Origin of the sequence: Dokdonia sp. Asnod1-B02 (assembly GCF_045063955.1) — a bacterium.
Lineage (GTDB): Bacteria > Bacteroidota > Bacteroidia > Flavobacteriales > Flavobacteriaceae > Dokdonia.
In genome coordinates, this window is record NZ_JBEFNW010000002.1 from 1,494,215 (window position 1) to 1,551,885 (window position 57,671).

The 57,671-nt window shown below is 37.9% G+C and carries 56 protein-coding genes, 1 other RNA gene and 1 riboswitch (2 of these 58 running past the window's edge); of the genes, 26 read left to right on the top strand and 31 right to left on the bottom strand.

Going from position 1 to position 57,671, the window contains the following annotated elements; translation table 11 throughout:
* A protein-coding gene (locus ACJJVU_RS06840) for a M42 family metallopeptidase (protein WP_405223628.1) crosses the window boundary here: on the bottom strand, positions 1–379 show its 5' portion. 710 nt of this gene lie to the left of the window's left edge; only the first 379 of its 1,089 coding nucleotides appear in the window; the start codon lies at positions 377–379; the stop codon falls past the left edge of the window.
* 107 nt (positions 380–486) lie between these two features.
* Between ACJJVU_RS06840 and ACJJVU_RS06845 the strand changes: the two genes are divergently transcribed.
* Positions 487–1,167: a DUF4294 domain-containing protein gene (locus ACJJVU_RS06845; protein WP_298330807.1), complete on the top strand. Its 681-nt coding sequence runs from the start codon at positions 487–489 to the stop codon at positions 1,165–1,167.
* Between the two features lie 773 nt (positions 1,168–1,940).
* Positions 1,941–2,450, top strand: coding sequence for a DinB family protein (locus tag ACJJVU_RS06850; RefSeq protein ID WP_405223630.1), 510 nt, complete (start codon positions 1,941–1,943; stop codon positions 2,448–2,450).
* A 7-nt stretch (positions 2,451–2,457) separates the two neighbouring features.
* Here the strand turns inward: ACJJVU_RS06850 and ACJJVU_RS06855 are convergent, their stop codons facing one another.
* Positions 2,458–2,679 (bottom strand): DUF6095 family protein, encoded by a 222-nt coding sequence (locus ACJJVU_RS06855; protein ID WP_186439155.1) that lies wholly within the window; start codon positions 2,677–2,679, stop codon positions 2,458–2,460.
* A complete protein-coding gene (gene murQ / locus ACJJVU_RS06860) occupies positions 2,666–3,484 on the bottom strand; it encodes an N-acetylmuramic acid 6-phosphate etherase (protein WP_405223632.1) in 819 nt (272 codons plus the stop codon). Before murQ ends, ACJJVU_RS06855 begins: the two co-directional genes overlap by 14 nt.
* Before the next feature lie 291 nt (positions 3,485–3,775).
* On the opposite strand from murQ, the gene ACJJVU_RS06865 reads away from it, so the two are divergent.
* The 14 genes from ACJJVU_RS06865 (at position 3,776) to ACJJVU_RS06930 (ending at position 15,788) form a co-directional block, all read left to right on the top strand.
* Positions 3,776–3,994, top strand: coding sequence for a hypothetical protein (locus ACJJVU_RS06865; protein WP_405223634.1), 219 nt, complete (start codon positions 3,776–3,778; stop codon positions 3,992–3,994).
* A 2-nt stretch (positions 3,995–3,996) separates the two neighbouring features.
* Positions 3,997–4,287, top strand: a complete 291-nt coding sequence (locus tag ACJJVU_RS06870; protein ID WP_013751655.1) for a cell division protein ZapA — start codon at positions 3,997–3,999, stop codon at positions 4,285–4,287.
* A gap of 55 nt (positions 4,288–4,342) precedes the next feature.
* Positions 4,343–4,464, top strand: a non-coding RNA gene (gene ssrS / locus ACJJVU_RS06875) — 6S RNA.
* Positions 4,465–4,586: 122 nt separating this feature from the next.
* Positions 4,587–6,152, top strand: a complete 1,566-nt coding sequence (gene rny / locus ACJJVU_RS06880) for a ribonuclease Y (RefSeq protein ID WP_405223637.1) — start codon at positions 4,587–4,589, stop codon at positions 6,150–6,152.
* Positions 6,153–6,593: 441 nt separating this feature from the next.
* Positions 6,594–7,211 (top strand): GNAT family N-acetyltransferase, encoded by a 618-nt coding sequence (locus ACJJVU_RS06885; protein ID WP_405223639.1) that lies wholly within the window; start codon positions 6,594–6,596, stop codon positions 7,209–7,211.
* On the top strand, positions 7,211–8,392 hold the full coding sequence (argG, locus tag ACJJVU_RS06890) for an argininosuccinate synthase (protein ID WP_405223641.1): 1,182 nt from the start codon (positions 7,211–7,213) through the stop codon (positions 8,390–8,392). Before ACJJVU_RS06885 ends, argG begins: the two co-directional genes overlap by 1 nt.
* The gene (argC, locus tag ACJJVU_RS06895; protein ID WP_405223643.1) at positions 8,389–9,363 is read left to right on the top strand and encodes an N-acetyl-gamma-glutamyl-phosphate reductase; all 975 of its coding nucleotides are present in this window, start codon (positions 8,389–8,391) and stop codon (positions 9,361–9,363) included. Before argG ends, argC begins: the two co-directional genes overlap by 4 nt.
* 18 nt (positions 9,364–9,381) lie before the next feature.
* The gene (gene proC / locus ACJJVU_RS06900; RefSeq protein ID WP_405223645.1) at positions 9,382–10,170 is read left to right on the top strand and encodes a pyrroline-5-carboxylate reductase; all 789 of its coding nucleotides are present in this window, start codon (positions 9,382–9,384) and stop codon (positions 10,168–10,170) included.
* Between the two features lie 18 nt (positions 10,171–10,188).
* Positions 10,189–11,313, top strand: a complete 1,125-nt coding sequence (locus ACJJVU_RS06905) for an aspartate aminotransferase family protein (protein ID WP_405223647.1) — start codon at positions 10,189–10,191, stop codon at positions 11,311–11,313.
* Positions 11,310–12,275, top strand: a complete 966-nt coding sequence (locus ACJJVU_RS06910; protein WP_405223649.1) for an N-acetylornithine carbamoyltransferase — start codon at positions 11,310–11,312, stop codon at positions 12,273–12,275. The genes ACJJVU_RS06905 and ACJJVU_RS06910 overlap by 4 nt, the downstream gene beginning before the upstream one ends.
* Positions 12,265–13,050 carry an acetylglutamate kinase gene (argB, locus tag ACJJVU_RS06915; RefSeq protein WP_298351452.1) on the top strand — a complete coding sequence of 262 codons (786 nt, stop codon included), beginning with the start codon at positions 12,265–12,267 and terminating at the stop codon, positions 13,048–13,050. The genes ACJJVU_RS06910 and argB overlap by 11 nt, the downstream gene beginning before the upstream one ends.
* Positions 13,041–14,111, top strand: coding sequence for a M20 family metallo-hydrolase (locus ACJJVU_RS06920; protein WP_405223651.1), 1,071 nt, complete (start codon positions 13,041–13,043; stop codon positions 14,109–14,111). The genes argB and ACJJVU_RS06920 overlap by 10 nt, the downstream gene beginning before the upstream one ends.
* Positions 14,112–14,165: 54 nt before the next feature.
* The gene (gene argH / locus ACJJVU_RS06925) at positions 14,166–15,449 is read left to right on the top strand and encodes an argininosuccinate lyase (RefSeq protein WP_405223653.1); all 1,284 of its coding nucleotides are present in this window, start codon (positions 14,166–14,168) and stop codon (positions 15,447–15,449) included.
* A gap of 57 nt (positions 15,450–15,506) precedes the next feature.
* A complete protein-coding gene (locus ACJJVU_RS06930; RefSeq protein WP_035336350.1) occupies positions 15,507–15,788 on the top strand; it encodes a DUF2188 domain-containing protein in 282 nt (93 codons plus the stop codon).
* Here the strand turns inward: ACJJVU_RS06930 and leuB are convergent.
* From leuB to ACJJVU_RS06950, 4 genes are all read right to left on the bottom strand, one after another.
* Positions 15,785–16,900, bottom strand: coding sequence for a 3-isopropylmalate dehydrogenase (gene leuB, locus ACJJVU_RS06935; RefSeq protein WP_405223655.1), 1,116 nt, complete (start codon positions 16,898–16,900; stop codon positions 15,785–15,787). The two genes, ACJJVU_RS06930 and leuB, sit on opposite strands and share 4 nt — an antisense overlap.
* Before the next feature lie 77 nt (positions 16,901–16,977).
* On the bottom strand, positions 16,978–17,592 hold the full coding sequence (gene leuD / locus ACJJVU_RS06940) for a 3-isopropylmalate dehydratase small subunit (RefSeq protein WP_405223657.1): 615 nt from the start codon (positions 17,590–17,592) through the stop codon (positions 16,978–16,980).
* Complete coding sequence (gene leuC, locus ACJJVU_RS06945) at positions 17,592–18,977, bottom strand: 3-isopropylmalate dehydratase large subunit (RefSeq protein ID WP_405223659.1); 1,386 nt, start codon at positions 18,975–18,977, stop codon at positions 17,592–17,594. Before leuC ends, leuD begins: the two co-directional genes overlap by 1 nt.
* Positions 18,978–19,026: 49 nt before the next feature.
* Positions 19,027–20,199 (bottom strand): 2-isopropylmalate synthase, encoded by a 1,173-nt coding sequence (locus ACJJVU_RS06950; RefSeq protein ID WP_298327051.1) that lies wholly within the window; start codon positions 20,197–20,199, stop codon positions 19,027–19,029.
* A gap of 118 nt (positions 20,200–20,317) precedes the next feature.
* Here ACJJVU_RS06950 and ACJJVU_RS06955 point away from each other — a divergent pair, with 118 nt between their 5' ends.
* Together ACJJVU_RS06955 and ACJJVU_RS06960 are read left to right on the top strand one after the other, a co-directional pair.
* Positions 20,318–21,880, top strand: a complete 1,563-nt coding sequence (locus ACJJVU_RS06955; protein ID WP_405223662.1) for a hypothetical protein — start codon at positions 20,318–20,320, stop codon at positions 21,878–21,880.
* Between the two features lie 39 nt (positions 21,881–21,919).
* Positions 21,920–22,777 carry a DMT family transporter gene (locus ACJJVU_RS06960; RefSeq protein WP_405223664.1) on the top strand — a complete coding sequence of 286 codons (858 nt, stop codon included), beginning with the start codon at positions 21,920–21,922 and terminating at the stop codon, positions 22,775–22,777.
* 7 nt (positions 22,778–22,784) lie between these two features.
* Here the strand turns inward: ACJJVU_RS06960 and ACJJVU_RS06965 are convergent, their stop codons facing one another.
* Both ACJJVU_RS06965 and panB read right to left on the bottom strand, forming a co-directional pair.
* The gene (locus ACJJVU_RS06965) at positions 22,785–23,483 is read right to left on the bottom strand and encodes an RluA family pseudouridine synthase (RefSeq protein ID WP_405223666.1); all 699 of its coding nucleotides are present in this window, start codon (positions 23,481–23,483) and stop codon (positions 22,785–22,787) included.
* 100 nt (positions 23,484–23,583) lie between these two features.
* Positions 23,584–24,402 carry a 3-methyl-2-oxobutanoate hydroxymethyltransferase gene (gene panB, locus ACJJVU_RS06970; RefSeq protein ID WP_013751674.1) on the bottom strand — a complete coding sequence of 273 codons (819 nt, stop codon included), beginning with the start codon at positions 24,400–24,402 and terminating at the stop codon, positions 23,584–23,586.
* Between the two features lie 60 nt (positions 24,403–24,462).
* On the opposite strand from panB, the gene ACJJVU_RS06975 reads away from it, so the two are divergent.
* The gene (locus tag ACJJVU_RS06975) at positions 24,463–24,972 is read left to right on the top strand and encodes a nuclear transport factor 2 family protein (RefSeq protein ID WP_339848575.1); all 510 of its coding nucleotides are present in this window, start codon (positions 24,463–24,465) and stop codon (positions 24,970–24,972) included.
* Positions 24,973–24,985: 13 nt separating this feature from the next.
* Here ACJJVU_RS06975 and ACJJVU_RS06980 read toward each other — a convergent pair whose 3' ends face one another.
* From ACJJVU_RS06980 to ACJJVU_RS07015, 8 genes are all read right to left on the bottom strand, one after another.
* Entirely contained in the window at positions 24,986–25,735 is a 750-nt protein-coding gene (locus tag ACJJVU_RS06980; protein ID WP_405223669.1) for a hypothetical protein, read from the bottom strand.
* A 79-nt stretch (positions 25,736–25,814) separates the two neighbouring features.
* Entirely contained in the window at positions 25,815–27,251 is a 1,437-nt protein-coding gene (locus tag ACJJVU_RS06985) for an L-serine ammonia-lyase (RefSeq protein WP_405223671.1), read from the bottom strand.
* Positions 27,248–27,757, bottom strand: coding sequence for a GNAT family N-acetyltransferase (locus ACJJVU_RS06990; protein ID WP_405223673.1), 510 nt, complete (start codon positions 27,755–27,757; stop codon positions 27,248–27,250). Before ACJJVU_RS06990 ends, ACJJVU_RS06985 begins: the two co-directional genes overlap by 4 nt.
* A 3-nt stretch (positions 27,758–27,760) precedes the next feature.
* Positions 27,761–28,300 carry a type II CAAX prenyl endopeptidase Rce1 family protein gene (locus ACJJVU_RS06995; protein ID WP_405223675.1) on the bottom strand — a complete coding sequence of 180 codons (540 nt, stop codon included), beginning with the start codon at positions 28,298–28,300 and terminating at the stop codon, positions 27,761–27,763.
* A gap of 217 nt (positions 28,301–28,517) precedes the next feature.
* Complete coding sequence (locus ACJJVU_RS07000; RefSeq protein WP_405223677.1) at positions 28,518–30,014, bottom strand: S10 family peptidase; 1,497 nt, start codon at positions 30,012–30,014, stop codon at positions 28,518–28,520.
* 82 nt (positions 30,015–30,096) lie between these two features.
* Positions 30,097–30,813, bottom strand: coding sequence for a DUF3307 domain-containing protein (locus ACJJVU_RS07005; RefSeq protein WP_405223679.1), 717 nt, complete (start codon positions 30,811–30,813; stop codon positions 30,097–30,099).
* Positions 30,813–31,505 carry a fumarate hydratase gene (locus ACJJVU_RS07010; RefSeq protein ID WP_013751681.1) on the bottom strand — a complete coding sequence of 231 codons (693 nt, stop codon included), beginning with the start codon at positions 31,503–31,505 and terminating at the stop codon, positions 30,813–30,815. Before ACJJVU_RS07010 ends, ACJJVU_RS07005 begins: the two co-directional genes overlap by 1 nt.
* 134 nt (positions 31,506–31,639) lie before the next feature.
* Positions 31,640–33,013, bottom strand: coding sequence for an amidohydrolase family protein (locus ACJJVU_RS07015; RefSeq protein ID WP_405223681.1), 1,374 nt, complete (start codon positions 33,011–33,013; stop codon positions 31,640–31,642).
* A gap of 159 nt (positions 33,014–33,172) precedes the next feature.
* Here ACJJVU_RS07015 and ACJJVU_RS07020 point away from each other — a divergent pair, with 159 nt between their 5' ends.
* Positions 33,173–33,568: a TerB family tellurite resistance protein gene (locus tag ACJJVU_RS07020; protein WP_405223683.1), complete on the top strand. Its 396-nt coding sequence runs from the start codon at positions 33,173–33,175 to the stop codon at positions 33,566–33,568.
* 120 nt (positions 33,569–33,688) lie between these two features.
* Positions 33,689–34,123: an Hsp20/alpha crystallin family protein gene (locus ACJJVU_RS07025; protein WP_405223685.1), complete on the top strand. Its 435-nt coding sequence runs from the start codon at positions 33,689–33,691 to the stop codon at positions 34,121–34,123.
* 54 nt (positions 34,124–34,177) lie between these two features.
* Here the strand turns inward: ACJJVU_RS07025 and uvrB are convergent, their stop codons facing one another.
* From uvrB to ACJJVU_RS07040, 3 genes are all read right to left on the bottom strand, one after another.
* Positions 34,178–36,178: an excinuclease ABC subunit UvrB gene (uvrB, locus tag ACJJVU_RS07030; protein WP_298327096.1), complete on the bottom strand. Its 2,001-nt coding sequence runs from the start codon at positions 36,176–36,178 to the stop codon at positions 34,178–34,180.
* A 108-nt stretch (positions 36,179–36,286) separates the two neighbouring features.
* A complete protein-coding gene (locus tag ACJJVU_RS07035) occupies positions 36,287–37,465 on the bottom strand; it encodes an aspartate aminotransferase family protein (RefSeq protein ID WP_405223687.1) in 1,179 nt (392 codons plus the stop codon).
* A gap of 87 nt (positions 37,466–37,552) precedes the next feature.
* Positions 37,553–38,134, bottom strand: a complete 582-nt coding sequence (locus ACJJVU_RS07040) for a DUF2892 domain-containing protein (protein WP_298327102.1) — start codon at positions 38,132–38,134, stop codon at positions 37,553–37,555.
* Positions 38,135–38,333: 199 nt separating this feature from the next.
* Between ACJJVU_RS07040 and rpmH the strand changes: the two genes are divergently transcribed.
* The 3 genes from rpmH (at position 38,334) to ACJJVU_RS07055 (ending at position 42,045) form a co-directional block, all read left to right on the top strand.
* A complete protein-coding gene (rpmH, locus tag ACJJVU_RS07045) occupies positions 38,334–38,495 on the top strand; it encodes a 50S ribosomal protein L34 (RefSeq protein ID WP_013751688.1) in 162 nt (53 codons plus the stop codon).
* Between the two features lie 106 nt (positions 38,496–38,601).
* Entirely contained in the window at positions 38,602–41,454 is a 2,853-nt protein-coding gene (carB, locus tag ACJJVU_RS07050) for a carbamoyl-phosphate synthase large subunit (protein ID WP_405223690.1), read from the top strand.
* A 273-nt stretch (positions 41,455–41,727) separates the two neighbouring features.
* Entirely contained in the window at positions 41,728–42,045 is a 318-nt protein-coding gene (locus ACJJVU_RS07055) for a T9SS type A sorting domain-containing protein (RefSeq protein ID WP_405223692.1), read from the top strand.
* Positions 42,046–42,090: 45 nt separating this feature from the next.
* Here ACJJVU_RS07055 and ACJJVU_RS07060 read toward each other — a convergent pair whose 3' ends face one another.
* From ACJJVU_RS07060 to ACJJVU_RS07090, 7 genes are all read right to left on the bottom strand, one after another.
* A complete protein-coding gene (locus ACJJVU_RS07060) occupies positions 42,091–42,459 on the bottom strand; it encodes a hypothetical protein (RefSeq protein WP_013751691.1) in 369 nt (122 codons plus the stop codon).
* Positions 42,460–42,466: 7 nt separating this feature from the next.
* A complete protein-coding gene (gene rmuC / locus ACJJVU_RS07065) occupies positions 42,467–43,876 on the bottom strand; it encodes a DNA recombination protein RmuC (protein ID WP_405223695.1) in 1,410 nt (469 codons plus the stop codon).
* A gap of 48 nt (positions 43,877–43,924) precedes the next feature.
* Positions 43,925–45,160 (bottom strand): DUF2130 domain-containing protein, encoded by a 1,236-nt coding sequence (locus ACJJVU_RS07070; protein ID WP_339848610.1) that lies wholly within the window; start codon positions 45,158–45,160, stop codon positions 43,925–43,927.
* 82 nt (positions 45,161–45,242) lie between these two features.
* The gene (locus tag ACJJVU_RS07075; protein WP_405223697.1) at positions 45,243–45,770 is read right to left on the bottom strand and encodes a hypothetical protein; all 528 of its coding nucleotides are present in this window, start codon (positions 45,768–45,770) and stop codon (positions 45,243–45,245) included.
* 5 nt (positions 45,771–45,775) lie between these two features.
* A complete protein-coding gene (locus ACJJVU_RS07080; RefSeq protein ID WP_405223699.1) occupies positions 45,776–46,567 on the bottom strand; it encodes an ABC transporter ATP-binding protein in 792 nt (263 codons plus the stop codon).
* Positions 46,568–47,593, bottom strand: a complete 1,026-nt coding sequence (locus tag ACJJVU_RS07085) for an iron chelate uptake ABC transporter family permease subunit (RefSeq protein WP_405223701.1) — start codon at positions 47,591–47,593, stop codon at positions 46,568–46,570.
* Positions 47,586–48,767, bottom strand: a complete 1,182-nt coding sequence (locus tag ACJJVU_RS07090; RefSeq protein ID WP_405223703.1) for an ABC transporter substrate-binding protein — start codon at positions 48,765–48,767, stop codon at positions 47,586–47,588. The genes ACJJVU_RS07085 and ACJJVU_RS07090 overlap by 8 nt, the downstream gene beginning before the upstream one ends.
* Positions 48,768–48,887: 120 nt before the next feature.
* Positions 48,888–49,094, top strand: a riboswitch (cobalamin riboswitch).
* Between the two features lie 32 nt (positions 49,095–49,126).
* Here ACJJVU_RS07090 and ACJJVU_RS07095 point away from each other — a divergent pair.
* The gene (locus ACJJVU_RS07095) at positions 49,127–50,983 is read left to right on the top strand and encodes a TonB-dependent receptor (protein ID WP_405223705.1); all 1,857 of its coding nucleotides are present in this window, start codon (positions 49,127–49,129) and stop codon (positions 50,981–50,983) included.
* An 8-nt stretch (positions 50,984–50,991) separates the two neighbouring features.
* Positions 50,992–52,065 carry a YncE family protein gene (locus ACJJVU_RS07100; protein WP_405223707.1) on the top strand — a complete coding sequence of 358 codons (1,074 nt, stop codon included), beginning with the start codon at positions 50,992–50,994 and terminating at the stop codon, positions 52,063–52,065.
* A gap of 78 nt (positions 52,066–52,143) precedes the next feature.
* Here the strand turns inward: ACJJVU_RS07100 and ACJJVU_RS07105 are convergent, their stop codons facing one another.
* The 4 genes from ACJJVU_RS07105 to ACJJVU_RS07120 form a co-directional block, all read right to left on the bottom strand.
* Positions 52,144–53,583, bottom strand: a complete 1,440-nt coding sequence (locus ACJJVU_RS07105; RefSeq protein WP_405223709.1) for a S41 family peptidase — start codon at positions 53,581–53,583, stop codon at positions 52,144–52,146.
* 141 nt (positions 53,584–53,724) lie between these two features.
* The gene (locus tag ACJJVU_RS07110; protein WP_405223711.1) at positions 53,725–56,550 is read right to left on the bottom strand and encodes a TonB-dependent receptor; all 2,826 of its coding nucleotides are present in this window, start codon (positions 56,548–56,550) and stop codon (positions 53,725–53,727) included.
* Between the two features lie 195 nt (positions 56,551–56,745).
* Positions 56,746–57,408 carry a hypothetical protein gene (locus ACJJVU_RS07115; RefSeq protein WP_405223713.1) on the bottom strand — a complete coding sequence of 221 codons (663 nt, stop codon included), beginning with the start codon at positions 57,406–57,408 and terminating at the stop codon, positions 56,746–56,748.
* Positions 57,401–57,671 carry the final stretch of an exo-beta-N-acetylmuramidase NamZ domain-containing protein gene (locus ACJJVU_RS07120; protein ID WP_405223715.1) on the bottom strand. Its footprint extends 956 nt past the window's final position, so the window shows 271 of its 1,227 coding nt (coding positions 957–1,227); the start codon falls outside the window, past its right edge; the stop codon is at positions 57,401–57,403. Before ACJJVU_RS07120 ends, ACJJVU_RS07115 begins: the two co-directional genes overlap by 8 nt.

Below are 57,671 nucleotides of genomic sequence, written 5' to 3' on the forward strand. Positions count from 1 at the left end.
GAGTGTGAATTGCTGGCCAGCCAAAAACTCCTTTTACAATGCCATCCTTAGTGTGCACATTTACAATCTTAGAAGGAGCAATCTGGTGATCACTACCGCCATTACGTATTACATATATAAGACCGTTATCTGCTATATAATTTACATACCAAGATATTTCGTCTGCGTGACCTTCTATTACTACTTTATATTTTGCGTTTGGATTAATTACTGCAACTGCAGTTCCATAGGTATCTGTGATAAATTCATCTACATAAGGGGTAAGATAATCCATCCACAATTTTTGACCGTCCCACTCATAACCAGTAGGAGCGGCGTTGTTGAGGTAACGTTCGAGAAAGTCTAGAGACTTTTTATTTAAAATGCTTTTTGAAGCCATAGAATAATATTTTCTTTAAAAGTAAGAATATTAACCAAGAGTTTATAACGTTATAGAGGTCTAATACCTAATTTTGGAACGATTTTAGCTTAAAGCGAAATAAAAAGATGCGCATACATAATCTCCTATATATAATAGTATTCATAGCAGGGTTTGCTTGGGGCCAAGAAACTCCTGTAGATTCTACAGAAGTAGCAATTGAATATTACATCATTCAGGGAGACACCATCCCGAGGAGCGCTATAGATCTTAATGAGGTTATCGTTTTTAAAAGATTAAAATTTGATAACAAAGAAGACCGCAGACGCTACTTAATATTACGCCGAAAAACCAGAAAGGTTTTTCCATACGCAAAACTTGCTGCAGATAGGCTTGTGGAATTAAATAGTAGATTAGATTCTATAGAAGGCAAACGCGCTAGAAAGAAGTACACAAAAATCATTCATAAATATCTAGAAGGGGAATTTTCGGCAGAGCTTAAGAAACTCACACGCACCGAAGGGCAAATACTTATTAAGCTCATACACCGTCAAACAGGCGAGACAGCTTTCGAATTGATAAAGAGGTTGCGCAGTGGTTGGAGAGCATTCTGGTATAATACTACCGCCAGTGCTTTTGACATATCACTTAAAAGAGAGTTTGATCCAGTAAACGAGGAAGAAGATTTCCTTATAGAAGATATACTGCAACGCTCTTTTCAATCAGGAATTCTAGAAACACAGCCTAGCGCTTTAGACTTTGAGTTTTTAGAATTATCAGATAAGTGGAAGGAGAAAGGAGTAGAGTAATAGCATACCTATTATATGGTATAATTACTCTGTATCGCTTTCGCGAAAATATCTAGGGTGGTTTTTGCAGCTATTTGATGGTTGCTGAGGTAGGAATTGCTAGTTTCTCTGACTTTATGGAGTATAAAACAGGGTTCTTTTATGGTTGTTGAGGTGTCAATGAAATTATTTTAAAAGCTACTTCTTGTATTTACAGTGAGTTGCATATTTCCTTAAAATTTTCTTAAGAATATTCTTGTCAGATTAGAACTTCGGTGTATCTTTGCCACCCGCTTAACAGCAAGCGGTTGTTCTTTTAAATGTCTTCAAAAAGTTTGTTTTTATTTCTTCAAATTATTTTTACAGAGAAGTTAAGCCCGTCAGCGCCGATGGTACTGCACTCGTGGGAGAGTAGGTCGCCGCCTTTTTAAGGCTCCAATACAATTATTGTATTGGAGCTTTTTTTATGCCATAAAATCAAGGAAATGTAAGCGCATAACTCGCTAATCATTAGTTGAATAGGTTCGTGAGCTCAATTGTTAAATGGCTAAAAATAAAATTGCTTAATTGAAAGTTCTTGCACGTTCTAGCGACTTTTACTCTATAATCTTAGACTACGAGGAAAAGGTAGAGTTTCTATTTTTAGAGTTTATCTAATTGTGAATTACAAAGTCTTTAAATGAAATTTTATGACCTCTTGTAATTCTCTTTTCTTATATTCAGATTCATTTTATACAAAATAGTATTATTGTGTAAATAGATTTAAATCAGTAAAATATTATAATAAAGAATGTATGCGGAGAGAAATCGTTAGTGTTATCAATAAAAATTTAGGAAATGCCATTACTCTAATAGATACTATATCAGAAGATACTTATATTGATAATACTGTTGGTCCCTATTATAGTAGTATAGGTTCCCATGTTAGGCACGCATTAGACTTTTTTGACTGTGTTATCAATGGTATACAATCTAACAACATTGACCTTACCGCGCGTAAGAGGGATGAAGTGATTTCAACAAATCCAGAGGCTGCAAAGAATAAGATATATGAAATCCAACAGCAATTAGTATCATTTATAGGAGTGAATACAGACTACTTATTGCATGTTACAGACAACCTAGGGGCCGGTAAAGAAACAATCATGTACACACTTGAGAGTGTACTTGCTCAAGCTAATACGCATGCAACACATCACTATGCAATTATAAGTTATATGTTGCAAACTCTTGGAGTAGAAACTGTAATCGAAGGTTTTGGATATAATCCATCTACACCAGTTCCAAAAAGAGAGGGTATTTAAAATCTATTTAATCATTAAATAATGCTTTCATAAGCATTCTTATTCCTTTGAATCCAAAATAAATAGCAGCAATAAATAATATAATTCCTATGCCCAGAATAGGGATAAACATAGGATGATCCTGATTTTTAAAGGAAGAGTTAAGAATTATAGGTGCTGTTACTAATAATAAAAGAGTTCCTCCCATAAGCTTAACACCTTTGGCTAGCTTTTCTTTATTTGTGTGCATGATATTCATGTATTGCTTTACGTACACTGCCGTAGGTTAATAACAAAGTGTTTGCTTCTTTTTCTGGTATATTAAGTGAGGTCATAATCATATTAGTTCCTCGTTTTACTAGCTTCTCATTACTGAGTTGCATATCTACCATTTTATTTCCCTTAATATGTCCTAGCTTAATCATTGTAGCTGTAGATATCATATTGAGAATTAGCTTTTGAGCTGTTCCTGCTTTCATACGTGAGCTTCCTGTAACAAACTCTGGACCCACAACTGGAACTATTGGATATACAGCCGTTAATGCAAGTGGGCTTCCTTCATTACAAGTAATACATCCGGTAATGATATTTTTTTCGTTACATTTCTTTAGCGCACTAATAACGTACGGCGTTGTTCCTGATGCAGCAATACCAATTACGACGTCTTTTTCTGAAACATTATGGGAGCTAAGATCTTCCCAACCTTGATTTTTACTATCCTCTGCAAATTCTACCGCGTTCCTTATTGCCTCATCACCACCTGCAATTATTCCAATAACCGTTTCAGGTGATACACCAAAAGTAGGAGGGCACTCGCTTGCATCTACAACACCTAAGCGACCGCTAGTTCCGGCTCCCATGTAAAATAGTCTTCCGCCTTTTTCTAATTTTGATACAATCACGTCCACTAATTTTTCAATATGTGGGATTACCTTCTCAACTGCATTTGGAACTGTTTTGTCCTCTTTATTAATATTTGAGAGCAGCTCTGTGGTAGTCATCTTTTCAAGATGATCGTAGTGAGAATCTTGTTCTGTTGTTCTTGTAAATGTCACTGTATGTGGTTTTGGGTTATGTAAAGGTACAGTGTTTCTTTTTATTTGGTGTTCATGGGTAATTAATTGTGTTATTACCCTATTGGATAGAAGATTAAGTATGCTTGATTCATGTTTTCGCGTAAGCATATTTTATATCTAATAAAATTTAACTCGTATCCATTGTATGAGTATCTTTCAAATGTTAACTTTGTGTAACGTAGTAAATGCAGACATGTTATGAGTAGTCTTTCTAAAGTTGTGGATTCTCTTGAGTATAGAGTCGCTACTTTGTTGAAAAAATACGAAGATGTGAAGCAAAAGCGGATAGCGCTGGAAACAGAACTTACCGCAATGCAACAAGAAAACAAACAACTGAGAGACGCCATTGTGGCGAGTGAACAGAAGGTGAAGACTCTTAAAACGGCAAATGCATTACTAGGCAGTAACGATTACAAAAGGGAAACCAAATTGAAGATAAACGCATTAGTACGTGAGATTGATACATGTATTGCGTCACTGGCTGAATAATTATGGCAGACAAACTTAAAATTAAATTGTCTATTGCAGATCGCGTATACCCGCTTACTATTGATCCAGCTCAAGAGGAAGGATTACGTAAAGCAACTAAAGAGATCGAGGCAATGGTAAAGCAATTTGAGCAGAGTTATGCCGTTAGAGATAAGCAAGATGTACTAGCAATGTGTGCATTGCAATTTGCTTCAAAGGTTACCCAAAAAACTATAAATGAAGACTCTCTTAGTGATGAGACAGCAGCTAGATTACAAAAACTAGCGGCACTCCTCGATGAGAGCTTAACATAGACGTTCTTTACATACAACAGCATATTACTGCCTGCATTGGATATTTTTTTGATAAACTCAACAGTTATTTTTTATAAAGAGTGACTCTAAGTTGTAAAAGCATGCCGTTACTAGACTTGTCTAGGTAGACGGAACCTTGATCAGCTTTCTAGCTCTAATCCTTACTATTAGGAGTTTATACAAAATGCACTTCTAATGCAGGCTTTTTTATATCTCATCGTGAGATGTTAAGGTTGTAAAACCTTATAAATCAACCATTAGTACTGCCCTCTGTGGCATTAAAAATATTCACTAAAATTATGGAACATAATGCACTCTTGTTCATCGTAGGTGTGATTGCACTAGCTTTAGGCTTTCTTATAGCAAAAATGCTAGAACGTAATAACGCATCGCAGATTATCAAACGCGCTAAGAAAAGTGCCCAAGGCATTTTAAAAGAAGCAACTTCTGATGGAGAGTCTCTTAAGAAAGATAAAATATTACAAGCAAAAGAAAAATTTATTGAGCTTAAAGCAGAGCATGAGAAGGTAATATTATCTCGTGATAAGAAAATGAATGATGCAGAGAAACGCGCTAGAGACAAAGAATCTCAAGTAAGTGGAGAGCTTTCGCGAAATAAAAAATTAAATCAATCACTAGAGGATAAGATTAAAGATTACGATAAGCGCTTAGAATACGTAGATAAGAAAAAGGCTGAAGCAGATAAGATGCACGAGAGTACTGTGCAGCAACTTGAGGTTATTTCTGGACTTTCTGCAGAAGAAGCAAAAAGTCAACTTGTAACAACGCTGAAAGATCAAGCGAAGGCTGATGCAATGAAGCATGTTCAAACTTCCATAGAAGAGGCAAAAATGACGGCAGAGCAGGAAGCTAAGAAGATTATTATAAATACGATACAGCGTATTGGGACAGAAGAAGCGGTAGAAAATTGTGTATCTGTCTTTAATCTAGAAAGTGACGACGTAAAAGGTAGAATCATAGGTCGTGAAGGACGTAACATACGCGCTATAGAAGCTGCAACGGGTGTTGAGATTATAGTAGATGATACTCCTGAGGCAATCATACTTTCATGTTTTGATAGTGTACGTCGTGAGGTAGCTCGTCTATCTCTTCACAAGCTTGTAACAGACGGTCGTATTCACCCAGCACGTATAGAAGAAGTTGTTCAAAAGACGACAAAACAGATAGAACAAGAAATTGTTGAAGTAGGTAAGCGTACGGTGATTGATTTAGGAATACACGGTTTACACCCAGAGCTCATTAAAGCTGTTGGACGTATGAAGTATCGTTCTTCTTATGGACAAAACTTACTACAACATAGTAGAGAAGTAGCAAAGCTATGTAGCGTGATGGCTGCAGAACTGGGTGTTAATGCCAAGCTTGCTCGTAGAGCTGGACTTTTACATGATATAGGTAAAGTGCCAGATACTGATACAGAAACTCCACACGCAATCTTAGGAATGCAGTGGGCAGAAAAATATGGAGAGAAACCAGACGTTTGCAACGCCATAGGAGCTCACCACGATGAGATAGAAATGACTAGTTTATTATCACCTATTGTTCAAGTTTGTGATGCTATAAGTGGAGCACGTCCAGGAGCTCGCCGTCAGGTACTAGATTCATACATACAGCGTCTTAAAGATCTAGAAGAAATCGCTTTTGGTTTTCAAGGTGTTAAAAAAGCATATGCAATTCAAGCTGGACGTGAGTTACGTGTAATTGTAGAGAGCGAAAAAGTAAATGATGATAAAGCATCTAATTTATCTTTCGAAATTTCTCAAAAGATTCAAACAGACATGACCTATCCAGGTCAAGTAAAAGTTACGGTGATACGCGAGACAAGAGCGGTAAATATTGCAAAGTAATTTAAAACTTTATTATAATTTAAAAAGCCTGTACTTATTGTACAGGCTTTTTTATTGAGTTTAATTGTAATTACTTCATTTTGAATAATTCATAATGAGTATTGTCTTTTTTAAGATATTAATATTCAAAGCTTACTATTATCTATAATTATTTAAAAAGCTGTGTATTTTTATAATTAGTGCTGAAAGTTTATGGCTAGCTCAAATAAGTTGCTACCTTTGAGTCATCTTATGAACAGAACAATTGTACATATCTTAAAAGCCTTAACAGCACTTCTTGCTGCAAGGCCTGCTATGCAATTAATTCCTGTTCCTGTACGACGATTCCGCCGCCGCCCGTAAGGGTAGCTCATTAATGAGGGATGGTAGGTGAGTCCTATCCCGTTTTCCACAAAAGGAACCGTCACATTTTCAATATACATTTTAACTTAAATCATCGCTATGCAAATTGTTGTAGCCACGATTTCGCATACACCATATGCTCAGATTATCTGTGATACCATCGCAGAGTCATCTAAGGTACGTGGTACAGGAATCGCTCGTAGAACTCCAGAATATGTCATCTCAAAGATGGAAGCAGGTAATGCTGTCATCGCTTTAGAGGGAGACGTTTTTGCGGGCTTCTGTTATATAGAAGCTTGGGGACACGAAAAATTTATAGCCAACTCTGGACTTATTGTTCACCCAGACTTCAGAGGACAGGGACTTGCTAAAAAAATTAAAGAGGAGATATTTACGCTTTCGCGAAAGCGTTATCCAGATGCAAAAATCTTCGGTATCACTACGGGTCTTGCCGTGATGAAGATTAATAGTGATTTAGGTTATAAACCCGTCACGTTTTCTGAACTCACAACAGATGAGAGCTTTTGGAAAGGCTGCCAAACCTGCAAGAACTTTGATGTACTCACACGTACAGAACAAAAGATGTGCTTATGCACAGGGATGCTCTATGATCCATCAAAAGAATCCAAATCCACAGAAAAAAATACTGTAAAGGCACCTGTTTTTAACAGGCTAAAACAAATAAAGGAAAAGCTATTCCTTAAAAAAAATAAGTAATGAAAAAATTAATCTTAGCATACTCAGGAGGACTCGATACAAGCTATTGTGTAAAATATTTTACTGCAGAAATGGGATATGAAGTACACGCTGTAAGTGTAAACACAGGTGGATTTACAGATCAAGAAATCGCAAATAACAAAGAGAAAGCGCTTGCCCTAGGAGCGACATCATATACTAATATAGATGCTATAGCTACCTTTTATGATACGGTGGTGAAGTACCTAATTTTTGGTAATGTACTTAAGAACAACAGTTATCCACTTTCTGTAAGTGCAGAGCGTATCGTGCAAGCCATAGAGATTGCAAAATTTGCCAAAGCTAAAAATGCCGATGCTATTGCTCACGGTAGTACGGGTGCAGGTAATGATCAAGTACGTTTTGATATGACGTTTCAGACTATTGTGCCAGAGTTAGAAATAATAACGCCGATTAGAGATCAAACGCTTTCGCGAAAGCAGGAAATCGATTACTTACAGAGTCACGGTATTTCTTGGTCTTGGGAGAAAGCTCAATACTCAATAAATCAAGGTTTATGGGGTACAAGTGTAGGAGGTGCTCAAACCCTAACTTCACATCAAACACTTCCTGAGGATTCATATCCTAGTCAGCTGGAGGCTAGCGATTCTCAAACCTTAAAAATTGGATTCACACAAGGAGAACCTACTTCGCTTAATGGAAAGCAAGGTTCGCCAGTGGAGATTATAGAGCAACTAGAAGACATTGCAAGTAAGTATGCCATAGGTCGCGGGATGCACGTGGGAGACACCATTATTGGTATAAAAGGAAGAGTAGGTTTTGAAGCTGCAGCTCCTATAATTATACTAGAAGCACATCGTACTCTTGAGAAACACACGCTTTCAAAATGGCAATTACAACACAAAGAAAATATTGCTTTGTGGTATGGTACTCACTTACACGAGGGATTATACCTAGAGCCTGTAATGAGAGACTTTGAAGCATTTTTACAAAGCAGCCAGAATACGGTGACTGGAGAAGTAGAAGTAGTATTACATCCATATAGATTTGAGGTAGTAGGCATCACATCAGATTATGACCTTATGCAATCTAAGGTAGCGAGCTACGGAGAAGAAAACCAAGGATGGACCGCCGCCGAAGCAAAAGGGTTTATAAAAATATTAGGGAACCAGTCTAGAATCATAGCAAACCAAAACAAATGAAAAAAATAGGAATCATAGGTGGTGCAGGTTATACTGCTGGGGAGCTCATTAGACTGCTTATTCATCACCCAGAAGTGCAGATAGATTTTATATACAGCACAAGTAATGCTGGTAATGCAGTAGGGATTGTTCATCAAGATCTTGCTCACGTAGACCTTAGTTTTACAAGTAAAGTAAATAGTGAGGTAGATGTAGTCTTCTTATGCTTGGGTCATGGTAATTCTGGCGAATTCTTGAGAAATCATACATTTTCTGATGCTACAAAGGTTGTTGACCTGAGTAATGAATTTAGACTTAAAAATGATATCTTTTTTCAAGATCGAGTTTTTGTATACGGACTTCCAGAAATCAATAAAGAGGAAATAAAAAACGCGCAGAATATTGCAAATCCAGGCTGTTTTGCAACTGCTATTCAGCTTGCGTTATTGCCGCTTGCGAGCGCTTCTTTACTTAGCCAAGATGTGCATATTAATGCCGTTACAGGTGCTACGGGAGCGGGAGTAAAACCAAGTGCTACTACGCATTTTGGGTGGAGAGATAATAACTTCTCACACTATAAGGCTTTTAATCATCAGCATCTTGGGGAGATAGGAGAGTCTGTCGTCCAGCTGCAAGAGAGTTTTAACAGCGAACTTCATTTCATTCCGCAGCGTGGTAATTTTTCTAGAGGGATTTTTGCAACTGCTTACACTCATTTTGAAGGCACTGTTGAGGATGCATATGAGCTCTATGAAGATTTTTATAAGGATTCCGCTTTCGCGAAAGCGGTAAAAGCACCTTTACACCTCAAACAAGTGATCAATACAAACTACTGTTTTATACACTTAGAAAAACATGGCAATAAATTATTGATTACCAGTGTGATTGATAATCTATTAAAAGGAGCAAGTGGTCAAGCTGTAGAAAATATGAATCTAATGTTTGGGTGGGCTCAAGATACTGGGCTCCAACTCAAGGCAAGTTATTTCTAATAGTTAAGATATAGACATATGAAAATAGCAATCATAGGAACGGGAAATTTAGGTCTTGCCATCGCAAAAGGACTCATCACAAATAATGCGGTAACTAGCTTATATCTTACTAAAAGAGATATTTCTAGTATCGAAAAATGGGATGCGTACAAGGAAGTAACAACTACGAGTGATAACCGTGAAGCTGTTGTAAAAAGCGATATTCTCATTTTTGCAGTACAACCAGGTCATTTTGCAGGTATACTTGAGGATATTAAAGAATTGCTTACTGAGAAACACATTATTATCTCTACGATAACTGGTTTTAAAGTGCCACAAATCGCTGAGATTGTAGGAGACGATCAATTTATTATACGAGCGATGCCTAACACCGCTATTGCTGTAGGGCAAAGTATGACCTGTTTATGTAGTAATACAGTAGGCGAAAAGCGTATTGCCATTGCCGAAGCCATTTTTAACAAATTAGGTACAACCCTTATTATTCCAGAAGGACAAATGCAAGCTGCTACGGTAATCTGTGCAAGTGGTATTGCTTTCTGGATGCGATTGATAAGAGCAACTACGCAGGGTGCCATACAGTTAGGTTTTGACGCAAAAGAAGCGCAAGAACTTGCAATGCAAACTTGTCTAGGAGCTGCCACGCTCGTTATTAAATCTGGAAACCACCCAGAAGCAGAAATTGATAAAGTAACTACGCCAAAAGGCTGTACCATAGAAGGTCTCAATGAGATGGAACATTCAGGTTTAAGCTCTTCTCTCATAAAGGGAATCGTGGCTAGTTATCAAAAAATTAATAGCATCTCATAGTGCTTAAAAATAAAGAGTATGAAATTATTTGATGTATATCCACTTTATGATGTTGCTCCTGTTAAGGCAGAGGGATGTTATGTGTATGATCAAAGTGGACAAGAGTATCTTGATTTATATGGTGGTCACGCGGTGATCTCTATAGGTCACGGACATCCTCATTATATAGAGAAATTAAAAACGCAGATGGATGCCATAGGCTTTTATTCTAATGCTGTTCAGAATCCGCTGCAGGTGGAGGTTGCTCAGAAGCTAGGAGCGCTTTCTGGTTGTGAGGATTACGATTTGTTTTTCTGTAATTCAGGAGCAGAGGCAAATGAGAACGGATTAAAACTAGCGTCATTTGACACAGGTAAAAGTCGCGTGGTAGCCTTTAAAAATAGCTTTCACGGGAGAACATCTGCCGCCGTAGCAGCTACTGATAATCCTAGTATTGTTGCACCTATAAATGCACAACACAAAGTATCCATACTTGATCTGGGCAATACGGAGCAACTAGAGGAAACTTTGCAACAAGGAGATTGCTGTGCAGTGATTTTAGAATTTATACAAGGTGTAGGAGGTTTAGATCAATCTACAGAGGTGTTTTATCAAGATGTTGCTACGCTTTGTAAAAAATATGATGTAAAACTTATTGCGGACGAGGTGCAATCTGGTTTTGGGAGATCTGGAGAGTTTTTTGCTTTTCAGAAATATAATGTCACTCCAGATATTATCACCATCGCAAAAGGAATGGGTAACGGTTTTCCCGTGGGCGGTGTGCTAGTGCATCACTCTATTGAGGCGCGTTATGGGATGCTGGGCACGACCTTTGGCGGTAATCATCTTGCTTGCGCTGCTACACTTGCAGTTCTCGAGGTGATTGAGAAGGAGCATTTGATGGCACACGCAAAGGAAATGGAAACCTACTTTAGGGAGAAAGCACTTGCTTTTGGCAATCGGGTGACTGTAAAAGGTCGCGGATTAATGCTAGGGCTAGACTTAGGCTACGATGTAGGAGCATTGCGCAAAAAACTCATCTACGAGCATCACATTTTTACAGGAGGAGCAAAAAACAAACACGTGCTCAGAATACTTCCACCACTTACGATTCAAAAACCACAGATAGATTTACTATTTGAAGCATTACACAAGGAGTTATGAAGAACTACATATCTATAAATGATATCCCTAATTTAGAAATGGCGATTAAAGAAGCGCTGTATATGAAGGAGTATCCGTACGCTTTCGCGAAAGCGGGAAAACAAAAAACCTTAGGTCTTCTATTTTTTAACTCAAGCTTACGTACAAGATTAAGCACAGAAAAGGCTGCCAAAAACCTTGGAATGGAGACGATGACACTCAATGTAAACAGTGATAGCTGGCAACTAGAGTTTGAAGATGGTACTGTGATGGATGGCACAAAAGCAGAGCATATTAAAGAGGCTGCGCAGGTGTTATCGCAATATTGTGATGTGCTTGCTGTGAGAGCTTTTCCAGGGCTGGTAGATAAAAGTCAAGATGAGCTAGAGGTTGTACTTTCTGCATTTATGCAATATGGGAGTGTGCCGGTTGTAAATCTAGAAAGCAGTACGGCGCACCCGCTACAAGGCTTTACAGATGCAATCACGATTTACGAACTCACCGAAAGTCTACGTGCAGCAAATAAAAAGCCTAATGTTGTGTTGACCTGGGCGCCACACCCTAAAGCATTGCCACACGCAGTTGCAAACTCATTTGTCCAGACTATGCAAAAGGCAAATGTGAATTTCACAATTACTAATCCAGAGGGTTATGATCTTAACCCAGAGATACGTGGTGAAGTACCTGTGATTCATAACCAGAAAGAAGCCTTTGCAAATGCCGATATCATTTATGTAAAAAACTGGAGCAGCTATGAAGATTATGGTAAGGTGCAATCGCAAGACAGTAACTGGATGATTAATGCCGAAAAACTTAAGGGAACTAATCAAGCCAAAGTAATGCATTGCCTACCTGTGCGCCGTAACGTTGTCATTGCAGATGATGTGCTAGACACCGAGTCAAGCGCTGTAATCCAGCAAGCTGGTAATAGAACGTGGGCTGCACAATGGGTGCTTAAAAACATACTCGACAATGATGAATAAACAGCAACTTACCGTAGTGAAAATAGGTGGAGACATTGTAGATTATGATGAACTACTCACTTCATTTTACACGCATTTTAAGGCAATTTCTGGTCCAGCTATTATCATTCACGGTGGAGGAAATAAAGCATCTACTTTACAAGAGCAGCTGGGTTCTGTCCCGGTAAAAGTAGACGGGAGAAGGGTTACAGATGAGGCCACGCTAGAGGTTGTGACAATGGTGTATGCCGGACTTCTCAATAAGAAACTTGTCGCTGGCCTGCAGGCAAAAGGTAAAAACACCATAGGACTTTCTGGAGCAGATGGAGATGCCGTGAGAGCGCATAAACGCGAAGTGATTACGGTAGATTATGGTTTTGTAGGGGATATAGATAGAGTAAATGTGAGTTTTATAAATGACCTCCTTTCTGACGGTAAAGTGCCTGTATTTTCTGCAATTACGCACGATGGTAATGGGCAATTACTGAACACCAATGCAGATACACTCGCTGCCAAAATTGCGGTAGCAATGAGCTCTTTATATAACGTTCAGTTGTTTTATTGTTTTACAAAACCAGGTGTCCTTGAAGATGTAAATAATGATGAATCGATAGTAACGCGCATAGATAAAGGGCTTTATAAAGAGATGAAAACAGCGGGACAAATATTTGAAGGTATGATTCCTAAACTAGATACTGCTTTTGAGGCGCTCGATCAAGGCGTTATGAGAGTACATTTGGGCGAGGTTGATGTACTGAGCGATAACACTATAAAACACACGACACTATGTCTTTAAAAACTCAAATTGATAGCGCCGTAGCATTGCTGCAATCACTCATTGAGACACAAAGTTTTTCTAGCGAAGAAGACGGCACAGCTTTACTTATCATAAACTGGTTAGAGGAGGAGGGGATTACGCTTTCGCGAAAGCGTAACAACATCTACGCATTTAATAAACATTATGACGCATCAAAACCGTTATTGCTTCTCAACTCCCACCACGATACGGTTAAGCCAAATAAAGGATACACAAGAGATCCTTATAATGCCGAAATCAAGGACGGGAAATTGTACGGTCTAGGCAGTAATGATGCAGGTGCAAGTCTTGTAGGATTGCTTACTGCGTTTGTTCATTTTTATGAGCGTGAGGGTATGTCTCATAATATTGTAATTGTAGCTTCTGCTGAAGAAGAGTCAAGTGGTCCAAATGGTCTTAATAGTATGCTTGCGCATCTACCAGAAATAGATGTTGCCATAGTAGGCGAGCCTACACTTATGAACCTCGCCATTGCCGAAAAAGGTTTGGTTGTTTTTGACGCCGTAGTAAAAGGAACGGCAGGTCACGCAGCTCACATAAAGGAGAATATGGCTATTTATAATGTAATAGAAACCTTGCAGTGGTTTGAGAATATAACTTTTGATAAAGTGTCTGAGACGCTGGGTGCCACTAAGGTTACAGTAACACAAATTAATGCGGGTAGTCAACATAATGTAGTGCCCAGCCAGGTAGAGCTCGTCATAGATGTAAGAGTAAACGAGCATTACAGCAACCAAGAAATCGCCGATTATATGGTGGCAAATGTGCCGTGTGACACAATACAGCCACGGTCATTGCGATTAAATAGTTCGCGTATTCCAAAGGAGCACAAATTAGTACAAGCAGGAATAGCGCTAGGTAGAGAGACCTACGGTTCGCCTACCTTATCTGATCAAGCCTGCTTGAGTTGTCCATCTTTAAAGCTAGGTATAGGTGACAGCACTCGCTCTCATATGGCAGATGAGTTTGTCTATGTACACGAGATAGAGCAGGGGATTCCATTATATATTGATCTTCTAGAAAAATTTTTAAACGCATAAATAATAAAGGTTGTTGCAATAGTGTGAATAGCATAACCTACTAATAAGATACCTATGAAACTTTGGGAAAAAGGAATACCAACAGATCAAAAAATAGAAGCATTTACGGTGGGGAATGATCGTGAGATTGATATCCATATTGCTAAGTACGATTTGCTAGCTAGCAAGGCACACGCAACGATGCTTGCTTCTGTTGGCTTACTTACACAAGAAGAAAGCGAGCAGTTAAATAAGCAATTAGACCTTATGCTCAAGCAAGAGCAGGAAGGAACATTTGTTATAGAAGCAGATTTTGAAGATGTACACTCTAAGATAGAAAGTGATCTTGTAAAAGCATTAGGAGATACGGGGAAAAAAATACACACAGCGAGATCTCGTAATGACCAAGTTCTTGTGGCGTTAAACCTTTATTTTAAAGCAGAATTGTCTCAAATAACTGAAGGCGTAGAGAAGTTGTTTGACACACTTCTCAAACTTGCAGAGACTCATAAAAACACCTTGCTGCCTGGATATACACACCTTCAAGTGGCGATGCCGTCATCATTTGGACTTTGGTTTTCTGCCTACGCAGAGTTACTTATAGATGATCTATACTTGCTCAAGGCAGCACAAAAGGTGGTGGATCAAAATCCGCTGGGGAGTGCAGCTGGATATGGATCTAGTTTTCCTATCGATAGAGAGATGACTACCGCGCAACTTGGATTTGCCGATTTGAAATACAATGTAATTGCAGCTCAACTCTCAAGAGGGAAATCTGAGCGTACGGTAACGCAAGCTGTTGCAAATATTGCAAATACGCTAAGTCGTTTTGCGATGGATATATGTTTGTACTGTTCTCAAAATTTTGGGTTTATTAAGTTTCCAGATGCGCTTACTACGGGTAGTAGTATAATGCCGCACAAAAAGAATCCAGATGTTTTTGAATTGCTTCGTGGTAAGTGCAATCAGTTACAAGCAATCCCACAAGAAATGATTATGATTACAAATAATTTACCAAGTGGTTACCATAGAGATTACCAGTTACTTAAAGAAAATGCTATCAAGTCTGTTGAGGATCTTAAAGTAGTACTAGATATTTTTGAGTTCTCTATTGCTCAGGTGCAAGTGCAGGATGTTAATCTAGATGATGAGAAGTATCAACACCTCTTTACAGTAGATGCTATTAATGATCTTGTAGCCGCTGGAGTGCCTTTTAGAGAAGCATATAAGCAAATAGGGGAGCAGGTAGAAAATGGTTCTTTTAAAGCAGGAAATACAAAGGAGCACTCACACTTAGGAAGTATACATAACCTAGGTCTAGATAAGATACAAGCCAAATTTGACAAGGCGGTATCTTAATGAGTATCGAAGACTTTAGACACATAATGAGCTTATGTAAAATAGTATCTTCGCACAATGAGTAGTATTAAAACCTTTTTGCGTTCACTACTAGAAATAGTAGAAAACGTATATGAAAACTCTCGCAAGGCAAGTAGAAAACGTACTTGGCATCAGCACGTGGTCCCCTATGAAGGGGACTGGGCTGTAAGGCGCGAGGGTAACAAGCGTATCACTTCAAAGCATCAAAAGCAGAGTACTGCCATACGTAAAGCAAAGAGTATTGCACGTAAACGCAAGGCAGATGTGATTATACACCGTGCAGGTGGTGGCATACGCGAGCGTATAAACTACGATTAAATAATTGTGCTTTGTCCTGCGTGAATATTTTTAAAATTACGATTTGTGTCTTCTGGATTAAGAATGTAATCTGCAATAAAGTCGCCCACTTTTGAAGTGCTTAGTGGCTTTTTGGGATTGAGGTCTTCTGTAGAGAAACCTAATTCTAAAGATTTTTCTACAGCGGTTTCTATACTGGCTGCCTCTTCTTGCAAGCCTAGGTGTCTTAACAACATCGCAGCAGATAAGATAGAAGCCAGCGGATTTGCAATTCCCTTGCCAGTCGCTTGCGGGTAGGAGCCGTGTATAGGCTCAAAAAGTGCATTTTCTGTACCTACAGAGGCAGAAGCTAGAAGTCCTATAGAACCTCCTATCACACTTGCCTCATCAGAAATAATATCACCAAACAAGTTTTCTGTCAAAATCACGTCAAACTGCTTTGGGTTTAAAATCATTTGCATCGCTGCATTGTCTACAAAGAGAAAATCTACCGCTACATCTGGATATCCTTTTGCTATCTCAGTTACTGTTTTTCTCCACAGCCTTGATGTTTCTAGCACGTTTGCTTTATCTACAAGAGTAAGTTTTTTACGTCGTTTTTGAGCTTCTTTAAATGCTAGATGTGCAATTCTCGTAATTTCCTCTACAGAATACGAGCAACCGTCTGAAGCTACTTGACCATCATCACTTAGATGCTTTTCTCCGAAATAGATTCCACCAGTTAGTTCGCGATAAATTGACATATCTGCGCCAGAGATGATTTCTCTCTTTAATGGAGAGTTATCTATAAGTTGCTCGTAAGCCTTTACAGGTCGGATGTTGCAAAATAGCCCTAATGATTTACGTAAACGAAGAAGACCTTGTTCTGGGCGAACTTTTGCTGTTGGGTCATTGTCATATTTAGGATCTCCAATAGCCCCAAATAATATAGCGTCAGATGCCTCACAAATATCCAGCGTTTCCTCAGGAAGCGGATTACCCGTCGCATCTATGGCGCAAGCGCCCATCATTGCTTCTGTATATGTGAAGTGATGTCCGTATTCATCTGCCACTGCCTCTAGCGCTTTTTTTGCTTGAGCAGTAACTTCCGGTCCTATCCCGTCTCCAGGTATGATTGCTATATTAAAATCCATAGTGTGTGTTTGAATTATGTACTAAATCCCCGCCTTTGTAAGCGAGGATCTGGTAACCATTTATATAAAGTGTTTTATTAAAACACCATTCGTTCTTTTTCAAAGGCTTCTATTTCTGCCTTTTTACTTAATAAAAAATCTATATCGTCATACCCATTGATCATACATACTTTCTTGTAAGAATCTATTTCAAATTCCGCTTTTGTACTTCGACCTTGCTCAGTATAAACTCCAGCCATCTCCACCACTTGATTTTCTAGATCTATTGTAATGGGCAACTCAGGATTTGCTTCTATACCTGCTAGTAATTCCTTAAGGTACTCCGGCGTCACCTGAATAGGAAGCAAGCCGTTGTTAAGTGCATTACCTTTAAAAATATCTGCAAAAAAACTTGATATGACTACTTTAAACCCATACCCTACAATTGCCCAAGCAGCGTGCTCACGGCTAGACCCACAACCAAAGTTGTCTCCAGCTACGAGAATTTTTGCTCCAGCATATTGTGGTTTATTAATAGGGAACTCTGCATCCAGCGTTCCATCTTTTTTAAAACGCCAGTCTCTAAAAACGTTATCTCCAAATCCTTTCTTATCTGTCGCTTTTAAAAAACGTGCAGGGATAATCTGGTCTGTATCTATATTTTCAATAGGTAGCGGTACCGCTGTGCTTATGAGTTTTGTAAATTTTTCCATTAGGCTACAGCTTCTTTTGTGACGTCTACTATTTTTCCTGCAATGGCAGTTGCGGCAGCTACAAGGGGAGAAGCGAGTATTGTTCTCGCACCTTGACCTTGGCGACCTTCAAAATTTCTATTTGAGGTAGAAACACAGTACTCTCCAGCGGGAATCTTATCATCATTCATCGCTAGACAGGCTGAACAGCCAGGCTGCCGTAAGGCAAACCCAGCCTCTTCAAACACCTCTTTAAGCCCCTCTTCTTCGAGTTGCTTTGCTACTTGTTGTGAGCCAGGTACTAGCCAGGCGTTCACATTTGCAGCTTTATGTTTTCCGCGCACGTATGCTGCGGCTATTCTAAAATCTTCTATTCTTGAGTTTGTACAACTTCCTAAAAACACATAATTAATAGGTGTGTCTAGTAGTTGATCTCCACCCTTGAAATTCATATATTCAAGTGCTTTCTCAAAGGTCATATCACCCTTCTCAGGGATAGCGCCATTTATTTTAATTCCCATTCCCGGGTTTGTGCCGTAGGTGAGCATAGGTGCTATATCTTCGGCATCAAATTGATATTCTTTGTCAAAAGTGGCATCTTGATCTGTAGGAAGTGTTTTCCAGTAGGATACCGCTTTCGCGAAAGCGTCACCCTGCGGAGCAAATTTGCGCCCTTCCACATAATCAAAAGTGGTTTGATCTGGGGCAATCATTCCGCCACGAGCACCCATCTCGATACTCATATTACAAACCGTCATACGGCCTTCCATACTCATCTCCTCAAAAACATTACCTGCATACTCACAGAAGTAACCCGTACCAGCATTTGTGCCGATTTTTGAAATGATATATAAAATCACATCCTTAGGGGAAACGTGCGGTGCAAGAGTTCCATTTACAGAAACGCGTAAGCTTTTAGGCTTGTTAAGTAATAGGCTCTGACTCGCAAATACTTGTCCCACCTGGCTCGTCCCGATACCAAAGGCAATAGTGCCAAAAGCCCCGTGTGTTGAGGTGTGACTATCACCACAAACCATAGTCATACCTGGTCGTGTGATGCCCAGTTCTGGTGCCATCACGTGTACAATACCATTGTATTTGTGACCTAGACCATAGAGGGTGATGTTATGTTTATCACAGTTTTCTGTGAGTTGTTGTAATTGCTTGCGAGACATTTCATCTCTAATAGGTAAATGCTGATCTTGAGTTGGGGTATTATGATCTGCCGTGGCAACTATTTGATCTGGACGCGCTACAGTAATGCCACGCTCCTCAAGCTCATTAAATGCCTGCGGACTGGTAACCTCGTGTATCAAGTGCTTGTCTATATATAAGATTTGGGGTCCGTTATCTACCGTGTCTACTACGTGTGCATCCCAAACTTTATCAAATAGTGTTTTTCCCATTGTATTGTGTTACTCAAATTTTACGTTGTAAAAATAGAGTTGGTTATTGTTAAGCTACTGCTCCTGCTTTAAGTTGTATGCGATCCATTATCATATGGATGTCATTATCCTTTACTTCTTTTTGTCTATCTGCTACATTAAGAAACTGTTCATAAGCTGCATCTAGTTGTATTTTGGTCAATTCGTATCCTACTTTTTTAGATCTGTATGCAAGTGCTGCTCTACCACTTCTTGCAGTAAGCACGATAGAAGTCTCATTTACTCCCACATCTTTAGGATTCATGATCTCGTAGGTCTCTCTATTTTTAATCATCCCATCTTGGTGAATTCCTGAGCTGTGAGCAAAAGCATTTGCACCTACAATAGCCTTGTTAGGTTGTACGACCATTCCCATCTTATCACTCACCATACGGCTCGTGTCAAAAAGTAGTTGGGTATTTATATCTGTGTGAAGATTAAGGGTAGGATGTTGTTTAAGTATCATCACCACTTCCTCTAGAGAGGTATTACCAGCACGCTCTCCTATACCGTTTATGGTACATTCGATCTGTCTTGCTCCATTTATAACGCCAGCAATACTATTTGCAGTAGCTAGACCAAGATCATTATGACAGTGACAAGAGAGGATTACGTTTTCTATACCTTTTACGTTTTCACGTAAGTATTTAATTTTTGCTCCATACTCTTCAGGTAAACAATAACCTGTAGTATCTGGAATATTAAGAACTGTCGCTCCAGCTGCAATTACTTGTTCTAGAACACGAGCAAGAAAAGCGTTATCTGTACGTCCAGCATCTTCTGCATAAAACTCTACATCATCAACAAAATTTTTCGCGTAAGCGGTTGCCTTAACAGCGCGTTCAATTATCTGCTCAGGAGTGGCGTTAAACTTATATTTCATGTGCGACTCGCTAGTTCCTATACCAGTGTGTATTCTAGGTTTTAGGGCATATTTAAGTGCTTGTGCCGCTACTTCTATATCTTTCTCTACAGCGCGAGTGAGACCACATACTGTTGCATTTTTAACAAGTTTTGATATCTCTGCTACAGAGGTGAAATCTCCAGGGGATGAAATAGGGAATCCAGCTTCTATAACATCTACACCTAGAAGGTCTAGACGCTCTGCTATGGTGAGCTTTTCTTTTTTGTCTAATTTACAACCAGGAACCTGCTCTCCATCTCTAAGAGTCGTATCAAAAATCTGAACTTTGTCGTTTTGCATAGCATTCATTTCTACACGAATTTATACCTTGCTTATTCTTAAACGATGTGGGTTATGAAGAAGCTTACGACATCAAGGTTAATTTTAGTCTAATCAAATAACTGTATTTCAATTAGTTATGAGAAAAATCATTACAACACTTAATGATCATAATGATTCTTTATTTATTTTAATAAAGTCATTATCTAAGAGTGAGAAGCGCCAGTTTAAACTGTACGTAGGCCGACTAGTGGGAAATAGTGAAGCTAAGTTTTTACAACTTTTTGAATTTCTAGACAAAGAGAAAACATACAATGAGACTGCAATTTTAAAGTCTGGTATTGTTACTAAAACACAACTTTCTAACCTTAAAGCGCATCTTTATAGACAATTATTAATAAGCTTACGACTCACTCCTGCTCACCAAAATATACGTGTTCAAATACGAGAGCAGCTAGATTTTGCAACCATCTTATATCAGAAAGGTTTATACAAACAAAGCCTCAAAATTCTAGATAAGGCCAAAAGTATGGCGCTCGAGAATGAGGAGAAAAATGTTGCCTACGAGATTGTAGAATTAGAGAAAATTATAGAAACTCAGTACATTACTAGAAGTATAGCTACTCGAGCAGATGAGCTTGCTGTACAAGCAAAAATGCTAAGTGAGCAAAATGTAATGGCTAGTAAGCTATCTAACCTCTCATTACAATTATATAGTATCATGCTCAAGACGGGCTATGTGAAAAGTGATGCAGAGAAGCAGCGCCTTACTGACTACTTTGATGGGCATTTACCTAAATATAATTATGACACACTCAACTTTAGAGAAAAGTTATGGTTGTATAAAGCACATCTTTGGTATAGTTTTTTAACGCAAGACTTCCTGACTAGTTACAAGTATGCAGATCGCTATGTGAGACTTTTTGATGATAACCCCACGATGATTAAGCAAAACCCAGTATTCTACCTAAAAGGAATACATTATTTGCTCGAATCTTTATATTACCTCAAACACGAATCAAAGTTTAAGGAAGCCCTAGATAAACTTACTACAGTAAAGGAGAATCCTAACTTTCCTAAAGGTGATAACCTAGATACGCTACTATTTCTATATACCTCAAGCAATCGCTTTAACCATAAGTTTATGACGGGAAGCTTTAGTGATGAGGATGGTCTCGTAAAAGAGGTGCTTGCAGGATTAAAATCACCCAAATATAGAATAGATGAGCATCATGTAATGATATTCTATTATAAGATTGCTAGTCTATACTTTGGAGCTGGAGATAACGTGAAATGTATAGAGTACTGTCAAAAAATCATAAATAATCATAGTCTCAAAAGTAGAGAAGATCTCATGTGTTTCTCTCGTATTCTTAATCTCATTGCTCATTACGAGGCAGGTAAGGACTATCATCTAGAGTCGCTTTTAAGAAGCACCTACAAGTTTTTAATTAAGATGGATGATATGCATGAGGTACAAAAAGAGATGATTAAATTTGTGCGAAACCTAGGCGATATATACCCTCACGAACTCAAGGGGGCATTTAAGAATTTACATAGTACGCTCAAGCAATATGAGGAAGACCCTTATGAGCGAAGAGCATTTTTATACTTAGATGTGTTATCGTGGTTAGAGAGTAAAATAGAGAATAAACCAGTGGCAGATGTAATCAAAAACAAAGCGCATCAATCTTTGCGTTAGTCTAATACGTCATAGTTTTTCCAGAATTATAAGTCCTCCATGAAGAATAGCACTAAACACATATTAGAAATTAATCTTGCCATGCTTTTTGTGAGCACATCTGGTGTTTTGGGGAGATATATAGATTTACCTCCCGCAGTAACCATAGGTATCAGATCTTTTGGAGCAATGCTATTACTTGGCCTCTTTATAAAGTGGAAAGGTTTTTCTTTTACGCTTGCGCGAAAAGATATGCTTGCGATTGCTCTTTCTGGAGTTTTTATGGGACTACACTGGATTACCTACTTCTACTCATTACAACTATCTAATGTGGCTATCGGGATGCTCTCCCTATTCACTTATCCTGTGATGACTAGCTTACTAGAACCACTATTTTTGAAAACCAAGTTTTCAAAAATGCACTTGCTACTAGGGGTGCTTGTATTGATAGGTATTTACTTTCTTGCGCCTACTTTTGATACAGAAAACGACTATTTCCTTGCGATACTCATAGGATTGCTGTCTGCATTATGTTTTGCAATACGTAACCTACTAGTAAAAACAAAAATAGGTTCCTATAACGGGTCTGTAGTGATGTGGTACCAAACGCTGGTGATTGCGATTATGCTTATACCAGCATATTTTATCTTTGACACCGAAGGTTTTGTTGCAGAGCTGCCTTATATAGGATTGCTTGCTCTTATAACCACCGCTTTAGGACACACGATGTTCTTGTTTAGTATCAAAAGATTTTCTGTTACAGCAGCTAGTTTAATGGGAAGCGTGCAGCCTATTTATGGGATCATTCTAGGTATTATTTTTCTTAATGAAATCCCTGGATGGCGTACTGTGTTGGGAGGTTCTTTAATACTATTTAGTGTAGTGGTCGAGAGTTTAAGAGCCTCGAGAAGTAAGTAGACACTTTTTAATTACAAGCCTTCCACACAGCATCTCCTTCGGGAACTTCGGCTGTAAAAGTCATTTCTTCCTTTTTAACTGGGTGGGTGAGGGTAAGCTTTCGCGAAAGCAAACTTATACTACCATCAGGATTGCTACGGTCAAAACCATATTTAAGATCTCCTTTTATAGGGGATCCTATAGCCGTAAGTTGGGCTCTAATCTGATGATGTCTGCCCGTGTGTAAGTCAATCTCTAAGAGATAAAAAGTTTTGAGTTTTTTTATAACTCTATAATCCAAAATTGCCTTTTTACTATCTGGAACCTCATGCTTGTGTGCGTAGCTTTTGTTTTGTTTAGGATTCCTCTTTAGGTAATGAATAAGAGTGCCACTCTCTTCCGGTGGCGGATTTTTTACTAACGCCCAGTAAGTTTTTTGTGTTTCTCTTTCGGCAAAGGCTTTGTTGAGGCGTGGTAGCGCTTTGCTTGTCCTTGCAAACACAACAATTCCAGAAGTAGGTCTGTCTAATCTATGTACAACACCTAAATAAACGGCACCGGGTTTATCATACTTTATAGCAATATACTTTTTTACCACCTCGCTCAGGGGCGCATCACCTGTCTTATCTCCCTGTACGATATCCCCACTACGTTTATTAATCACAATAATGTGATTATCCTCATAAATAACGTTGAGGTTGTCTGCAGTAGAGAGGGTATTATTCATTGATGGCTTTTCTTTTAGAAGCTATAATTATATCCACATTATCACGATTGCATGAAGCTCTACGTGATAATATGGGTATAAGGGAATTTAATACGGTGTATTAATATTGCTCATCTTCGTTAGGGAAGCTTTGATTTTTTACATCTGTGCTATATTGCTCAAATGCTTTTGTCATTTCTGTATGAAGATCTAGGTAACGTCTCAAAAAACGCGGATTGAACTCATGTGTCATTCCAACCATATCGTGCGTTACTAGTACTTGACCATCTACACCAGCACCAGCGCCTATACCAATTACAGGAATTGTAAGGCTAGCGGCAACCTCTTGAGCTAGTTTTGCAGGAACTTTTTCTAAAACAAGTGCAAAACAACCTGCTTTTTGAAGCATTAGTGCGTCTTCCTTTAGTTTTTGAGCTTCTTCTTCTTCCTTTGCTCTTACCGTATAAGTACCAAATTTATAGATACTTTGTGGTGTAAGTCCTAGGTGGCCCATTACAGGAATTCCTGCGTTGAGAATACGCTTAATACTTTCTTTTACCTCTTTACCACCTTCTAATTTTATAGAGTGCCCTCCAGATTCCTTCATGATGCGTATTGCAGATCGTAACGCTTCTTTAGGATCACTCTGGTAACTACCAAATGGTAAATCTACCACGACCAAAGCTCTGTTAATAGCACGCACAACAGAAGAGGCATGATATATCATTTGATCTAGCGTAATAGGTAGTGTGGTCTCGTGTCCAGCCATTACATTTGAAGCACTATCCCCTACGAGAATAACATCTATACCTGCACCATCGACTATTTTTGCCATGGTGTAATCATAGGCAGTAAGCATTGATATTTTTTCTCCACGAGCTTTCATCTCAGTAAGAGACTTTACGGTTACTCTTTTGTATTCTTTTTTGGCTGTAGACATTTGTTTATTTTTTCTGTTACAAAAGTAGTAAATTAGATACCTATGTGTTAAACATTCTTTATGCGTCTTAAATATCTTTTTGTTCCAATGATTGCTGTATTTATACTGTTTGCTTTTGTAAAAGCAGATAATCATTATTACAAGTCTTTAAATCAAGATCCTCAGGGAGAACAAGAGGTGAAAGAAGTGGTACAAACATTTTTTGAAGGTTTCCATAAGCAGGATTCACTACTTATTAAAAAGGTAGTTCATGAAGATGTTATGATGCAGTCTATAGGCAAAGGGAAACTTGGGGAGATTGAATTGAGTAAGCAAGACTTTAATCAGTTTCTATTATCTATTTGCTCTATACCAGAAACTACTGCTTTTGAAGAGCGCATAGCAGATTATGAGATAAAAATGGATGGTAAAATGGCAAATGTATGGACGCCATATTCATTTTATATTAATGGTAGTCTTAGTCATTGTGGTACAAATAGTTTCCAACTTTTTAAACGCAACGGAGTCTGGAAAATCTTTTATATAGTAGATACGAGAGATCGAGAGGATTGTGTAGAGAAGCGGGGATAGATGTAGTAATTTTTTAATCTAGCTTATAAATTAATCTAAAGTCCATATTAAACTCAAAACCAGTAGAGAACCCCTCTTCACGTCGCGGATTTGTATCACTAAATAAAAAGTTTTCTTCAAAATCAAATCCTCTAAAATTAGGATTCTCAATATTACTATAGCTATTATCCTTAAAACGAACGCCTAGACCAAAGTTTACACGCAACATAAGTGTATTTGATAATCGAGTATACTCTCCAAAGTTTACTAGAACTCCATTCTTTACACGTTGATAGTCTGCACGGTCAAAAGCTATAAGATCTAGTGTGCCATTTGCATCGTTTACAGGCTCAAAAGTATCAGAAATTAGCGTTTCTTTACTGTTTATGTAAAACAACTCTAGGCCTACATAATTAGTATATTTCTCTCCTTTGCCTATAAAGTAAAGTACTTCGGGGCGTATTTCATAAAGGCTATAATTGCTTGAATCTCCATTTGTATAAGGCAAGCCTTGAAAACCTACTCCCACGCTACCACCTACAGACCAGTGACTATTAAGAGATTTTGTGTAGCCTATATTTATTCTAGGAAAAGGCGTGATAGGACTAACTAAACTGAGACTTAGGTATGATTTTACGGGTATCCTTGAGATGCTATCCCTGCGCTCAATTTTTTTTACACGTTTTTCAACGCGTATCGCTTTCTTTTCTTCACGAGTGGTCTGTGCTTGTAGTGTTTGAATGCAACATAAGATAATGACCAGCGCGCTTGTAGTAATTCTCATTTAAGGTAGGATTTAGTGAGGATTCTCTATAAAGATGCATTTTCCACCATAAGGTTGCGTTGTATTTATAAAAGCATTCTTAACAATCTGCCATAGCTACATTAATAGCAAGACCACCTTCTGAGGTTTCTTTATACTTCGTGTTCATATCTTGAGCAGTTTGCCACATAGTGTCAATCACTTTATCTAGAGGAACCTTAGCATTTGCAGCATCTCCATCTAGAGCCATTTCACAAGCATTAATAGCTTTGATTGCTCCCATGGCGTTACGTTCTATACAAGGAATCTGTACGAGACCTCCTATAGGATCACAAGTGAGGCCTAAGTGATGTTCCATAGCGATTTCTGCCGCCATGAGAACTTGTTCTGGGCTTCCGCCCATGAGTTCTGTAAGACCAGCTGCTGCCATTGCACTAGATACTCCTATTTCTGCCTGACATCCACCCATTGCTGCAGAGATGGTTGCTCCTTTTTTAAATAAGCTTCCTACCTCACCTGCTACGAGAAGGAACCTTTTAATATCTTCAAAGTTTGCATCGTGATTTTCTATAACGATGTAGTACATTAATACAGAGGGAATAACTCCTGCGCTACCATTAGTAGGAGCGGTAACCACGCGGCCTAGAGATGCATTTACCTCATTTACTGCAAGAGCAAAACAAGATACCCACTTCAATATTTCGCGAAAGCGTACCTCTTGACTTCGTATCGCTTTTATCCACTCATACTTATCTGTATAATTGGTGTTTTTTTGAAGTTTTAAATGAGAATCATATGCTCTTCTTCGTACATTAAGTCCGCCAGGTAATGTTCCCTCTGTGTGACAACCTATGTACATGGAGTCTAGCATCACATCCCATATTTGTTTAAAACGTTCATTAATTTCCTCTTCTGTGTGGAGGTAAAGCTCGTTTTCTAATACGATTTGAGAGATAGGTTTTCCTTCTTGCTTACAGAACTTGAGTAGGTCTGTAGCTTTCTCAACGGGTCTAGGGAAACATTCAAATTCTATTTTCTTGCGTTCGGCACGTTTGCGTTCTTCTTGTACAACAAAGCCTCCACCTATGGAATAATACTTTTCTCTTACCTTCTTACCATTAGTTAAGGTTGCAGTAAACCGTATCCCGTTAGGGTGAAAGGGTAAAAATTTTCTATTAAATACGATATCCTCCTCAGGGTTGAAGTCAAAGGTGAATTCGCCATCGAGGTCAAGACGTCTAAAAAGTTTTATGTGATCTACAGTAGTAGGGATTTCATCTATATTACAGGTTTGTGGGTCTGCACCTGTAAGGCCCATAATCACGGCGACATCTGTAGCATGGCCTTTGCCAGTAAGAGATAGCGATCCATAAAGGTCTACTTTTATAGTAGAAACCATCTCAAATTTATTAGTGTCTTTTAATTTTTTAATAAAGCGTTTTGCTGCACGCCAAGGTCCGAGCGTGTGAGAACTTGAAGGTCCCACGCCTATTTTAAGCATATCAAATACGGAGATGGATTCTATTTGCTTATTCATATTTCAAGCGTCATTATATAGTCGGTTTGAATCTCTGCAATCATATCATAATCATGAGTGCCTGTGATGATAAAACCTTGTTTTTTGTAGAATGTTATTGCGTCTGGATTTTCCTCCCAAACGCCGAGCCAAATGTAGTTTTTTTTAAGCTGTCTCGCTTTGATAATCGAAAAATCTATAAGCCGTTTCCCATAACCCCTGCGCAAGTAAGGAGTGTCTATATAAATACGTTCTATTTCTAGTCCATTAAGCTCTTGGAATTCTGTTTGAGCCTGATTAACATTCAACTTTAGGTACCCTATAATAGTATTATTGTCACGTGCAAAGAACCACAGCGAGTCCTCATTAGATAATTGTTTGTTGAGGTGCGCTTTCGCGAAAGCGTACTCATAATAACTTGCGATGACTTCAGGTTTGTTTTTATGAGCAAATGCTGCCGAATAAGTTCGTATTGCAAGATCTTGTAGGACGTCTAGTTCGCTATTTTTTATAGGCGTGACAATCATCGTTTAAGAATTTTCCATTGTTTTAGAGAGTATCAAAATGATGATTACAAAACCATTATTCATCGCATGAAGCGCCATAGGCCAAGCGATATTTTCATTCTTAATTTTAAGTAATCCCATCATAAATCCTGAAATAATTCTCGGGATTATGAGTGCAATAAGTGCTGCATTAAGTACAAAGGTGTCTACATAATTATTGATGTGCACCATGCCAAAAAGTAGCGAACTCACAATAAGAACAACCGTAGCGTGCCGTGATAAGAAGTTACGTATTTTAAGAGTACGATGCTCTGGTATGAGTTGTTTGATAATAGTGAATACAGTAAATAAGAAGATAGCTATGAATCCAAGTTTTATTACCCAGTGTACATCTGCAGGTATAAATTTATTTGAATAAAAGAGCGGCCAGGAGCAGAGGAGGAGTATGATGTCTGAGTGACTTGGCTTTATAAGTGTGCGAAACATCATTTCCTCAATAATGGGAGCAAATAGTACCGCCAGTACAAATAACTTAAACGGATTATTTTTTAATAACTCACGCAAAGCAGATTGCTCATAGTCTCGTTCAAATATCTCTGGAAACTGAGTTTTAAGGATTCCGAATATTGTAAAGAAGATAATGTATAATCCCCAAAGGTAGAGGTAGTATTTAATAAGGGTAGTGGTCTTGTTGATAGCTATATATTATTAAACAGCCCTTGAATAATTTTTGTCAAGGGCTGTATTTATGAAATCATATGAAAATCCTTTTGGACATCCTTTAATGCTTTGCTCCCTTTTCAATACCCACAGAAGATTTTTTAATAAAGTCTCGCAAATCGTCATTTGCATTGATAAGATCTTCATTGCGCAGGTACATCATATGCCCAGATCTGTAGCCTTTAAAGCTCAATCTATCAGATAATTTACCACTTGCGTTAAGTTGCCACATTACATATTTTGCATTAAAATAAGTAGTTGCGCCATCATAATAACCACTTTGTATCATTACGTTGAGGTTAGGGTTTACACCCATTGCCTTGCGTAAACTTGCGCCAGCATTGTTATTAGAACGATCCCAAGGACGCACTGGTCCAAACATATTATAACTAAGATCTGTTTTTAATCCTAATTCTTGACTGTAGTAGTAGTTGATCGCTGGAGTAAAAGAATGTAACCATGAGGTAAGCTCACTATTGTAATCTGGTCCATCGCCAGCTTCTTTTACGTCTAGTCCTTTATAACGAGAATCAAGACGTCCTATGGTAAGTCCGTCGCGGTTTCTCAATAAATCTTTCCAGAAGTAATTAAAAGGAACTTCAAGGTTGTTTTGTCTTATGGTAGTTTCTGAGAGTCCAGAGTAATACGCCATTTTTTTAATAGCAGCCTCTTTTTTATCCGCTTCTAGATAGCCAGATTTCACCAGTAGTGGTAAGAGTTCGTTTACGGCATAGTTTTCACTTTCGGCAAGTACTTCTGTTAGGTCTTTTTGCTGTAGTGCTGGAGGTAGCATATTGTGATACCATGCAGCAGCTGTAAAGTAAGGAAGACGGTTTGCAACTTCTACTGGTCCATCAAAATCAAAACCTATTTCTGTAGGAGATACGAGCACAACCCCGTTAATAAACATCCATTTACTATCTTGAAGTTCGGCGGCAAGTCCAGATACGCGGGTGGTACCGTAACTTTCGCCTATTAAAAATTTAGGAGAACGCCAGCGATTATTTCTTGTAACAAAAGTATTTACCCAGTCGGCTAGATATTTAATATCTGCATTTACCCCAAAGAATTGTTTAGAGTCTGGCATTTCTCCTTTTTCATTAGGCAGCATTCGGCTGTAGCCAGTATTTACAGGATTTACAAAAACAATATCTGCTACATCTAGAATCGAATTAGGGTTACTCTTTATGCCGTAAGGTTGTACAGGAAAACCTTCGTCGTCTATTTTAAGGATGCGTGGTCCTGTATAAGCAATGTGCATCCATACAGATGCAGATCCTGGACCACCGTTAAAAGAAATAACTAAAGGTCTAGTCTCATCATTTTTAATATCAGAACGTTTGTAATAGGTGTATAATAAACTCGCAACAGGCATTCCTTCATCATCCCAGACTGGTTGAAAACCAGCTGTAGCTGTATACGGAATCGTTTTTCCTTTAATAGTGATAGAGTGACTTGATACGATGGTGGTATCTACAGGAACCGAGACTTTTTGAGAATACGCTTTCGCGAAAGCGGAAACAACAATGATACCCGTGAGAATGTGTTTGAAATACATGGATTGTAAATTTTGGTTGTACTTATAAAAATAGCATCTAGTAGCTAAACATAAGGGAATAAAGAGGTTTTTAACGAATATGCTATGGCGCGATAAATAGTGTGTAAAGTAACGCACACCCAATGGCAATGGCAAAACTCAACATAGTACCTATCAAAACATATTCTGTTTTGAGATAGTCACCATCTTTAAACCTTAAGATAGATTTTGCTGTAATCAAAAAACCTACAGCGCTGAACTGCCCTACGATGATAAGCACAAGTACTAGCCATCTTTCTGTGATACCTATGAGTCGGCCTGCATTAGGTAAGTCTTGTGATTTTTCTGTAAATGAAACAGAGAATAGATTGAAAATCTCTTTTATCACAATGTTTGCTGGCTTTGTACAAAGTAAAAACATAGCGATAAGGCATATTATTGGAAAGTAGGAGGCATCTAGTATAAGTGGTTGCCACCCCAAGATATTTACATAAAGAACACTTGCTGCAACATGCGTGATGATGTGTAGTAACTGGTCAATAAAGAATGCACCTTTATGCAGCCATTTGTTGTTAAGTAATTGAGGTTTTAAGCCGTCAATAATCCAGTGTATACCAGCGATTGCTATTGCCCAAGGTAGAAACCTATAATCGAGAGAGGTGATAAAAGAAGCAATAAACACGGTGAGAATATGCCACTTGAGATGTTTGCTTTTAAAGCCTTTTTTTGCCTTTGACTTTGCAGTTTTCTTAGATTGAAAAGTATAATCTGCTAGCAGGTGACCTATGGTCTGTAGGGCGATGAGAGTTGCTATATCCATTATGAAATCTTACTTAATGTGTGATTAAAATACCTGATGGCTTTGTCCATTCCATTCCATCCAGAGGCTGTGGAGTGCTGGTTAATAGAAGACTGACTTACGCCTAGTTTTTTTGCGATAACCTTCTCGCTATTACCCATGATTTTTAGAAATAAGACCTCGCTCTGTCTGCTAGTTGCTCGTGCTAGTAAGTGATCTAGTAATGAGATAATCGCATCTATGTTGAGGTTAAGTTCTTCATTTATAGAGCTAAAGAATAGCGTATTTTTTATAACCATACGCTCCTTATTGTGAGTGCTCTCGCTACTTATGGCGCGACCACTCCTGTAAATAGCATCGCCATCTATAATGTTTTCTTCTCTATTAAATCTATCTAGCCTGCCTAAACCCATGGCAAGGCGTATGCTATAGGTTTGAAAAACTCTTGTTCTATTATTTTCTACTTTTTCCTCAATTTCTAAGGACTTTATAAATGTTTTGATAGCGAGCGCTACGGCTAGTCCATTTTCGGGATCTGGAACTACACACTCAAGATAATCTCCTTTAATGAGTCTAGAGAACGTGTTATACTTAGTCTCTAGCTGCTGAAACAGTTGTAAGAGCTGCTGTTCGAGCGTTTTCTTTTCGTCCGTGCTTAAACTTGTGTAGGCAATAAAATCACCAGAAATTACTATATGATTGGTATAATCCACCTTTTGAATGCTTTGATAATCAAATATAAGCAAATATGCTTATAGAATACATTTATAAGTAAATAAGCTTATAGAGTATATTTATAAGTGTATATGCTTATAAAGTATGTTTATAAGTGAATAAGCTTATAAATCTATTTTTCAGTATGTACGATTGTACCATCCTTAATCACCAGATGTATATCTTGTGTAGTGCTTATGTCTAGTAGCGGATTACTATTAAGCAACACTAAATCTGCTTTGTTACCTGCAGCTAGATGATAGCCTTTCTTGTGTAAAAAATTTGCACCTTGATACATCGTTGCAATTGCATTTGCTGGAGAGATGCCAGCCCTTACCATTTCTTCTAACTCTCCATGTAACGATGGTCCTGGGTAAGTGTAAGAGTTGAAAGCGCCACTATCTGATCCCGAAAGTAGATTAACTCCAGCTTTATCTAATGCAGCAACGAGTTTTAGAAAAAATTGCTGCAGCTCTTTTCTATCTTGCTTAGCTTTTGGACTTGCATTCAGAGCACCTTTGTTCCTCCCTTCATAAGTGGCTATAAAATCTGCATCTAGCGTTTTTAAATAGGCATCATCACTATGATTTACTTCGTCCATATAACTCAGCACATCGCCTATGTATAAAGTAGGAGTGACGTGCACATTGTTGCTTTTTAATTTCTCAAAAGTACTTTGTGCTGTTTCCTCATCATAGCTTGCTATAAGCTGTTCCATGCTTCCCCAGAACCCTAGCTTTCCATCTTTTATGTCTTGAGTGATCTCTTTTTCACGAGAAGAGCATCCTTTTAAAATATAATAGAGGTGTTCAATATTATCAATTCCAGCAGTGATGGTTTCATCTAGTGTCACGGTAAAAGGCATGTGCCCGGAGGTAATCATTCCGCGCTCTTCGGCTTGTGTTATTATGGATAGGTAGGTATCTCTAGCGATCGTACTATCATAAAGTTTTACATAATCGACGCCTAGTTGCTGCAAAGAATCTAGGGCTTTGCTTATCTCATTATCTGTATTCACGCCTATAGAACCCGCCCAGCGAGCATTCTTTCCATCTAGTTTAGGTCCAGATGTGTAAATGTTAGGACCCATGCGCTTTTTGTTTTTTATTTCTTCATTCCATTGCTGTACTTGGGTAGTAAGATCGCCTCCAGCATCGCGCACCGTTGTAATTCCATATTTTATAAATTGTTCAAGAAATTTTTCATTCTGCGGAATAAGAGCTTCGCCTCCGCGAAAATGAGTGTGATTATCCCAAAACCCAAGAAGTAAAAACTTACCACTACCGTCTATTACATTACCATCTTTATCATCAGAAAGAGTGCTTATCTCTTCAATTTTATAAATCGAATCATTACTGAGATACACATTTTTATTACTACTTAGCGCTCCATTTTCGTCTATAATGGAGACATTGCTTATCTTGAGATCATACGCTGGTTTTGTGTCCTTAGGCTCGCAACTTACTAGTAGTAAAAGTATCGCTATGGTTGAGTATATATACTTCATGTGATTGATGGTGTCTGTTTTAGGTGGTTTTAGTGTTACGCTTTCGCGAAAGCGTAGTTCCTCAAAGCTAAGTCTTAAAATTACAAAATAGCCAACTATTAATAGGAGGGATGTCGCTCGCTCTAAATTATCAATTACATTGCGCTTTAAAGAAATACTATGAACTCCGAAAATCTCCAAATTATATCTGATATGTTGCTCATGGCAAAAGCAGATAATCACTTACATGAACGTGAGTATGATTTTATACTTATGGTTGCAAGACGCATGGGAATATCAAAAGATGAGGTTGATGCGCTTGTAAAAAGTCCTCAAGATAAGATGGTGTATAAGACAGAAATGCAACGCCTCACGCAGTTTCATAGGCTTCTATTGGTCATGAATGTAGATGAGGAAACTCAATTTGTAGAAATTGACACGCTACGCAATTACGGGCTAAAGCTAGGTATACGGGCAGAAGCAGTGCAGCAAATCCTAAGTGAAATGGGAGATTATGAGCATAAAATAATTCCTTCTTATCGTCTTGTTGAGATTTTTAAAAGATTCTACAACTAACGATAATTGACAAAAAGGCAGTATTAAATACTGTAAATCGGTCAAAACGTCATAAAATTTACAATGGAACTGAATTTGCCTAACCCATAGCAGAATCAGTTAAACTTTAAATTTATAATTATGACTTTAGTTAGAAAAAATACAGCTCCATATTTACCATCAGTTTTTGAAGAATTATTAAATACTGACTGGCTAGGTGGAAGAACAAACACATTTGCAACTGCAACTCCTTCTGTAAATATTATAGAGAAGGACGATTCCTTTACGGTACAGGTAGCTGCTCCGGGTCTCAAGAAAGAGGACTTTAATATTCAGCTAGATAATGATTTGCTCACAATCTCTTCTGGAATTAAAAAAGATGAAGAGACTGCAGAAACTCAGAAATTTACGAGAAGAGAATTTAATTACATTTCGTTTAAGCGCTCGTTTAATTTGCCTGAATCTGTAAATACAGCAAAAATCACAGCCGAATATGTAGATGGAATTCTTGCAATAGGATTGCCTAAACGTGAGGAAGCACGTGTGCAGCCATCTCGATTAATCGAGATAGCATAACAATTTAAGTTGGTTAGTTTGAGATTGGGTTTCCGTAAGGAGACCCTTTCTTATTTACGCGAGTTCCTTAAGTTTATCTTGGTAGACCTTAATTTGATCTCTGAGCTTTGCAGCCTGCATAAAGTCAAGCTCCTTTGCAGCAGCTTCCATAGCTTTACGAGTGCTTCTTATTTTCTTTTCAATCTGCGGCCTTGTTTGATACTCTTGAGCATCTTCGGCAGCTAGGTTTACAAGTTCTTCGGCTTCTATTTTATAAGCTTCTTTTTGAGTCATCGCATTATCCAGCGATTTTTTAATTGCCATCGGGCTCAATCCGTGCTTGGTATTGTAGTCTATTTGTTTTTGCCTGCGGTAATTACTGTCATCTATGGTTTCTTGCATAGAGCGAGTAATTTTATCTGCATACATAATCGCCTTACCGTTTATGTTACGGGCAGCACGACCTATCGTTTGTGTGAGTGATCTGTTACTACGTAAAAAACCTTCCTTGTCTGCATCTAGTATCGCTACTAGAGAGACTTCAGGAAGATCCAGTCCTTCTCTTAATAAGTTAACACCCACAAGTACATCGTATAATCCTTTACGCAAATCTTGCATGATTTCTACACGTTCTAGCGTGTCCACATCAGAGTGTATATAGCGAGTTCTTATGTCTATTCGCGTTAGATATTTTGTGAGTTCCTCTGCCATACGCTTGGTAAGGGTAGTGACTAGAATACGTTCATCACGAGCCGTGACTTTTGTGATTTCTTCTATAAGATCATCTATCTGGTTAAGCGATGGACGTACTTCTACAATGGGATCTAGTAAGCCTGTCGGTCTGATGATTTGCTCAACATAAGCTCCTTCGGTTTTTTGTAATTCATAATCTGCTGGAGTTGCAGATACGTAGATGACTTGATTCTGCATCGCTTCCCATTCCTCAAATTTAAGAGGTCTGTTATCCATTGCTGCAGGAAGTCTAAAGCCGTATTCTACTAGGTTTTCTTTTCTACTTCTATCACCTCCATACATAGCACTTACTTGAGAGACTGTTACGTGACTTTCATCTACCACCATTAAGTAGTCGTCTGGAAAAAAGTCTAATAAACAGAACGGTCTAGTACCTGGCTCACGTCCATCAAGATATCTTGAGTAATTCTCTATTCCTGAGCAATAGCCTAGCTCGCGTATCATCTCAAGGTCAAAATTAGTTCGCTCATCAAGGCGTTTTGCTTCTAGGTGTTTACCTACGCCTTCAAAAAAGCCAACTTGCTTTGTAAGATCCTCGCCTATTTGATTTATAGCTCCTTGGAGTACATCTTGCGAGGTCACAAACATATTTGCAGGGTAGATGCGCAATTGCGAGTACTTCTCAATCACCTCTGCAGATGCTGGATCAAAGGCTTCAATCTCCTCAATCTCATCACCAAAAAAGTGAATTCTAAACGCCATATCTGCATACCCAGGAAAAACCTCTACGGTATCTCCTTTAATTCTAAAATTTCCGTGGTTAAACTCACTTTCCGTTCTAGAATATAAACTTTGCACTAGTTTCTTAAGAAACATGGTGCGGGCGATTACTTGATCTTGCTTAATCTCAATAATGTTTTTTTGAAACTCGGCAGGGTTTCCTATACCGTATAAACAAGAAACCGAAGCTATCACAATCACATCACGCCTCCCAGAGAGTAGGGAAGTAGTGGTGCTCAATCGCATTTTTTCTATCTCCTCATTAATAGAAAGATCTTTTTCAATATAAACTCCAGAGGAAGGAATAAACGCTTCTGGCTGGTAGTAATCATAGTAGGAAACAAAATACTCTACGGCATTATTTGGAAAAAATGCTTTAAACTCGCTGTATAATTGGGCAGCAAGTGTTTTATTATGCGCAAGAACCAGTGTGGGTTTTTGCGTTTCTTGAATCACGTTTGCCACGGTAAATGTCTTTCCACTTCCGGTCACACCTAGCAGTGTTTGGTAAGCTTCGTTTGCGTTTACACCGTCTACTAATGATTTAATAGCAGTGGGCTGATCGCCAGTAGGTTTAAAGGGTGATTCAAGTTTAAATTTCAAGAGCAGAATTTTTTATAAAATTACGAGTTTTTACGCTTTCGCGAAAGCGTGACACTCCCAATGAAATGTTAGAAAAAATGAAACTTATGCTATTTACAGGTAAAGTGCCTAGTGAACCTCGTTCAAAGCACCTAAAAGTATCTCACAACCTTCCTTGATTTCATCTGTAGAAATGGTGAGTGGAGGTGTGATTCTTATGGCAGTACTTTCAAAAAGTAGCCAGAATAAAATCAATCCGCGATCTTGGCATTTAAGGATAACTTCAGAAGCAATCTCTGCCGAAGGTGTTATGGCAGCAAGCATGAGTCCGCGGCCACGTATTTCTGTGATAAGCGGGTGAACTAGTAGTGATCTAATTAATTCTTCTTTTTCTAATGCTTCTTGCATTAGGTTGCTCTCTGTAATTTCTTGCAGTGTAGCAAGTGCAGCAGCCGCAATTACTGGATGACCGCCAAAAGTGGTGATATGACCAAGTTTTGGATTATCTGAAAGCAAAGACATGATCTCTTGTGAAGCGGTAAAAGCGCCTATAGGCATACCTCCACCTAATCCTTTTCCAGTAACAAGAATGTCTGGAACTGCATTATAATGCTCAAAACCGAAGAGTTTGCCAGTGCGACCCATTCCTGGCTGAATTTCGTCCAAAATCAGTAGGGCGCCAACTTCCTGACATCGTGCTTTCACTTTTGCTAGAAAATTATGAGTAGGCTCTATAAAACCAGCTCCACCTTGAATTGTCTCGAGGACAACACCTGCAGTTTTTTCTGTTATACGCTCAAGATAACGCTCACAATTAAACTTAATAAAAGCGACATCACCTATCATAGGGCGGAAGGGCGCAGTGCGCTCTTCATTACTCATCAAGCTTAACGCTCCATAGCTATTACCGTGATATGCATCTACGGCAGCAATTATTTCTGTTCTTCCTGTTGCTCGTCTTGCGAGTTTTATAGCTCCATCTATCGCTTCTGTGCCGCTATTTACGAGATACGTGCTCTCTAGTGGCTCAGGAAGATGTTGTGCGAGAAGTTTTGTGAGTTGTACGGCTGGAGATTGTGCGTATTCTCCATAAACCATTACGTGTAAATATTTATCGAGCTGATCTGTAATTGCTTTTTTTACTCTAGGATGTTGATGTCCTAAGCTACAAGCAGAAACTCCAGCGACAAAATCTAGATATTTTTTGTTTGCAGTGTCATATATATAGCTTCCTTCTGCACGTGCTACTTCCATCGCTAGTGGATGCGGAGTGGTTTGCGCTTGGTAGGTGAGGAAATCTGATTTCATATAATAATAGATGACACTGGGAAATCTCAAATTTTCGCGAAAGCGAAATCAAATACACGTTTTTCTAAAAGAATAATAAGGACGATGTTATCTCCCTTGTCTTCTTCCAGCACGGGCAGATGTGCGCTGTCCATACTGTTGTTTAGGTTGGTTACCCGCACGTTTCATATTTTCTTTCATCATTTTGAGTTGTTCACCTAGCATGTTGTGCTTATCGTGAGACTCTGCTTCCTTCATAAGAACTTGTGCTTCTCGCTTGCGATTTTTGCTCATTGCTATACCTGCAAGGCTCAGTTTTGCCATTGCAAGATCTGCGTCCATAGATAAACCTAGCTCTATAGCTTTTCTAAAATATTTTTCGGCAAGGCTCATATTAGTTTGTGATACCATTAATCCTTGTAGGTAATTGTAATATCCTTCTTGCTTTTTTACGAGTGCAGTGGTTGGGTTTTTAATCTTTTCGAGCCATTTTTGTGCTCCAGGGAAGTCTTGTTTACGTAGGCGTAAGAAGGCTAGGAGTATAATTTCGTTCTTAAAGTATAAGAATATAAATATTCCCATTAATAGTAAGAGCATGATGCCGTTTCCTATTTCATTTTCAATAAACTGCCATACAGCAGCGGCCAGTGTGGCTAGGGCAAGAACAAGTTTGATATTTTTATTGAACATATATTGTATTTAGGTCGAATGATTTGTTATTTTTGCCTGACTCTGTGAGGCGATTGCAAAGGTATACAAAAGGAGATAAAATATTTTCATTTTTCCATTTGCAGAAGTAAAAACTTCTCGTATATTTGCGCCCAGCTTAGAGAGCTGTAATAAAAAGAAATTAAAGGCGGTCTTATAAAGACCTTAAAGAAGATACAAAATGAGCAAGAGAACGTTTCAGCCATCAAAAAGAAAAAGAAGAAACAAACACGGTTTTAGAGAGCGTATGGCTTCAGTAAACGGTCGTAAAGTTTTAGCACGTCGTCGTGCTAAAGGAAGAAAGAAAATCAGTGTATCTTCTGAAACTCGTCACAAAAAATAATGCATCTTTAAGATGTATATATAAGGTGTTGCTTTTTTTAAGCAACACCTTTTTTTATACCCTGTAAGTTCCTAATTTTAGAAAACATTAGAAAAAAATTAAGTAAATGCCTAAAAATCAAAACTTAAAATCGATTCTACTTATAGGCTCAGGGCCTATAGTCATTGGTCAAGCGTGTGAATTTGATTATGCTGGATCCCAATCTTTACGTTCTTTACGAGAAGATGGTATTGAGACTATTCTTATCAATTCTAACCCGGCGACTATTATGACTGATCCGACAATGGCGGATCATGTGTATTTATTACCATTAAATACGAAGTCAATTATTCAAATCTTAAAGGAACATCCTCAGATAGATGCTGTACTTCCTACAATGGGTGGACAGACTGCACTCAACCTTTGTATTGAGGCAGACGAAAAAGGGATTTGGAAAGACTTTGGTGTAGAACTTATAGGTGTTGATATTGCTGCGATTAATATTACAGAAGATCGTGATCAGTTTAAAAACTTGATGCGCGACATAGGTATACCGATGGCACCACAAGCAAGTGCAAACTCGTTCTTAAAAGGAAAGGAGATTGCGCAAGAGTTTGGTTTTCCATTAGTGATACGTTCTTCATTTACACTAGGTGGAGCAGGAGCTTCATTTGTATTTGAAGAAAAAGATTTTGATAAATTACTTTCACATGGTCTAGAAGCATCGCCAGTACATGAGGTGATGATAGATAAGGCTCTTTTAGGCTGGAAGGAATATGAGCTAGAATTATTACGTGATGCAAATGATAACGTAGTAATAATCTGTGCGATAGAGAATATGGATCCTATGGGAATCCACACTGGAGATTCTATAACAGTAGCTCCAGCAATGACACTTTCTGACGTGACTTATCAAAAAATGCGTGATATGGCTATCCATATGATGCGTAGTATAGGTGATTTTGCAGGAGGATGTAATGTACAATTTGCAATAAATCCGGATAATGAAGAGGAGATTATTGCGATTGAAATTAACCCACGTGTATCAAGATCATCTGCACTAGCATCTAAAGCAACTGGATATCCTATTGCAAAAATTGCAACTAAGCTAGCAATAGGTTACCACCTTGATGAGCTGGATAATCAAATTACAAAGTCTACATCAGCGCTTTTTGAGCCTACCTTAGATTATGTTATTGTAAAAATACCACGTTGGAATTTTGATAAGTTTGAAGGAAGTGATCGCACACTTGGCTTACAGATGAAATCTGTAGGAGAAGTGATGGGTATAGGTCGTTCTTTTCAAGAAGCATTACACAAAGCGACACAATCACTTGAGATTAAGCGTAATGGGTTAGGAGCAGATGGTAAAGGCTATAAAAGCTATGACCAGATTATAGAGAAGCTTACGTATGCGAGTTGGGATCGTGTATTTGTAATCTATGATGCAATCCAGATGGGTATTCCATTAAACCGTATTCATGAGATTACTAAAATTGACATGTGGTTCCTTAAGCAATACGAGGAAATGTATGCAATGGAGAAAGAAATTTCTACATATAAATTAGATACGCTTCCGCGAAATTTACTTATGGAAGCTAAGCAACAAGGTTTTGCAGATCGTCAGATTGCTCACATGTTAGGATGCTTAGAAAGCGAGGTAACATTTAAACGTGATGAACTACGTGTAAACCGAACATTTAAGCTCGTGGATACGTGTGCAGCAGAGTTTGTTGCAAAAACTCCTTATTTCTATTCTACTTTTGAAAATGATGTAGAGCTGGCAGATGGAACATTAACAACTCACAATGAGAGTATTGTTTCAGATAAGAAAAAGGTTATCGTATTAGGTTCTGGTCCTAACCGTATAGGTCAAGGAATAGAATTTGACTACTGCTGTGTACACGGTGTAATGGCAGCTGCAGAGTGTGGTTATGAAACAATCATGATTAACTGTAATCCAGAAACGGTGTCTACAGATTTTGATACTGCAGATAAACTTTACTTTGAGCCAGTATTCTGGGAGCATATTTATGATATTATCCGTCATGAAAAACCAGAAGGGGTAATTGTTCAACTAGGAGGACAGACAGCTCTTAAGTTGGCTGAAAAGCTAGATCGTTATGGTATCAAAATTTTAGGAACCAGCTATAAAGCACTTGATCTTGCCGAGGATAGAGGAAGTTTTTCTACACTTTTAAAAGATCTTAATATACCTTACCCAGAATTTGACGTCGCCGAAACAGCAGATGAGGCTCTAGCTGTAGCTGCAAAACTTGATTACCCTATTCTTGTAAGACCATCATATGTTTTAGGAGGGCAAGGAATGAAGATTGTAATAAATGACAATGAACTAGAGGAACACGTAGTAGATTTACTTCGTAAAATCCCTAACAATAAATTACTATTAGATCACTACCTAGATGGAGCTATAGAGGCAGAGGCAGATGCTATTTGTGATGGCGAAGATGTTTACATCATCGGTATTATGGAGCACATAGAACCGTGTGGTATTCACTCTGGTGACTCTAACGCTACCTTACCTCCTTTTAATCTGGGAGATCTTGTAATGGAGCAAATAAAAGATCACACTAGAAAAATTGCACTAGCTCTTGATACGGTAGGTCTTATAAACATCCAGTTTGCCGTTAAAGATGATAAGGTGTTTATTATAGAGGCAAATCCTCGTGCATCTCGTACGGTTCCATTTATTGCTAAGGCTTACAAAGAACCTTATGTAAATTATGCAACTAAGGTGATGCTAGGTGCTAAGAAGGTAAAAGACTTTACTTTTAAACCGCAACTAGAAGGATATGCGATCAAGCAGCCAGTATTCTCTTTCAATAAATTTCCTAATGTGAATAAAAACTTAGGGCCAGAAATGAAGAGTACTGGAGAAAGTATACTCTTTATTGACAACTTAAGAGATGATGCATTTTATGACCTATATGCTCGTAGAAAAATGTACTTGAGTAATTAAATATTATCTCGGAATAATTTTGAAAAAGCCTACTTGATTAAGTAGGCTTTTTTGTGCTTAACAGTTGGCTCAAATAAAACTAACAAGCTGTACATGAGAGTATAATGTTTACTTTCTTTGCTTAATATTGTTAAAAATTTTGCATTTTGACGTGCTATTGTAATATAATTGTAGGTTTATTCTTTCAATGACAAGATTTTAAAAAAATCAATCTTATATTGTAAGCACAGACAATTAATTTTTCCCCCATTGATGATTAAAAAATTACTTTTATTGAGCTTCTTTTTCCTATCGGTAAGTGCGGTTGTTGCTCAAAATAACTATAAAAAGGTTGATAACGTAAGCCAAACTTCTCTAGCAGAAGCGGTGTCAATTTATCCTAATCCTGCGATTGATAAAGTTCAAATTTCTAATGATTCTGATAGTAAACTTAAGGTAGAAATCTATAATATCTTAGGAGATTCCATGCTGAGTAAAAGCATCATTGGAAATGATGATTACATTGATATAACGAGATTACAAGCGGGTATTTATATAGTTTCTTTTACAGATGGTAAGCGTACGACTACCAAGAGACTAGTTAAAAACTAGCACTAAAATCATACTCATAAAAAAAGCCGCAATTTGCGGCTTTTTTTATTGTCTATTAAAATGTGGTGATTGTTCTGGAATTACTTTTGTCACAAAGTATTTTGAATCTCCCCAAAAAGAAAATGTCCCAAATCGTTCTATATATTCTAGCTTCACATATTGCCCTTGATATTCATTAAGCGCTTCAATAGCTTCTTTCTCTTGATCTAATACCGAGAAACTAAATATCTGTGCGCCACTTATACCTTGACTTATCTCACCTTCCCAAGTTTTAAAAACTACTCCTTTATTCGAGAATTTTATAAGTTCTCCAGCGCGAGTTCCTTTACTATAAGGCACGTAGTATATAAATGCAAACCATCCCGCAGCCATAAGAAATATGGTGGTTAACACTACAAATAATATTTTTTTCATAACTGATTTATTCTATTAAAGTTATATCGTCGTCACTTGCAATAGCACGATTAACGATGTTTTCTGGAAGTTGTTTCTTTGCTTTTGCTCCCATTTTTTTCAATTTTTCAACTCGTGTAATTAGGTTTCCGTTTCCTTCTACAAGTTTATTCATTGCTGCCGAATATCCTGTCTTAGCATCGTCCATTTTTTTGCCTACAGCAGTTAAATCGGTCACTAGCCCATGAAATTTATCATATAACCCTCCGGCTTGCTTTGCAATCTCTAACGCATTCTGTTGTTGCTTCTCATTATTCCACATAGAATCGATGGTGCGCAATGTTGCTAGCAGCGTAGATGGAGTAACAATCACAATGTTCTTTTCAAAAGCCTGATTATATAATTGATTGTCATAGTTTATCGCCACCGCAAATGCTGGTTCAATAGGGATGAAAAGTAATACAAAATCTGGACTTTCAATCTGGTAAAGATCGTGGTAATTTTTATCACTGAGCTGTTGTATGTGACGTTTTATAGCAGCTACATGATCTTTTAAATGAGTGTCACGTAGATGTAATTCTTCCTCATTTACAAATCGCTCATAAGCGCGAAGCGAGACTTTACTATCTACAATCATTTTTTTGTTATCTGGAAGGTGAATCACGACATCTGGTAGTACTCTGTTACCTTCTTCTGTAGTAAAGCTCTGCTGTATAAAATATTCTCTATCTTTTTCAAGACCAGATTTTTCTAGTACCCTTTCTAGTACAAGTTCGCCCCAGTTACCTTGCATCTTACTATCTCCTTTGAGTGCTTTGGTAAGATTGTTTGCCTCCTTAGTCATTTGTTCATTAAGAGCCGTGAGGCCTTTAATTTGCTCATGTAAGGCAGAACTTCTGTGTATTGCTTCCTTGTTAGTAGACTCTACTTTGAGTTCAAATTTTTCAATTTTTTCCTGAAGAGGTTTTAGTATACTGTCAATATTTTTTTGATTCTGTAGTGTGAATTTATTCGACTTTTCATCGAGTATTTTACTAGCTATAATTTCAAAATCCTTGGTAAATTTTTCTTGTAATTGCTCTAGCTCATTGGTCTTCTCATCCATGCGGAGTTTGAGATTCTCATAGGCAACATCACGTGCAGTAAGCTCATTTTGAAATTGATCTTTTTCCTCTCTTATGTAAGCTATTTGCTTCTCACTTTCAGCGCGTAATGCTTGAAGCTGATTGCTGTTTTCTTGTCTAAGCGATGTGGTTTCTTGTTGCGCTTTCGCGAAAGCGGTCTTACCCTCAACTACCTTCTCTTGCTCATTGTGAAGGCGTTCTTGTAAACTTATAAACTGTCCTTTCTTCTTAAGATTTGCAACGTAAAACCCTAATAGTCCTCCTACGAGAATGCCCAGGCAACCAATGATAATAAGAAGAAGTGTATTGTCCATATAATTATAGAGGTGATAAGATATATTGAGAATGTCTATTTACAAAGGTTAATCTATCTGAGTATCTGGTAAATCTAGTACTGAAGATGTCTCTAGTGCATTACCAGCAATCCCTTTTATAGAACCAAATAACGCCGAAATATTTTCTTGTACCACCCAGATTTGCTTCTCACGTGATGCCCATATTCTGTGCATCGCTTTTTTCTCTGAGTTGAGCTGATTGATCATGCCATCGTAGTTCTCTACTATGCGTTTTATGTTTTGCACAAACTCATTACTAGTAAGGTATCCATAAAGAAGCTCCATTTTATCTCCTTTATTCTCGTCAGATGATTTTACTGACTGTGTTTTAATGAGCATCTCTCTCAGTACAAATGAGACACTTTTCACCTCATGAAATCCGCAAATCCAGACACCATCTTTCTCTCCAAAACGATCCATATCGCTAGGGAATGTTTCTGTTACAATCACGGCAATGTCTGCTTTACATTGTATTTGATCTTGCTTGAGTTTTTCTATCCAGTCGTTTGAGAAATTCTTAGTGCGCTTACTTTCATAAACGATAGAGCCACATTGTTGCTGGAGTCTATTAACAACATTTTGAATACAATCTGCACCACGTATTCCCTTACCAACTTCCGTAATATTGTCAAAAGGGTAGGAGTGAGCAAGTAGTTCTTCTAGCGCAAGTTCCTGCACTTCTCCTTGCATTTGCATGCTTCCTTGCTCTGCCTTGCGCTTCATCTCGTCTATAAGCTTCTTTTGATCGTTAAGCTTCTTTTCAAATTCCTTTTCTTTAAGGAACATGGCTTCACGTTCTTTTGCTCGGGCTTTATCTTCTATATCTTTTTGACTTTCAAGCAGCTGTTTTTGCATGGTGAGTTGCAACTCTTCTGCTTGTTCTTTTAAATGATTTTCACGCTTGAGTAAATCTATTTCAGCCGATTTTAATGCGCGGTTTTCTTCTTTGCGTTTATCATTTTCAGACTGTAGAGATTTCAATTGCTGCTCATAAGCCTCTTGAGTTGACTTTTCGATTTTCTCCTGCTCTTTAACTAAGCGCTGCTCTAGTTTTGCCTTAAAAAGCTCATTCTCACGCTCTTTTTTTTCTTCAAAGAGTGCTACTTCCTTTTCAAGCTTTGCACGTTCTGCATTAAATTTTTCGGCTTGTTCTGCTACTTTACGTTCGTATTGCGCTTTAAACTGCGCCTGTAGTTTTCCTGATAACGCCTCTTCTACGTCAAAGTTGTGAGCACAATTAGGGCATTGGATTTTATCAGTCATCGATCTCTTTATTTTTGATAGTAATTCCTAATATTTGGAAATATGCTATAAAGATAGGAGAAGTGGTAAACATACACTCGATTTACCAGTTTGCTTTTTCAACAAAAACATGTGATGGGATATCGACAGAAAGATAGTGGCTCACGTTCTTTGTACTTTGAGAATAAAGAGATAAAGTATCTCCCACAAGCTCTTGATATTGCGGATTATAGAGCTGTGAACCATTTTTATTTGTAATATAGTTTCTAGTAGATAGGGTGTTGTAATTATAGTCATAGTAGCCCTGGTCTGTTTTTTGAGCTCGTAGCGTATCTAGACTATTCAAGTCAAATTCATCAAAAACCGCTAGCCTGCCGTCTTTATAAAACTTCAAGTATTTTTTATAATTATAAGTAGTCACTGCGTTTACGTTATCTTCATCATACTTATGATAATGACCGACAAGCTTGTAGAGTTTAGTAGTGTCTATAATCTTATAGACTTCACTTGATGTCATTTCCTGCGCGACAAGTATATCATTAATCTTAGTAGTGTGCTTTGTGGTTGCTCTATATCCAGAGCAGCTCGTAATGATTATTAAGAGGATTATACTTGTATAAAAAGTTTTCATTGAGATTATTTGAGAAAAAAGATACGCTTTTCTCTGTCAAACCTCACATTATCAGCAGGAAACAATGTGTCAAAAACTCCATTGCTTATCAAGCTAGATGGTGTGTCAAAGTGCGTGGTACCACTTTTCATGACTATAATCTTGTCACAGGCGTTTAACGCATAAGGGATATCATGTGTGGAGAATAATATTGTTTTACCATGCGTATGGGCAATAGTCATAAGTAGTTTTAATAGGGAAGCCTTGTGATGTAGGTCTAAATGCGTCATAGGCTCATCAAGCAAAATTAAGTCTGTGTTCTGAGCGAGCGCACGTGCTATTAAAACTCGCTGCAGCTGCCCATCACTAAGCTCGTAGCATTTTTTTTCTTTGAGTGTGAAGGTCTCCGTATTTTTAAGAGCCTCGATAATTACTTCTCTATCGGTATCAGAAATGGTTCCCAGCCAGTTTGTGTAGGGTTGTCTTCCTAAGGCTACAAGTTCGGCAACAGATAGATTTTTTGAGATAGGTTGGTTAGTAAGCACTACACTCAATTGTTGTGCGAGTAGGGATGGAGAAATGGTTTTTATTTGCTTTCGCGAAAGCGTAACCTCACCACTCACAGTAGGTTGTAATCCAGATAATGTGCGGAGCAATGTGGACTTTCCTGCGCCGTTAATCCCCACAATACCTACGAGTTCTCCTTTGTTTATATCTAGGTTTATGTCGCTAGCAATGACAGTATTTACTGGTGATGCCAGATAGCCTATAGAAAGATCTGTAGTTTGTAAAATGCTATGTGAGCTCGGATTATTCATCTAGAAAAGTAATTTCTTTTTACGCACTAGTAACCAAATTACAACAGGAGCTCCTACCATCGCAGAAATTGCGTTGATGGGAAGCGTGAATTCGCTAAAAGGTACTTGCGCAATCGTGTCACAAATAAGCATTAAAATGGCACCTCCCATGATTACCGCTGGTAATAATATAATGTGTCTTGTGGTTTTTATCACCTGACGAATAAGATGCGGAACTGCAAGCCCTATAAAAGCAATAGGACCAGCAAAGGCAGTAATACTCCCTGCTAGCAGGCTAGTTGCGATGATAATAACCAATCTTGAACGTGAGAATCTAGTGCCTAAGGTTCTTGCATAAGCATCGCCAAGTAAAAAGCTATCGAGTGATTTTAGACTTGCGATGGATAAAACTAATCCTGCGGCAAAACAAAGTGTCAAAATCCCAACGCCATTCCATGATAAATCACCAAGACTCCCGAAAGACCAAAAAACAAAACGCTGTAACTCCTCGGCTTTACTGAAGTATGCTAGAACGCTCACTACGGCGCTAGTAAGGCTGCCTACCATAAGACCTATAATGAGCAATGCCATGGTGTCTTTTACTCGTGTAGCGACTCCTATAACCATGAGTAATACTAGAAAACTACCTGCGCTGGCGGCGATAATAAGACCCCATTTACCAGAAAGAAGTGCTGTAGAAAGCCCGAGAACGGTACCTCCCAGAATATATAATGCAACCCCTAAACTTGCTCCACTACTAATACCTAATACAAAAGGACCAGCCAGCGGATTACGGAAAAGTGTTTGCATGAGCAATCCAGATACCGCAAGTCCAGATCCCGCAATAATCGCGGTGATGGCCTTGGGCAACCTATAATCTACAATAATATATTGCCAAGAAGATTTTGAAACCTCAGAACCTGTAAGACTCGCAATAACATCCTTTATAGGTATAGCAACAGATCCTAGACTTAGATTTGCTAGTACACATACCAGCAACACCAGCGTAAGAATGAGAAACGTAGGGATGTAGCTATTGTTATTCATCTAGTGTGTCAAAAAAGGTAAAAGCCTCTGTAATCATTTCTGGATGTAAGATTTTGGCAAGATCTCGCAATACTAAATCAGGTCTGTTAGGCGCTAGCTCGTAATATAACAATCCGCCAGTTTCTCCTTTATATTTTGCAAATGTGTATACCTTCTTGTTTTTAAATGCGTCAAACTGAGCATAAGCGGGATTATCACTCGCAAGCTTAGCATAACTAGTGTACTGTCCTGGTGCTATCCAGAAGTCGGCTTGCTGTCCTTTCTCTAGTACAGATTCTATACTTAGTGCGATGCTTCCAGCTCCTTCGGTCTCAGACCACAAGTAATTACCGCCAGCATCCTCAAGTACTTTTGCTTGCCAGCTGTCACCTTTAGGTAGATACCAGATATCTTTAAACATGCCGCCACTTAAAACTGTTGGCTTATTTTCTATAGTGGCTATTTGCTCTTTTAGTAGGTTGTAGTTCGTTTTTATGTGATTAAAAATGCTATCTGCCTCGCGCTCTTTGCCATATAGTGCGCCAAAGAACTTAATCCATTCTGCTTTTCCTAGCGGGTCTTTTTCCACCCAATCTCCATTATATAGTACAGGAATTCCAGCTCGTTCTACACTGTTGAGTGACTTGTTTTCTCCCTCTACACCAAAGCTTATAATTGCCTCGGGACGCAGCTCGATAGTGAGTTCTGTATTGAGTGATTCGTTTTGACCAAGGTCAATAATTTCTTTGTTTGCAATACGCTTTCGCGAAAGCGGACTAGAGATATAATCAAGATTAGGAAAACCTTTTAAAGTCTCTGCTACCTCCAGCATTTCTAATGACGGAATATGTGTGGTTGAAGTAACGACAACAGTGTTTAACGGTGTTTTGAGAATGGCATCTACGCCTTGTGATTTAAGCTTTTCTTCTAGTGTGTTAGACTGCTCTATATCTGTGTTTTCTCCAAAAGATTCTTTTGGAATTAGCGCATATTTGAACACCTTTTGCGCTCCAGGAAATGCTTCTGTAACTGTTATAATTGTATGATTTGAGTATTGTTTTATAGAAAATCCGTTTGCATAATCTATAGACAATATGGTGCCTTGGCCATCGCTGTTTTTAGCCTCTTTTGACTTCTCTTTACATGAAATGAAAAGTGATAATAAAGTAACTAGAAATAGGGTAGTATTCTTCATCTGTCAAAAGTAGCATTAAAATAATCAATGAGACAAGCGCTCATTTAAGATAACAAATGACCAACTTGAGCTTGTGATTAGTTTTTAAATATTTATAGATAGACTGAAACTTAGTTATGTATATTTGTGCCGAATTTTGGTTCTAATGTGCCACACGAGCACGGAGGATTAATAGGGAATTCCGTTAAAAACGGAAGCTGTTCCCGCAACTGTAAGCTAAGCCCTTTATGGGTTTGTTACTACTACAAAGCCACTGTCACAAGGTGTTGTGATGGGAAGGTGTAACAAAAGCAAGCCAGGAGACCTGCCACAATTCTTAATTAAAATCAAGCGACTCTCGGGTAAAGAGGCGGTAGATAATGAGACATATTTTCCTTTTTATTGCAGTGATGCTTTATGCACACGCGTCTGTTGGACAGATAGATACACTTCAAGTTTTACCTGAGGTGATTTTGAGCGACGTAAAGTTGCGAGAGCACAGCGTGGGGATTGCAATTCAAAAAATATCTGATAGCATTATACAGCAATCTAGAACATCTCTTACAGATGTTTTGAAGAATAATACAAGTATATATTTTAGGGAAAATGGTCCTGGAGGAGTTTCTTCGGCGTCTTTTAGAGGGACAAATGCTTCTCAAACAGCCGTGGTGTGGAATGGTATCAACATAAACAGTCAGCTCACAGGTCAAACTGATTTTAATACCATTTCCACTAATAATTATGATAATCTTGATGTGCGTGCAGGCGGTGGTAGCATCATTTATGGCTCAGGAGCAATAGGAGGGAGCGTCCACCTTAATAATGAAATCCAGTTCTACAAACGTGCTGAGACTATTATTTCTGCGGGTTATGGAAGTTTTGATACACAGGTAGCACATGCAAAAACAAGATTTTCTACAGACAAATTTTATGTGGACGTAGGAGCCGATTTCCAGCAGTCTGAAAATGATTTTGACTATCTGGATACAGATAATTTGTTCAATGCTAACGGTCAATATGAGAATCTAGATCTCAATCTCAATGCTGGCTACCTATTATCAAGTGATGGAGATAATACTCAAATTTTAAAATTACACCATAACACATATGTAGGCGATCGTAATTTTTCTGGTACGCTTACCGCACCATCTAATGATGCTTATGAGGATCGCAACACGAGAACCTTAGTAGCTTGGGAAAATCTAAGCAAGCGATATGATGGAACCTTGAGACTAGCTCATATTTACGAGCAATTCAGATATTTTGCAAATAATGAGTCAGGCCTTAATGATTTAGGCAAAGCCGCTCGTTACCTAGCAAACTATGAGGGTACTTTAAAAATAGATTCATCCAAGAGATTTACGTTTTTGGGAGAAATAAGCACGATATCGGCAGCGGGAGCCTCCATCGAGAATGCATCAAGAAGGAGTGCCTCTACCGTAGCATTATGGAAACATCAATTGCTATCGGCATTGAGTTATGAAATACAGGTAAGGCAGGAAGTTGTTGAAGATTATCGTAGTCCATTCTTGCTAGGGGTTGGTTTGGATTACGCTTTCGCGAAAGAGTACATGCTTTCATTCAACGCTTCCCGCAATTACCGTATACCTACATTTAATGATACCTACTGGGCCGGTCCAGGAGCTATGGGTAATCCTGATATCCGTCCAGAAACGAGTAAGCAAGCCGAGCTAGGGGTTTCTAGAAGTCAGAACAACGTCACTTTAGGTTTAAGAGGTTTTTATGTAGATACAGACGATCTTATTAAATGGCAACCTAACAGTGCAGGAATATGGAGTCCTGTAAACATTGAAGATACGGAGCATTATGGAGCCGAGTTTTCTTTTAAATTAGATAAGAAAATAGGACAGCATCGTCTTGCAGCAAGCGCAGCATATGCCCATACAATTGCAGAGAATGCAGAAACTAATAAGCAACTTATTTATGTGCCTAAAAACAAAGGAACTATAGGTTTGAGTCATAATTATAGTTGGCTTGGCTCATACATTCAAGGTACTTATAATGGAAGTGTATTTACTACAACAGATAATACATCAACAGTAGAAGATTCTTTTGTTGCAAATGCTGGCATAACTGCAGAGCTTTTTAAGAATGGAAATCATAAAATGATATTGTCTACACAAATCAATAATGTCTTGAATACAAATTACCAGACGGTCGCTTTTAGACCTAATCCTGGGCGCAACTTTTTAATACAAACAACGTATACCTTTTAAACACAATTATGAAAAAAACAATTTATTTATTATCCGTACTATCGCTATTTGCTTTTTCTTGTGAAAGTGATGATGACTTCACAGAGCCGATTATAGAAGTAGAAGTAGAAGATGAGGCCTATGAGAATGGATTTTTAGTGACTAATCAGGGTCCTTTTAATAATGGTTTTGGTACAGTTACATTTTTAGATGAAGGATTAACTACTTCAGAAAATAATATTTATCAGACTGTAAATGACGATAACCTAGGTAACATCGTACAATCTATAGGTTTTACAGAGGATAATGCCTATGTAGTTGCAAATGTTGGGAATAGACTTACGATAGTAGACAGATTTACCTTTGAAGAAATTGCTCGTATTGAAACAGGTTTATCTAATCCAAGATTTTTTGCAAGTGCTAATGGGAAAGGGTATTTGACTAACTGGGGAGATGGAGCAGATGCTACAGATGATTATATCGCAGTTATAGATCTAGCCACTAATACAATTACAAATACTATCGCAGTAGAAGAAGGACCTGAAGAAATACTATATAACGGAACTTATCTTTATGTAACAAACCAAGGTGGTTTTGGCGTAAATGACATTGTTACGGTAATTGATCCTGCTACTGATACTGTTATAACAACAATACCAGTAGGTGATGCGCCTAATGGATTAGAGTTAGATAGCTCAGGGAATTTATGGGTGCTTGCTGGTGGTGCACCATCATTTACAGGTACTGAGACTGCAGGGAGTTTATCTGTAATCAATACAACTACCAACACAGTATCTTCTTCATTTGATTTTGGAGTTACAGATCATCCTAACTCTATTAATATAGAAGACCAATATCTTTATTACTATTTAAATGGAGAAGTTTTTGTGTCTTCTACCACAGACTTTGAAATACCTACTACTCCAGAATTAACTGGATTATCACTATTTAATATGATTGTAAGAGGGAATGTATTAATAGGTACAAATGCAGGAGATTTTGCAAGTAATGGTTCTGTGGAAGTTTATGACCTTACAACTGGAACTTTGGTTAATACGCTTACAGCAGGTGTTATACCAGAAAACATCTATTTTAATGATTAGTATTCATTGCTCTAATGAACTATAATAAAAAAGGGGTAACTATATGTTACCCCTTTTTTATTACTCTTAAATTATTATTTATAAATCGATGCGATCTACCATCATGCGCTGGTATAATGGATCTTCTTGCTCTGAGTCATAAATAGATCGTTGTATACTAGTATTATAGTTCGTGCTACTTCTACCATTAAGTATAACGTCTATAGCAGCATCTAGTAAAGGCTCCCCTTGTTCTCCTAGTTGTCCAAAATTTTCAAAATCTTCTGCAATTAGTAAGTCTGGTGTGAAACCATCAAAGTAGTCTGTTAGCCCATTAGCGTTTACAGATTTCAATACTAATGGAAGCATTACATAACGGTGATTAGGGTTTGCCTCCGAACGACGGAAGTTAGGTGCAGGAGCATCATATAATAAAAATGAACCTTCAAATTTACCTACAGTGTTAGTTCCTATTTGAATTACCTCAATGTAAGGATCAAGACCGCTTAGTATAAGTTCGCTCGCACTTGCAGATCTCCCTGTTGTTAATACAAAAACTCTCGTTAGGCCTAAGCTGTTTATAGCTGGTCCATCATCACCAGAGCCAAGATTGTTATTAAATCTTCTTACGAATTCATTTGCTTGATTTCTATCCGCATTATACTCTTGGGTTATGAATTCTTCACCGTTAAACTGTCCAGTAATCATTGTAGAAAGATCATTTGCGGTTTCTATAGATCCACCTCCATTATATCTTAAATCAAGAACAAGATCTGTAACTCCCGCACTACGAAATTCCGCAAAAGCAGCGTTGAGTTCGCTATCAAATTCATTAGTAAATCCTGTGTAATGTAAATATCCTATTTCATTACCTCCCACGCTCAGTACGTTTACCGTATGTACAGGGTTTATGGTGAGTTCAGTTTTTGTAATTACAATTTCTTCTCCTGTCGTGGTAAAGTCTGTTCCATCATAGGTTGCTAATCCTATGGTGTAACTATCTGGAGCAAAAAAGCTATTAAAATTTGTACTTCCATCTATCGCTTGTCCATCACCACTTGTGAGTGGTTGTCCATCTACAAGTGTAAATATCATTCCTCGCTCTGCTCCAGCAAGATCTGCTGGGCTGTCATTTACTACATAACGTACAACTCCAAAAGCAGTAGTAGGATCGTTAGGCATAATTAACAAAGACAGGTTTAATCCAGAAGAAGTACGTATACCTGCAAGAGAGTTTTCTAGAGCAACATAATCATCTCTTAATATGCTAAAGCGATCTCGTGTAGATGTAAGCGCGTCAAAAGTCGCTTCCGGAGAAGAGAACTGACTTAAATAATCAAATCTAGCGGCGTCATTTTCAAAAAAGTCATTTGCTAGTTCTGGTACATCTTCTTTATATAGTGACCAATAATTTAAACCTCGATATACAAAGTCAGATATTTCAATATTCTCTGCTGGTATTAGATTGTCATCAAGGTCATCATCACAAGAACTTAAAAATACAAGAAGTGCGAGTGATAGGAGCGTTATGTTTTTCATCAATAATGAGGGTTTAATGGTGATATACTGTAAATATAGTTAAACGAAATACCAACGCAAAGATTACATAGTTTCTCGTTACTTCATAAAAAAGCCTCTCTATAAATGAATATAGAGAGGCTTTTGTTATAAATCAGATCTTTAGAACTGGTAGTTAAGAGATAAGTTAAACATCGTACCTAACTGGCTAAAGTGATAACCATCATACGTCATCTGAGAATAACGCTGATTGAAAGTTATTAAATTAGATTGGTTTTGCGTTGCTGCTGCATCTGCTAGTATAGCTGACCCTGCTGCATTTTCTGCTTTAAATTCCCATTCTGGTAATACGTTAAGTAAGTTATTTACATTAAGCGCAAGTGTGATCTTTTCAGTTACGTTATAGTTGATACCAAGATCTGTAACAATCTTAGGGATAAACTCTGTGCGTAGGTTGTCATCAAGTCCTTGTTGTTTAAATGTAGTTTTACCAAAATATGTGTTGTTTAAAGAGAAAGCAAACTTCCCGATATCATAATTACCACCTAAAATCCACTTAGTTCTAGGTCTAGAGGTAAAGAATAAAGCTTCTTGTGTAGCATTTACTACAGACTGTCCAGAATCCTCAACAAGTTGCGGATTTTTTACAGCACCATCACGCTCATTTGTAATTGTATAATTACCAGATAGATTAAGTCCAAGCTTACCGTTACCTAGCTCAATATTTCTTTTGCTAATCACTACGTCAAGTCCAGAAGTTCTTGTGTCAATAGCGTTAGAAAAGAAACTTACATCGCTCAGGTTATTGTCTCTTAGAATATCATCTAGTGGAGTAGTACCTATATTATTACCATCATCATCAAAAGCAGTTCCTGTAATTTCAGATCCTAAAACAATACGATCTTTTACAGCAATGTTGTAGTAATCTACTGTAAACGTAAGATTGTTTGCTAGTTTACCACCAAAACCTATGGTGAAGTTATTTGATGTTTCTGCATCTAGTTCATCGATTCCTAATAATTGTGCTTGTGTAGAAACGTTATTTACTAAACCTCCCACTTGTATACCTTGACCTGGGATAAAACTATATTGCGCTTTTTGTGTATAAATCTGGTGTAATGTTGGAGCTCTAAATCCAGTAGATAGTGAACCTCTTACAGTAAGATTGTCTGTAAGCTTATAGCGTGAGCTAAATTTATAAACAAATGTATTTCCAAAATCAGAATAGTTTTCTGTTCTAACTGTACCACTCAATAAGAAGGCGTCAGTTACGTCATAATCTAAAGAGAAATATCCTCCAATGTTGTAACGGTTAAACTTCCCAGAGTTTTCAGGGCTATTACCTGCAAATGAATCTGCACCACCACCATCATAAGAATCAAGTTTTCCTTCAATTACCTCAAATACTTCGTTTCTAAACTCAGCACCAAAACCAATGCTTACTTTATCAGAAAGTACTCTAGAGATGTCAATGTTTCCTACATTATGAGTAAATTTTGTTCCACCCGGATCAAACTGACGTGCGCTGTTTTCTCTGTATAATTGCGATCCTTCTGTAATCTCACCATCATCTACAGTACCGTTTCCATTTGCATCAACAAAAACAGATGGAGAAAACACTACATTTCTGTTATGAGAATCACTTACGCGGTAGGTTTGTGTGTTTCCGCCAGTCGTATAACTAGCATCAACATTCCAATCATTTATTGAAGTTCTGATACCAATAGTACCATTATAATCATTGAGAAGCCCTTCAAAAGTAGGCACATAACCATCATATCCACCCGCATTATTCGGGTTGTCACCAGGGAAAAAATCTGCTAAATAAGGAAAATCTTCTATAGTTCTCCAATATGGAGTTCTATAGTTTGCAAAACTATTTACCTTCTTGTAAACATAAGCGGTGTTAAAGTACAATTCAGTATTATCACTTACATCATAACCTCCATTAATTAAAAATTTTGAAGAAGCTGTCTCCGGAGATCCATTAATGTTATTTGCATCTGGATTGCGACCTAAAAACTCTTCTACTTCATCTAAAGTGATTGGAATAGCAGCATCACCATCAAAAAAGTCTCCAAATTCTCCAGCAGCATCAACAGTACCAGGTCTATTTGCAAGATTTACTTTAGAAAAGTCTACTGTATAGTTTATAAAACCTTTATCATCTCCTATAGTAGAACCATTATTTACACTTATTCCTATCATTTCGCCATCACCTTCAGAAGTGATTCCTGTTCTTAGCGTCGCCGAGCCTTCATTATCATTATCTTTTAAGATAACGTTCATTACACCCGCAATTGCGTCAGATCCGTATTGTGCAGATGCACCATCACGTAAAATTTCTACACGCTTGATTGCATCTGTAGGGATTGCAGAGATATCTGCACCCGTTTCTCCACGTCCTGGAGAAGTTTGAGTATAAAGAAGTGCACTTAAATTCTTTCTTTTACCATTAATTAAGATTAAGGTTCTAGAAGGCCCCATGTTTCTTATTTCATAAGGATCTAGAAGAGAAGTTGCATCATTTACAGGAGTTTGTACTGTATTAAATGATGGTATCTTATACTGTAAGGCTTTATCAAATGTTACTTGTCCTGTAGTTTGTAATTCTTTTGCAGATACAACATCTACTGGTACAGCAGTATCTACCTGACTTCTTGGAGCAGTTCTTGATCCTACAAGTACCACCTCACCAAGGCCTACACCTTCTTCAAGAGTTACATTTATAGATGAATTTCCATTTACTGCTACACGCTTCGTGTCAAAACCTAAGTAGCTTATTTCTAAAGTACCGTCGCTTTGTACCGTGATATTATAATTACCGTCAAAATCGGTTATAGCGCCATTGGTAGTTCCTTTTTCAATGACGTTTGCGCCAGAGATTGGAACATTGTTTTTATCTGTCACCGTACCTGTTACAGTAACTTGAGCAAATGAGGTCACACCAATTAATAGACCTAAAATAGTTAACGTGAGTTTGTGCATAGTTGATTTGTTAGTTAATGAAATTTTAACAGGTATTAAATACCTGTTAATTTGTGTTAAAACTAAGATAAAAATATAACGCAAACAGATATTTACTATCTATTTTTCAATAAATATTAGAGAGCCGGTGTTTTTTGTCAGCTAAGAGGATGGGAGCAGCCATTATCACTGACTTTCATGTTAATCCTTAAAAAATTATGCTATTGATTTGATTAACAGTTCGATATCGTTGTAGATGCGAGTGTAAGTCTCTTTGCGGGTTCTGTAACCTAGGAAAGATGAACAATATATTGAGGTTTCTAGCTCAGTTATATTATATAAGTCATCAATCTTCTCAAAATGAGATGCGTTTGGCACTCGTTGTTCTAATGTGTAACCAATCCACTCTTGAGAAAAAAATGTCGCTCCTTTTCTATTAAACAGTAAGATGAGCTCTGGTGAAATATGCTCAATAACCTCCTTTGTGATGGCTAATTGGCTTTTTAAGAAATCGCGTCCTTTCTCATCTTTAAGAAAATACTCTATTTGTTTTTGCTCTGTATGACGTTGATAAAATAAATCACAATAGGTAATTCCAAACTGTTCAAAATCTTTAAGTAGCGTGGAGAATTTTTTGAAGTAGCGATCAGAATTTAAGTGGTCATAGTTGTAGCTATATCCATTACTGCTTACAAAGTCATTTCTGAGAGAGGGATTAATCCCCATTACTAGTATGTTGGCTTGAGGATTTACTTCAGAGAATACAAATCCTTCTTCAGCTATAGCTAGTTGCTCTGCCGTTATAGACTGACTTTTAAATTGAGTGAAAACCTGTCCAATTTTCGCTTTAAGCGCACTATTAAAAGAATCGTTATTCATACATAAGGTACTGCTTACGTATGTTTTTAAAGTTTTCTATATCCTTTATCCAGTAACGTTTAATCTCTTTAAAGGTATATCCATCTTGAATTTGCTGCTGTAGTTTTTTATTACCAGCATGAAGGGTGAAACTAGCCGTTTTAAAGAATTTATTTTTGTCAGTACTTGCGGTATAAGCCTCTATGAGCCACTCAAGATTTACACGGCTCATGTACTCTTGAGCGCGCAAGTCTACACCATAGCACAGCTGCCCATTATGTTTA

What these genes read in the sequence shown, in the direction of transcription:
- ACJJVU_RS06950 (WP_298327051.1), bottom strand. Translation starts at nt 20,199, where the DNA reads ATGCAAAACGACAAAGTTCAGATTTTTGATACGACTCTTAGAGATGGA.
- ACJJVU_RS06870 (WP_013751655.1), top strand. Translation starts at nt 3,997, where the DNA reads ATGGCAGACAAACTTAAAATTAAATTGTCTATTGCAGATCGCGTATAC.
- rpmH (WP_013751688.1), top strand. Translation starts at nt 38,334, where the DNA reads ATGAGCAAGAGAACGTTTCAGCCATCAAAAAGAAAAAGAAGAAACAAA.
- ACJJVU_RS07070 (WP_339848610.1), bottom strand. Translation starts at nt 45,160, where the DNA reads ATGACTGATAAAATCCAATGCCCTAATTGTGCTCACAACTTTGACGTA.
- ACJJVU_RS07105 (WP_405223709.1), bottom strand. Translation starts at nt 53,583, where the DNA reads ATGAAAAACATAACGCTCCTATCACTCGCACTTCTTGTATTTTTAAGT.
- ACJJVU_RS07040 (WP_298327102.1), bottom strand. Translation starts at nt 38,134, where the DNA reads ATGTTCAATAAAAATATCAAACTTGTTCTTGCCCTAGCCACACTGGCC.
- argB (WP_298351452.1), top strand. Translation starts at nt 12,265, where the DNA reads ATGATGAATAAACAGCAACTTACCGTAGTGAAAATAGGTGGAGACATT.
- ACJJVU_RS06885 (WP_405223639.1), top strand. Translation starts at nt 6,594, where the DNA reads ATGCAAATTGTTGTAGCCACGATTTCGCATACACCATATGCTCAGATT.
- ACJJVU_RS07115 (WP_405223713.1), bottom strand. Translation starts at nt 57,408, where the DNA reads ATGAATAACGATTCTTTTAATAGTGCGCTTAAAGCGAAAATTGGACAG.
- rmuC (WP_405223695.1), bottom strand. Translation starts at nt 43,876, where the DNA reads ATGGACAATACACTTCTTCTTATTATCATTGGTTGCCTGGGCATTCTC.
- leuB (WP_405223655.1), bottom strand. Translation starts at nt 16,900, where the DNA reads ATGGATTTTAATATAGCAATCATACCTGGAGACGGGATAGGACCGGAA.
- ACJJVU_RS07095 (WP_405223705.1), top strand. Translation starts at nt 49,127, where the DNA reads ATGAGACATATTTTCCTTTTTATTGCAGTGATGCTTTATGCACACGCG.
- ACJJVU_RS07100 (WP_405223707.1), top strand. Translation starts at nt 50,992, where the DNA reads ATGAAAAAAACAATTTATTTATTATCCGTACTATCGCTATTTGCTTTT.
- argH (WP_405223653.1), top strand. Translation starts at nt 14,166, where the DNA reads ATGAAACTTTGGGAAAAAGGAATACCAACAGATCAAAAAATAGAAGCA.
- ACJJVU_RS06955 (WP_405223662.1), top strand. Translation starts at nt 20,318, where the DNA reads ATGAGAAAAATCATTACAACACTTAATGATCATAATGATTCTTTATTT.
- ACJJVU_RS07005 (WP_405223679.1), bottom strand. Translation starts at nt 30,813, where the DNA reads ATGGATATAGCAACTCTCATCGCCCTACAGACCATAGGTCACCTGCTA.
- rny (WP_405223637.1), top strand. Translation starts at nt 4,587, where the DNA reads ATGGAACATAATGCACTCTTGTTCATCGTAGGTGTGATTGCACTAGCT.
- ACJJVU_RS06975 (WP_339848575.1), top strand. Translation starts at nt 24,463, where the DNA reads ATGCGTCTTAAATATCTTTTTGTTCCAATGATTGCTGTATTTATACTG.
- ACJJVU_RS06960 (WP_405223664.1), top strand. Translation starts at nt 21,920, where the DNA reads ATGAAGAATAGCACTAAACACATATTAGAAATTAATCTTGCCATGCTT.
- carB (WP_405223690.1), top strand. Translation starts at nt 38,602, where the DNA reads ATGCCTAAAAATCAAAACTTAAAATCGATTCTACTTATAGGCTCAGGG.
- ACJJVU_RS07035 (WP_405223687.1), bottom strand. Translation starts at nt 37,465, where the DNA reads ATGAAATCAGATTTCCTCACCTACCAAGCGCAAACCACTCCGCATCCA.
- leuC (WP_405223659.1), bottom strand. Translation starts at nt 18,977, where the DNA reads ATGGGAAAAACACTATTTGATAAAGTTTGGGATGCACACGTAGTAGAC.
- ACJJVU_RS06850 (WP_405223630.1), top strand. Translation starts at nt 1,941, where the DNA reads ATGCGGAGAGAAATCGTTAGTGTTATCAATAAAAATTTAGGAAATGCC.
- proC (WP_405223645.1), top strand. Translation starts at nt 9,382, where the DNA reads ATGAAAATAGCAATCATAGGAACGGGAAATTTAGGTCTTGCCATCGCA.
- ACJJVU_RS07085 (WP_405223701.1), bottom strand. Translation starts at nt 47,593, where the DNA reads ATGAATAACAATAGCTACATCCCTACGTTTCTCATTCTTACGCTGGTG.
- ACJJVU_RS06985 (WP_405223671.1), bottom strand. Translation starts at nt 27,251, where the DNA reads ATGAATAAGCAAATAGAATCCATCTCCGTATTTGATATGCTTAAAATA.
- ACJJVU_RS06990 (WP_405223673.1), bottom strand. Translation starts at nt 27,757, where the DNA reads ATGATTGTCACGCCTATAAAAAATAGCGAACTAGACGTCCTACAAGAT.
- ACJJVU_RS07025 (WP_405223685.1), top strand. Translation starts at nt 33,689, where the DNA reads ATGACTTTAGTTAGAAAAAATACAGCTCCATATTTACCATCAGTTTTT.
- ACJJVU_RS06965 (WP_405223666.1), bottom strand. Translation starts at nt 23,483, where the DNA reads ATGAATAATACCCTCTCTACTGCAGACAACCTCAACGTTATTTATGAG.
- ACJJVU_RS06980 (WP_405223669.1), bottom strand. Translation starts at nt 25,735, where the DNA reads ATGAGAATTACTACAAGCGCGCTGGTCATTATCTTATGTTGCATTCAA.
- ACJJVU_RS07110 (WP_405223711.1), bottom strand. Translation starts at nt 56,550, where the DNA reads ATGCACAAACTCACGTTAACTATTTTAGGTCTATTAATTGGTGTGACC.
- ACJJVU_RS07080 (WP_405223699.1), bottom strand. Translation starts at nt 46,567, where the DNA reads ATGAATAATCCGAGCTCACATAGCATTTTACAAACTACAGATCTTTCT.
- ACJJVU_RS06920 (WP_405223651.1), top strand. Translation starts at nt 13,041, where the DNA reads ATGTCTTTAAAAACTCAAATTGATAGCGCCGTAGCATTGCTGCAATCA.
- ACJJVU_RS06930 (WP_035336350.1), top strand. Translation starts at nt 15,507, where the DNA reads ATGAGTAGTATTAAAACCTTTTTGCGTTCACTACTAGAAATAGTAGAA.
- leuD (WP_405223657.1), bottom strand. Translation starts at nt 17,592, where the DNA reads ATGGAAAAATTTACAAAACTCATAAGCACAGCGGTACCGCTACCTATT.
- argG (WP_405223641.1), top strand. Translation starts at nt 7,211, where the DNA reads ATGAAAAAATTAATCTTAGCATACTCAGGAGGACTCGATACAAGCTAT.
- ACJJVU_RS06845 (WP_298330807.1), top strand. Translation starts at nt 487, where the DNA reads ATGCGCATACATAATCTCCTATATATAATAGTATTCATAGCAGGGTTT.
- ACJJVU_RS07020 (WP_405223683.1), top strand. Translation starts at nt 33,173, where the DNA reads ATGAACTCCGAAAATCTCCAAATTATATCTGATATGTTGCTCATGGCA.
- ACJJVU_RS07090 (WP_405223703.1), bottom strand. Translation starts at nt 48,767, where the DNA reads ATGAAGAATACTACCCTATTTCTAGTTACTTTATTATCACTTTTCATT.
- ACJJVU_RS07000 (WP_405223677.1), bottom strand. Translation starts at nt 30,014, where the DNA reads ATGTATTTCAAACACATTCTCACGGGTATCATTGTTGTTTCCGCTTTC.
- ACJJVU_RS06910 (WP_405223649.1), top strand. Translation starts at nt 11,310, where the DNA reads ATGAAGAACTACATATCTATAAATGATATCCCTAATTTAGAAATGGCG.
- argC (WP_405223643.1), top strand. Translation starts at nt 8,389, where the DNA reads ATGAAAAAAATAGGAATCATAGGTGGTGCAGGTTATACTGCTGGGGAG.
- ACJJVU_RS07060 (WP_013751691.1), bottom strand. Translation starts at nt 42,459, where the DNA reads ATGAAAAAAATATTATTTGTAGTGTTAACCACCATATTTCTTATGGCT.
- panB (WP_013751674.1), bottom strand. Translation starts at nt 24,402, where the DNA reads ATGTCTACAGCCAAAAAAGAATACAAAAGAGTAACCGTAAAGTCTCTT.
- ACJJVU_RS06855 (WP_186439155.1), bottom strand. Translation starts at nt 2,679, where the DNA reads ATGCACACAAATAAAGAAAAGCTAGCCAAAGGTGTTAAGCTTATGGGA.
- ACJJVU_RS07075 (WP_405223697.1), bottom strand. Translation starts at nt 45,770, where the DNA reads ATGAAAACTTTTTATACAAGTATAATCCTCTTAATAATCATTACGAGC.
- ACJJVU_RS07015 (WP_405223681.1), bottom strand. Translation starts at nt 33,013, where the DNA reads ATGAAGTATATATACTCAACCATAGCGATACTTTTACTACTAGTAAGT.
- ACJJVU_RS06905 (WP_405223647.1), top strand. Translation starts at nt 10,189, where the DNA reads ATGAAATTATTTGATGTATATCCACTTTATGATGTTGCTCCTGTTAAG.